General features: G+C 72.2%; 53 protein-coding genes and 1 pseudogene (1 of these 54 running past the window's edge). 28 read left to right on the top strand and 26 right to left on the bottom strand.

What is annotated here, in order from left to right; all coding sequences use genetic code 11:
- Positions 1–3,829 carry the 3' portion of an FxSxx-COOH system tetratricopeptide repeat protein gene (fxsT, locus tag ACWGJM_RS26075; RefSeq protein ID WP_453414125.1) on the top strand. Its footprint begins 527 nt before the window's first position, so only the last 3,829 of its 4,356 coding nucleotides appear in the window; the start codon falls outside the window, past its left edge; the stop codon is at positions 3,827–3,829.
- Between the two features lie 55 nt (positions 3,830–3,884).
- Here fxsT and ACWGJM_RS26070 read toward each other — a convergent pair whose 3' ends face one another.
- From ACWGJM_RS26070 to fxsA, 3 genes are read right to left on the bottom strand one after another with little or no spacing between them, the layout of a single operon-like run.
- Entirely contained in the window at positions 3,885–5,090 is a 1,206-nt protein-coding gene (locus ACWGJM_RS26070) for an aKG-HExxH-type peptide beta-hydroxylase (RefSeq protein WP_453414124.1), read from the bottom strand.
- On the bottom strand, positions 5,087–6,316 hold the full coding sequence (locus tag ACWGJM_RS26065) for an FxsB family cyclophane-forming radical SAM/SPASM peptide maturase (RefSeq protein ID WP_453414123.1): 1,230 nt from the start codon (positions 6,314–6,316) through the stop codon (positions 5,087–5,089). Before ACWGJM_RS26065 ends, ACWGJM_RS26070 begins: the two co-directional genes overlap by 4 nt.
- Complete coding sequence (gene fxsA, locus ACWGJM_RS26060; RefSeq protein WP_453414122.1) at positions 6,313–6,531, bottom strand: FxSxx-COOH cyclophane-containing RiPP peptide; 219 nt, start codon at positions 6,529–6,531, stop codon at positions 6,313–6,315. Before fxsA ends, ACWGJM_RS26065 begins: the two co-directional genes overlap by 4 nt.
- A gap of 353 nt (positions 6,532–6,884) precedes the next feature.
- Here fxsA and ACWGJM_RS26055 point away from each other — a divergent pair, with 353 nt between their 5' ends.
- The 4 genes from ACWGJM_RS26055 to ACWGJM_RS26040 all read left to right on the top strand — a co-directional run bounded on the left by ACWGJM_RS26055 (position 6,885) and on the right by ACWGJM_RS26040 (position 10,899).
- Entirely contained in the window at positions 6,885–8,339 is a 1,455-nt protein-coding gene (locus tag ACWGJM_RS26055; protein WP_453414121.1) for a chloride channel protein, read from the top strand.
- A gap of 46 nt (positions 8,340–8,385) precedes the next feature.
- Positions 8,386–8,604 (top strand): hypothetical protein, encoded by a 219-nt coding sequence (locus tag ACWGJM_RS26050; protein ID WP_453414120.1) that lies wholly within the window; start codon positions 8,386–8,388, stop codon positions 8,602–8,604.
- 133 nt (positions 8,605–8,737) lie between these two features.
- Complete coding sequence (locus tag ACWGJM_RS26045) at positions 8,738–10,228, top strand: SPFH domain-containing protein (RefSeq protein ID WP_453414119.1); 1,491 nt, start codon at positions 8,738–8,740, stop codon at positions 10,226–10,228.
- 215 nt (positions 10,229–10,443) lie between these two features.
- Positions 10,444–10,899 carry a type II toxin-antitoxin system PemK/MazF family toxin gene (locus ACWGJM_RS26040; protein ID WP_453414118.1) on the top strand — a complete coding sequence of 152 codons (456 nt, stop codon included), beginning with the start codon at positions 10,444–10,446 and terminating at the stop codon, positions 10,897–10,899.
- On the opposite strand, the gene ACWGJM_RS26035 is transcribed toward ACWGJM_RS26040, so the two are convergent.
- Entirely contained in the window at positions 10,884–11,708 is an 825-nt protein-coding gene (locus ACWGJM_RS26035) for a TIGR02452 family protein (protein ID WP_453414117.1), read from the bottom strand. The genes ACWGJM_RS26040 and ACWGJM_RS26035 overlap by 16 nt on opposite strands.
- 254 nt (positions 11,709–11,962) lie before the next feature.
- Between ACWGJM_RS26035 and egtA the strand changes: the two genes are divergently transcribed.
- Genes egtA through egtD form a run of 4 tightly spaced genes read left to right on the top strand, consistent with a single transcriptional unit; the run spans position 11,963 to position 16,366 of the window.
- Positions 11,963–13,270, top strand: coding sequence for an ergothioneine biosynthesis glutamate--cysteine ligase EgtA (gene egtA / locus ACWGJM_RS26030; protein ID WP_453414116.1), 1,308 nt, complete (start codon positions 11,963–11,965; stop codon positions 13,268–13,270).
- Positions 13,267–14,595, top strand: coding sequence for an ergothioneine biosynthesis protein EgtB (gene egtB / locus ACWGJM_RS26025; RefSeq protein ID WP_453414115.1), 1,329 nt, complete (start codon positions 13,267–13,269; stop codon positions 14,593–14,595). The genes egtA and egtB overlap by 4 nt, the downstream gene beginning before the upstream one ends.
- Entirely contained in the window at positions 14,595–15,407 is an 813-nt protein-coding gene (gene egtC / locus ACWGJM_RS26020; RefSeq protein WP_453414114.1) for an ergothioneine biosynthesis protein EgtC, read from the top strand. Before egtB ends, egtC begins: the two co-directional genes overlap by 1 nt.
- Complete coding sequence (gene egtD, locus ACWGJM_RS26015) at positions 15,404–16,366, top strand: L-histidine N(alpha)-methyltransferase (RefSeq protein ID WP_453414113.1); 963 nt, start codon at positions 15,404–15,406, stop codon at positions 16,364–16,366. Before egtC ends, egtD begins: the two co-directional genes overlap by 4 nt.
- A gap of 28 nt (positions 16,367–16,394) precedes the next feature.
- Here the strand turns inward: egtD and ACWGJM_RS26010 are convergent, their stop codons facing one another.
- Entirely contained in the window at positions 16,395–17,651 is a 1,257-nt protein-coding gene (locus ACWGJM_RS26010; protein ID WP_453414112.1) for an extracellular solute-binding protein, read from the bottom strand.
- A 215-nt stretch (positions 17,652–17,866) separates the two neighbouring features.
- Between ACWGJM_RS26010 and ACWGJM_RS26005 the strand changes: the two genes are divergently transcribed.
- Positions 17,867–18,082 carry a dodecin gene (locus ACWGJM_RS26005; protein WP_453414111.1) on the top strand — a complete coding sequence of 72 codons (216 nt, stop codon included), beginning with the start codon at positions 17,867–17,869 and terminating at the stop codon, positions 18,080–18,082.
- A 15-nt stretch (positions 18,083–18,097) separates the two neighbouring features.
- Here ACWGJM_RS26005 and ACWGJM_RS26000 read toward each other — a convergent pair whose 3' ends face one another.
- Positions 18,098–18,589, bottom strand: a complete 492-nt coding sequence (locus ACWGJM_RS26000) for a phosphatase domain-containing protein (protein WP_453414110.1) — start codon at positions 18,587–18,589, stop codon at positions 18,098–18,100.
- Positions 18,590–18,950: 361 nt separating this feature from the next.
- Here ACWGJM_RS26000 and ACWGJM_RS25995 point away from each other — a divergent pair, with 361 nt between their 5' ends.
- The 8 genes from ACWGJM_RS25995 (at position 18,951) to ACWGJM_RS25960 (ending at position 25,497) form a co-directional block, all read left to right on the top strand.
- The gene (locus ACWGJM_RS25995; protein ID WP_453414109.1) at positions 18,951–20,465 is read left to right on the top strand and encodes a hypothetical protein; all 1,515 of its coding nucleotides are present in this window, start codon (positions 18,951–18,953) and stop codon (positions 20,463–20,465) included.
- A complete protein-coding gene (locus tag ACWGJM_RS25990) occupies positions 20,452–20,997 on the top strand; it encodes a hemerythrin domain-containing protein (RefSeq protein ID WP_453414108.1) in 546 nt (181 codons plus the stop codon). The genes ACWGJM_RS25995 and ACWGJM_RS25990 overlap by 14 nt, the downstream gene beginning before the upstream one ends.
- Positions 20,994–22,082, top strand: a complete 1,089-nt coding sequence (locus tag ACWGJM_RS25985; protein ID WP_453414107.1) for an NADH-quinone oxidoreductase subunit B family protein — start codon at positions 20,994–20,996, stop codon at positions 22,080–22,082. The genes ACWGJM_RS25990 and ACWGJM_RS25985 overlap by 4 nt, the downstream gene beginning before the upstream one ends.
- Positions 22,083–22,150: 68 nt before the next feature.
- Positions 22,151–23,947 (top strand): nickel-dependent hydrogenase large subunit, encoded by a 1,797-nt coding sequence (locus tag ACWGJM_RS25980; RefSeq protein ID WP_453414106.1) that lies wholly within the window; start codon positions 22,151–22,153, stop codon positions 23,945–23,947.
- Complete coding sequence (locus ACWGJM_RS25975; RefSeq protein WP_453414105.1) at positions 23,940–24,485, top strand: NifU family protein; 546 nt, start codon at positions 23,940–23,942, stop codon at positions 24,483–24,485. The genes ACWGJM_RS25980 and ACWGJM_RS25975 overlap by 8 nt, the downstream gene beginning before the upstream one ends.
- Complete coding sequence (locus tag ACWGJM_RS25970; RefSeq protein ID WP_453414104.1) at positions 24,482–25,096, top strand: DUF5947 family protein; 615 nt, start codon at positions 24,482–24,484, stop codon at positions 25,094–25,096. Before ACWGJM_RS25975 ends, ACWGJM_RS25970 begins: the two co-directional genes overlap by 4 nt.
- An 11-nt stretch (positions 25,097–25,107) precedes the next feature.
- Positions 25,108–25,314, top strand: coding sequence for a hypothetical protein (locus tag ACWGJM_RS25965; RefSeq protein WP_361808083.1), 207 nt, complete (start codon positions 25,108–25,110; stop codon positions 25,312–25,314).
- An 18-nt stretch (positions 25,315–25,332) separates the two neighbouring features.
- A complete protein-coding gene (locus ACWGJM_RS25960) occupies positions 25,333–25,497 on the top strand; it encodes a hypothetical protein (protein WP_453414103.1) in 165 nt (54 codons plus the stop codon).
- Between the two features lie 9 nt (positions 25,498–25,506).
- Here the strand turns inward: ACWGJM_RS25960 and ACWGJM_RS25955 are convergent, their stop codons facing one another.
- The 6 genes from ACWGJM_RS25955 to ACWGJM_RS25930 form a co-directional block, all read right to left on the bottom strand.
- Positions 25,507–26,031, bottom strand: a complete 525-nt coding sequence (locus tag ACWGJM_RS25955) for a hydrogenase maturation protease (protein ID WP_453414102.1) — start codon at positions 26,029–26,031, stop codon at positions 25,507–25,509.
- Positions 26,028–27,740, bottom strand: coding sequence for a hydrogenase maturation protein (locus ACWGJM_RS25950; protein WP_453414101.1), 1,713 nt, complete (start codon positions 27,738–27,740; stop codon positions 26,028–26,030). Before ACWGJM_RS25950 ends, ACWGJM_RS25955 begins: the two co-directional genes overlap by 4 nt.
- Before the next feature lie 160 nt (positions 27,741–27,900).
- Entirely contained in the window at positions 27,901–29,148 is a 1,248-nt protein-coding gene (gene fmdA / locus ACWGJM_RS25945; RefSeq protein ID WP_453414100.1) for a formamidase, read from the bottom strand.
- 84 nt (positions 29,149–29,232) lie between these two features.
- Positions 29,233–29,886, bottom strand: a complete 654-nt coding sequence (locus ACWGJM_RS25940) for an AmiS/UreI family transporter (RefSeq protein WP_453414099.1) — start codon at positions 29,884–29,886, stop codon at positions 29,233–29,235.
- 44 nt (positions 29,887–29,930) lie between these two features.
- Positions 29,931–30,209: an FmdB family zinc ribbon protein gene (locus ACWGJM_RS25935; RefSeq protein ID WP_453414098.1), complete on the bottom strand. Its 279-nt coding sequence runs from the start codon at positions 30,207–30,209 to the stop codon at positions 29,931–29,933.
- A gap of 210 nt (positions 30,210–30,419) precedes the next feature.
- A complete protein-coding gene (locus ACWGJM_RS25930; protein WP_453414097.1) occupies positions 30,420–30,848 on the bottom strand; it encodes a hypothetical protein in 429 nt (142 codons plus the stop codon).
- Positions 30,849–30,972: 124 nt separating this feature from the next.
- Between ACWGJM_RS25930 and ACWGJM_RS25925 the strand changes: the two are divergent.
- Positions 30,973–31,701, top strand: a pseudogene (locus ACWGJM_RS25925) (ABC transporter); the annotation flags it as partial.
- 207 nt (positions 31,702–31,908) lie between these two features.
- Here ACWGJM_RS25925 and ACWGJM_RS25920 read toward each other — a convergent pair.
- The 5 genes from ACWGJM_RS25920 to ACWGJM_RS25900 all read right to left on the bottom strand — a co-directional run bounded on the left by ACWGJM_RS25920 (position 31,909) and on the right by ACWGJM_RS25900 (position 37,048).
- The gene (locus tag ACWGJM_RS25920) at positions 31,909–32,739 is read right to left on the bottom strand and encodes a lysophospholipid acyltransferase family protein (RefSeq protein WP_453414096.1); all 831 of its coding nucleotides are present in this window, start codon (positions 32,737–32,739) and stop codon (positions 31,909–31,911) included.
- Positions 32,739–33,509 carry a GNAT family N-acetyltransferase gene (locus ACWGJM_RS25915; RefSeq protein ID WP_453414095.1) on the bottom strand — a complete coding sequence of 257 codons (771 nt, stop codon included), beginning with the start codon at positions 33,507–33,509 and terminating at the stop codon, positions 32,739–32,741. The genes ACWGJM_RS25920 and ACWGJM_RS25915 overlap by 1 nt, the downstream gene beginning before the upstream one ends.
- 157 nt (positions 33,510–33,666) lie before the next feature.
- The gene (locus tag ACWGJM_RS25910) at positions 33,667–34,416 is read right to left on the bottom strand and encodes a succinate dehydrogenase/fumarate reductase iron-sulfur subunit (RefSeq protein ID WP_453414094.1); all 750 of its coding nucleotides are present in this window, start codon (positions 34,414–34,416) and stop codon (positions 33,667–33,669) included.
- Positions 34,413–36,374: a fumarate reductase/succinate dehydrogenase flavoprotein subunit gene (locus tag ACWGJM_RS25905; RefSeq protein ID WP_453414093.1), complete on the bottom strand. Its 1,962-nt coding sequence runs from the start codon at positions 36,372–36,374 to the stop codon at positions 34,413–34,415. Before ACWGJM_RS25905 ends, ACWGJM_RS25910 begins: the two co-directional genes overlap by 4 nt.
- A gap of 2 nt (positions 36,375–36,376) precedes the next feature.
- Positions 36,377–37,048, bottom strand: a complete 672-nt coding sequence (locus ACWGJM_RS25900) for a succinate dehydrogenase (RefSeq protein ID WP_453414138.1) — start codon at positions 37,046–37,048, stop codon at positions 36,377–36,379.
- A 120-nt stretch (positions 37,049–37,168) separates the two neighbouring features.
- On the opposite strand from ACWGJM_RS25900, the gene ACWGJM_RS25895 reads away from it, so the two are divergent.
- Positions 37,169–38,053, top strand: a complete 885-nt coding sequence (locus ACWGJM_RS25895) for a LysR family transcriptional regulator (RefSeq protein ID WP_453414092.1) — start codon at positions 37,169–37,171, stop codon at positions 38,051–38,053.
- Positions 38,054–38,108: 55 nt separating this feature from the next.
- On the opposite strand, the gene ACWGJM_RS25890 is transcribed toward ACWGJM_RS25895, so the two are convergent.
- The 4 genes from ACWGJM_RS25890 to ACWGJM_RS25875 all read right to left on the bottom strand — a co-directional run bounded on the left by ACWGJM_RS25890 (position 38,109) and on the right by ACWGJM_RS25875 (position 42,684).
- Entirely contained in the window at positions 38,109–38,492 is a 384-nt protein-coding gene (locus ACWGJM_RS25890; RefSeq protein WP_453414091.1) for a nuclear transport factor 2 family protein, read from the bottom strand.
- A gap of 6 nt (positions 38,493–38,498) precedes the next feature.
- Positions 38,499–40,643 carry a putative bifunctional diguanylate cyclase/phosphodiesterase gene (locus ACWGJM_RS25885; RefSeq protein WP_453414090.1) on the bottom strand — a complete coding sequence of 715 codons (2,145 nt, stop codon included), beginning with the start codon at positions 40,641–40,643 and terminating at the stop codon, positions 38,499–38,501.
- Complete coding sequence (locus tag ACWGJM_RS25880) at positions 40,640–41,452, bottom strand: SAM-dependent methyltransferase (RefSeq protein ID WP_453414089.1); 813 nt, start codon at positions 41,450–41,452, stop codon at positions 40,640–40,642. Before ACWGJM_RS25880 ends, ACWGJM_RS25885 begins: the two co-directional genes overlap by 4 nt.
- Before the next feature lie 242 nt (positions 41,453–41,694).
- The gene (locus ACWGJM_RS25875) at positions 41,695–42,684 is read right to left on the bottom strand and encodes an SCO0930 family lipoprotein (RefSeq protein ID WP_453414088.1); all 990 of its coding nucleotides are present in this window, start codon (positions 42,682–42,684) and stop codon (positions 41,695–41,697) included.
- Between the two features lie 241 nt (positions 42,685–42,925).
- On the opposite strand from ACWGJM_RS25875, the gene ACWGJM_RS25870 reads away from it, so the two are divergent.
- Entirely contained in the window at positions 42,926–43,522 is a 597-nt protein-coding gene (locus tag ACWGJM_RS25870) for a hypothetical protein (RefSeq protein ID WP_453414087.1), read from the top strand.
- Positions 43,523–43,547: 25 nt separating this feature from the next.
- Positions 43,548–44,312 (top strand): bestrophin-like domain, encoded by a 765-nt coding sequence (locus ACWGJM_RS25865; RefSeq protein ID WP_453414086.1) that lies wholly within the window; start codon positions 43,548–43,550, stop codon positions 44,310–44,312.
- 86 nt (positions 44,313–44,398) lie between these two features.
- On the opposite strand, the gene ACWGJM_RS25860 is transcribed toward ACWGJM_RS25865, so the two are convergent.
- Positions 44,399–45,199, bottom strand: coding sequence for a hypothetical protein (locus tag ACWGJM_RS25860; protein ID WP_453414085.1), 801 nt, complete (start codon positions 45,197–45,199; stop codon positions 44,399–44,401).
- A 334-nt stretch (positions 45,200–45,533) separates the two neighbouring features.
- Between ACWGJM_RS25860 and ACWGJM_RS25855 the strand changes: the two genes are divergently transcribed.
- Positions 45,534–46,205 (top strand): class F sortase, encoded by a 672-nt coding sequence (locus ACWGJM_RS25855; protein ID WP_453414084.1) that lies wholly within the window; start codon positions 45,534–45,536, stop codon positions 46,203–46,205.
- Between the two features lie 19 nt (positions 46,206–46,224).
- On the opposite strand, the gene ACWGJM_RS25850 is transcribed toward ACWGJM_RS25855, so the two are convergent.
- Positions 46,225–47,067 carry a polysaccharide deacetylase family protein gene (locus ACWGJM_RS25850; protein WP_453414083.1) on the bottom strand — a complete coding sequence of 281 codons (843 nt, stop codon included), beginning with the start codon at positions 47,065–47,067 and terminating at the stop codon, positions 46,225–46,227.
- Positions 47,068–47,239: 172 nt separating this feature from the next.
- Here ACWGJM_RS25850 and ACWGJM_RS25845 point away from each other — a divergent pair, with 172 nt between their 5' ends.
- Entirely contained in the window at positions 47,240–47,701 is a 462-nt protein-coding gene (locus ACWGJM_RS25845) for a universal stress protein (RefSeq protein ID WP_453414082.1), read from the top strand.
- Here the strand turns inward: ACWGJM_RS25845 and ACWGJM_RS25840 are convergent.
- The gene (locus ACWGJM_RS25840; protein ID WP_453414081.1) at positions 47,637–48,890 is read right to left on the bottom strand and encodes an MFS transporter; all 1,254 of its coding nucleotides are present in this window, start codon (positions 48,888–48,890) and stop codon (positions 47,637–47,639) included. The genes ACWGJM_RS25845 and ACWGJM_RS25840 overlap by 65 nt on opposite strands.
- 424 nt (positions 48,891–49,314) lie before the next feature.
- Between ACWGJM_RS25840 and ACWGJM_RS25835 the strand changes: the two genes are divergently transcribed.
- Positions 49,315–50,754 carry an amino acid permease gene (locus ACWGJM_RS25835; RefSeq protein WP_453414080.1) on the top strand — a complete coding sequence of 480 codons (1,440 nt, stop codon included), beginning with the start codon at positions 49,315–49,317 and terminating at the stop codon, positions 50,752–50,754.
- 14 nt (positions 50,755–50,768) lie between these two features.
- Here ACWGJM_RS25835 and ACWGJM_RS25830 read toward each other — a convergent pair whose 3' ends face one another.
- Entirely contained in the window at positions 50,769–51,941 is a 1,173-nt protein-coding gene (locus ACWGJM_RS25830; RefSeq protein WP_453414079.1) for a CapA family protein, read from the bottom strand.
- A 212-nt stretch (positions 51,942–52,153) separates the two neighbouring features.
- On the opposite strand from ACWGJM_RS25830, the gene ACWGJM_RS25825 reads away from it, so the two are divergent.
- The 3 genes from ACWGJM_RS25825 to ACWGJM_RS25815 all read left to right on the top strand — a co-directional run bounded on the left by ACWGJM_RS25825 (position 52,154) and on the right by ACWGJM_RS25815 (position 54,176).
- Complete coding sequence (locus ACWGJM_RS25825; protein ID WP_453414078.1) at positions 52,154–52,702, top strand: sigma-70 family RNA polymerase sigma factor; 549 nt, start codon at positions 52,154–52,156, stop codon at positions 52,700–52,702.
- 140 nt (positions 52,703–52,842) lie between these two features.
- Positions 52,843–53,358, top strand: coding sequence for a hypothetical protein (locus tag ACWGJM_RS25820; protein ID WP_453414077.1), 516 nt, complete (start codon positions 52,843–52,845; stop codon positions 53,356–53,358).
- 152 nt (positions 53,359–53,510) lie between these two features.
- Positions 53,511–54,176, top strand: a complete 666-nt coding sequence (locus ACWGJM_RS25815) for a zf-HC2 domain-containing protein (protein WP_453414076.1) — start codon at positions 53,511–53,513, stop codon at positions 54,174–54,176.
- Positions 54,177–54,191: 15 nt separating this feature from the next.
- On the opposite strand, the gene ACWGJM_RS25810 is transcribed toward ACWGJM_RS25815, so the two are convergent.
- Positions 54,192–55,055, bottom strand: a complete 864-nt coding sequence (locus ACWGJM_RS25810) for an Fpg/Nei family DNA glycosylase (RefSeq protein WP_453414075.1) — start codon at positions 55,053–55,055, stop codon at positions 54,192–54,194.
- Between the last annotated feature and the right edge of the window lie 365 nt (positions 55,056–55,420).

The raw sequence follows: 55,420 nt of genomic DNA, 5'->3' as shown, positions 1-55,420 counted from the left end.
GTGGTTCGAGGTGGCGCTGGTCGTCGAGCAGAGCGTGTCGATGGCCCCGTGGTGGGGCGTCGCCGACGAGCTCGCCGAACTCATGCGGCGGCAGGGCGCCTTCGCGGACGTACGGGTGTGGCGGCTGGACACCCGCGAAGGCAAGGCCGCCCGGTTGCGTCCGGAGCGGGGCGGCCCCGCCCGGGCCCCGGACGAGCTGTTCGATCCGCGGAGCAGGCGGCTGGTGCTGCTGATGACCGACTGCGTCGGGGACGCCTGGGCGGCCGGCACCGTTCCCCGGCTGCTGCGTCGCTGGGCACGCCACGCACCCGTCGCCGTGCTCCAGCCGCTGCCCAGCCGCCTGTGGGACCTGTGTGAGGCGGTGCCCCGCGACGTACGGGTGCGCGCCGACGCGGCCGGGATGCCGAACGCGCAGTTCCTGCTGCGGCACGGCCGGCGCTGGGCGCGGCCGGGCACGGTGGCCGTGCCGGTGCTGGAGCTGGAGGCCTCCTGGTTCGCGGGGTGGGCCCGCATGGTCACGGGCGAGGCCGGCGGGCACAGCGATGTGGCGGCGCTGCTGCTGGACGAGGACGGCCTGGCACCCGCGTCCCTGCCCCCGCTGGCCTCCGGCCGCCGGACCCGTCCGGCCACCCCCGAGCAGGCGGTGCACCGCTTCCTGCGCCATGCCTCCCCCCAGGCCCAGCGGCTCGCGACCCGCCTGGCGATGGTGCCGCTGCGGCCCGAGGCGGTCGGCGCGGTGCAGCGTCTGCTGGGGCGCGCGACCGGACCGCTGCCGCTCGCGGAGATCCTGCTCGGCGGTCTGCTGTCGGCGCGCACCGACACCGACGCCGGCGGCCCGCGCTACGAGTTCCTGGACGGCGTACGCGACCGGCTGCTGCGGGGCCTCGGCCGTACCGAGACCCTGCGCACCCTCCAGGAGGTCTCGGACGCCGCCGGACGGGCGATGGGAGCGGCCTCCGGGCTGCTCGGCACCCTGGTGTCGGCACCCGCGGAGCTGGACGGTGTCCGGCTCGGCGCCGCGGAGCGGGAACTGCTGTCCGCGGCCGTCCCCGCGCTGGCCGCACTCGGACCGGTCTACGGAGGTGCGCTGGCCCGCGCACGGGAGCACATGTCTTTGGACGCACCGGCCGGTGGGGAGGAGAACGGCCGTCAGCCTGGCATGCCTCGGGGGGACGCAGCGCCCGCCACCATTCCTCGTCCCGGGGACCCGGCTCAGCACACGGAGGTCGCGTCGATGGATCCCGCCCCTTCTCCCACCACACCGCCGGACCCCACCACCGGACGCCTCAAGTCCGGTGTCGCGGCGGCCGCCGCTCCCGCACGGCCGCAGCGGCCCGCCCGGCTGCCGCGCGCCATGCCCCTGCCCCAGGCCTCCTACTTCACGGGCCGGGAGGCGGAACTGGACCGGCTGCGGTCCCTGCTGAACTCGGGCGACCGGGTCGCCGTCCTGCCGTACGCCCTGTACGGCATGGGCGGGGTCGGCAAGACCAGGCTCGCTGTCGAGTACGTGCACCGCCACCACACCGAGTACGAGCGGATCTGGTGGATCGACGCCGAACAGCCCGCCGTGATCCGGCAGCAGCTCGCCTCCCTCGTACCGGACTTCGGCGCGGCCGCCGAAGGAGCGGGTGACCCGGTGGACCGGGTGCTCGAGGCGATGGCGACCGGGGCCCCGTTCCGGCGCTGGCTGCTGGTGATGGACAACGCGGCGGCGCCCGAGGACGTCGTCCCCTACATCCCGTCCATGCTCGGCGTGCCCGACGGGGCCGGGCACGTGCTGGTGACCTCGCGGCATTCCGGGTGGGCCGAGCGGGTCAACGCGCTGCGCGTGGACGTGTTCACCCGGGAGGAGAGCATCGGGTTCCTGCGCCACCGCACGCCGTGGGCGACCCCGGAGGAGGCGGACCGGCTCGCCGAGTCGCTCGGCGACCTGCCGCTGGCGCTGGAGCACTCGGTCGCCGCGCAGGCGCAGTCCGGCATCCGCACCGGGGTCTACCTGGACCTGCTGGAGCACCGCCGCCAGGAGGTGCTCGCCGAGCCGTCGGCGTCCGGCATCCAGCCCGTCGCGGCCACCTGGCGCACCTCGGTGGACCTGCTGCGCGCACAGAACCCGCAGGCCCTCGAACTGCTGCGGCTGCTGGCCTTCTTCGGGCCGGAACCGATCGCCCAGTCGTTCCTGCGCGACGCCCGCCTGCTCCCCCTGCCCGACGCCCTCGCACCGGTGGCCCGGGACGAGCTGGCCCGGGGGCGGGCCATCCGGGCCATCAACCAGTTCTCGCTGCTGACCGTCAACCCCGCGACCGGCACCCTCCAGGTGCACCGCCTGCTCGCCGGCGTACTCCAGGACGAACTGTCCGAGGACGAGGGCACGGTACTGCGCCACCTGGTGCACCGGGTCATCGCCGCGCACGACCCCGGCGACTCCCAGCGGCCGGAGAACTGGCGCAACTACGCCGACATCCTCCCCCATCTGGAGCCGACCGGCCTGCTGCACTGCGGGGACGAGACCGCCCGCGAGACGGCGCTGAGCATCCTCGGTTACGTGATCGCCTCCGGCGACTTCCGGGGCGCCACGCACCTGGGCCGCAGGATCACCGACGTGTGGACCGCCACGCTGGGCGCCGACCACCCCCAGACCCTGTGGGCGCAGCGTCAGCAGGCCAGCGCACACTGGCAGTTGGCCGAGTTCGAGGCGTCCCGGCGGATCAACGAGGACGTACTCCAACGGCTGCGGGCCACTGTGGGCGACGACCACGAGTACACCCTCACGGTGGCCGGCGCGACCGCCGCCGACCTGCGCGCGGCGGGCCGGTTCACCGAGGCGCTGGCGCTGGACCGGGACGCCTACGAGCGCAGTGCCCGACTGCACGGCGCCCGCGCCCCGAAGGCCCTGACCGTCGGGCACAACTACGGGGTGAGCCTGCGCGTCAACGGCATGTACGAGGAGGCCCTCGCCCTCGACGAGAAGATCCACGAGGCCCGCCTCGAGATCCTGGGCCCCACAGCCCGCTCCACGCTGTTCTCCATCAACAACGTCGCCCGCGACCTGCGCGAATGCGGCCGGTACGTGGATGCGCTGGTGTTGCAGACGAGCACCCTGGCGCGGTACCGCGAGCAGTACGGCGACCAGCACCCGCACACCCTGCGCGCCATCAAGAACACGTCGGTGACCTGCCGCAAGGCGGGCGAGTTCGAGCAGGGACTCGCCCTGGCACGGGAGGTGCTGGAGCTGTACCGGGGGCATTTCGGCTCCGAGCACATCGACACGCTGGCGGCGCTGACCAACCTCTCCAACGACCTGCGGCTGACCGGCGATCCGGAGGCGGCGCGCGCCCACAGCGCCGAGGCGCTGCGCGGCTACCACGCGGTACTGGGCGCGGGGCACCCGCTCGCGGGCGCCGCCGGCGTGAACCACGGCGCCGCCCTGCGCGCCGCGCGGCAGCACGCCGAGGCCCGCCGGGTCGACCAGGAGACGGTGGCGGCACTCGGGACGGCGCTCCCGGACGACCATCCGTGGCTGCTGCTCGCCCGGGTCAACCTCGCCACCGACCTGTCCCTGGGCGGCGACCCGGAGTCGGCCCGGGCACTCGGCGAGGAGTGCGCCCGCATGCTGGAGGCCCGCTACGGCGACCGGCATCCCGCGACGCTGGCCGCCCTCACCAACGTGGCACTCGACATGGCCGCGACGGGCGACACGGCGGCGGGCGAGGAACTGCTCGCCTCGGTGCAGCGCCGCTATCTCGCGACGCTCGGCGCGGACCATCCGGAGAGCCGGAACGCGGCCGCCGGGACACGCGCGGAGTGCGACATCGAGCCGCCGCCGATCTAGGGCCCGTTGCGAAAGTCCCGGTGTCCGTCCGAAGGCCGGAGGGGTTCGGTTCGGATCAGGCCGGTCCCTGGGCGTCCCACTCGGTGAGGACGTCCAGCAAAGCGTCCACGAGCCGGTGTCCGTCGGCGGTGAGCCAGCCTCCGTGGCCCAGTTCCTCCGCGGCCCTGCGGGCGGTGCCGCGCCAGCGCTCGTACGGCGCGTGCGCGGCGGGGTTGCCGTGGGCCGCCTCCGTGCGCCAGAACCCGGCCGTGGCCAGGAACGCGACGGCACCCTGCAGAAGGGCCGAGGGCGGCCGGGGCCTGTCGCTCCAGGGGGCGGGACCGTGCGAGCCGGATGGGGCGTCGAGGAGCCGGGTGAGGTCCTGCAGGGCGTAGAGCAGTGAGTGCTGGGCCTCGTGGACGAGGGCGGCGGCGAGTTCGGCCGGGTCGTCGAGGGGCGCGAGGGCGACGAGTCCGACGGCGTCGCCGAAGGAGGCGCTGAGCCAGCGCGCGGGCGGGCCCGGGCTGAGGGGCATGACCGCACGGAGCGTGCCGCGCACGGTCCCGGCCCGGTCGGGGTGACGCTCGGCCAGCCATGCCCAGGCCGCCCCTAGCCGCCACCGCCAGCGGGCGAGCGCCGCCGGTTCCAGGGCCGCGCCGAGCGGCGGCGGCCCGTGGCTGTCGAGCCGCGCGGCCCACTGGGCACCGTGCACACCGAACCGCAGCCGGGGCACCGGTGTCCAGACGACCGTGGTGTCCCCGGGTCGGTCCGGGACCGTCACCGGGGTGTGCGCGTCGGCGGTGATGACGGTCGTGCCGTGCGGCCCGCGGGTCACGCGGGCCGTGGCCGTGTGCGGGGCCAGGGTGGTGTGGCCGAGGCCGGGCAGGACGAGCGTGCCGTGGCGTACCGGGACGTCCAGGCGGAAGGGGATGCCGACGCGGTGCCCGGCGGCCGCCGCGAGGACGGCCACGGCGTCGTGACGGCCGCGGCGTACGGCATCGGCGAGCAGGAGACCGGTGGCCGGATCCTGGACCAGCGTGTCGAACACGGCGGGCGCGTGCCGGCGCGCCGTCGCGAGGACCTCGATGCCCGGGAGCGGGCCGGCCGGTGTCCGGGGGTCCTGGTGGAGTGCGCGCAGCAGCAGGAGGTTGCGGCCCGCGCGAGCGGCGGCGAGCAGCCTCAGCGTGCCGGGGTCCGGCGTGCCGCGGGCAATCTGTCGCCACAGGTCCGGCGGCAGGCTCAGCGCGGGCACGCGCGCGACGGCCGGCGGGTGGTGCGTCAAGGGCGTGCCCCGCCGGCTCGGTCGAGGTCCGCGCGGAGGACCCCGGCCACGTGCCGAATCAGCGCCAGCAGGTCGGAGCAGTACACGGAGGGGTTGAGGTAGCCGTCTCCGGCGCGGTAGCGATGCGGGTAGTGGCCGCCGCCGCACACTCCGACCACCGGGCAGGCCCGGCACCGCTCGGCGAGCCCGTGCGCGGCCAACTGCCGAGCCACCACCCCGGGATGGTCGAGGAGCGCGTCGAACGCGTGGCGGTGGACGTCGAGCCCGCTGCGATCGGCCCCCTCGTACGCGGACTTGAGCTGGTCGGACAGGGTGAGTGAGCCGTCGGTGTCGACGACGGCGAGCTGGGAGGGCGCCCCGCCGATGGTTTCGGTGCGGGTGACGCCGCCGAGCAGCAGGTCGAGGACGGACTCGAAGAACGCGAGGCGTACAGGTGGTCCGGGCGAGCGGTACCAGAGGTCGAACACGGTGGCCAGCCACCGGCCGTAGGGCGTGTGGGAGGGATCGGCGGTGCGGTGCGGCGGCCGGTCGGTCCAGTTGCCCAGGGGCAGCAGCAGACGGAGCGCGGGCGGGTCGTAGGACAGCAGGTGTTCGTAGGTGGCGACGGGGTCGGCCGTGACGTCGACGGTGGACAGGATGCCGGCCCACACGGCGCGGTGCTCGGGTGCGCCGAGGCGGCGCAGCGCGGCGGCGACCCGGGCGTGGCTGCCGCGCCCGGCGCGGTCCCGGCGCGCCCTGTCGTGGACCTGGGCGGTGCCGTCCAGGCTGACCGCGATACTGATGTCCTCCTCGTGGCACAGGCGCAGCACCTCGTCGTCGAGGAGGGTGCCGTTGGTCTGGACGAGTACCTCGGCGGTGGTGCCGGCGGGGAGCAGTCCGCGCAGGGTACGGGTCAGGTGCCGCAGCAGGGGGAGGCCTGCGAGCAGGGGCTCGCCGCCGTGCAGGATGACGCGCAGGGTGGGCGGCCGGTGCCGTTCCGCGTGTTCGGCGATCCGGCGGCACACTTGCTCGGCCGTCCGCCACGCCATGGTCCGCGGCTGGGTCCGCCAGAGCTGGTCGGCCGCCTCGTACACATAACAGTAGGTGCAGGCGAGATTGCAGCGGCTGTGTACCTTGACCACGAACTCCCGGAAAGGGTACGGGCGTTGACCTTCCGCGCGCAGTGCGGCGACGTCGAGGAGGTCGTCGGGCCACCTGCCGTGCGGTGTACCGGCCGGGGGTGTCACGGCGCGGGAGCGGGGCGTGCGTGGGGTCCTTCGGAGCTGTCGCCCCCGGAGTCGTAGGCGGCCACGGGCGCCTCCTCGCCGGTCAGGTGGCGCAGGACGCGGTGCAGCGCCGCGGACAGAGCGGGGTCCGCGCCCTCCAGGATGAACTCCAGGGGCAGACCTGTCAGATCGAGCATGTCCGCCGCGCGCTCACCTGTCCCGCTGTGCATCGGCATCGGCCCCCCTGTCGCTGTCACCCGATGGCTGTCCGTTGAACCGGCTTTGAGGATAACCAGAGGAACGTGAGCAGGTCAGCCCATGATTCGGGCGCCCCGGAACGCTGCTGCCGGGGCGCGGGGGACAGTTGTGCGATATGCGTTCGCATCGTGTGATGGTCCGTCAATCTCCTTGACTCGCCGCGCAGTTGACCTTGGCCCCTTGGCCCGTCAGGCTCTAGGGGACGAAGGTGCCGGCTGTCGGGAGCGTGCGGGTGGACACGGGGGCGCGTGGTACGGGTGGGCGTGCGGGACGCCGTTCCTTACGGGCGCTCGCCGCCCGGTTCCGGCCGGTGCCGGGCACGGACGACTCCTTGGCACGCTGGGCGCCGACGGCCGCCCTGATCGGCGTGGTGGCGGGACTGGGGGCGGCCGCGCTGTTCGGGCTGCTGCACCTGTGCACCGGCTGGCTCCTGGATTCCGTGGCCGGCTACCGGCCCTACCGCTCGTCCGCGGAGGGCGGCTTCCGTGAGCTGGCCGGATCCGGCCGCCCCTGGCTGGTACCCCTGGTGGCGGCCGGCGGCGCGCTGCTCGCCACGGCGTTCGCGGTGTGGCTGGCGCCCGAGGCGCGCGGTCACGGCACGGACGCCGCGATCGCGGCGGCACACCAGGATCCGACGGGCATGCGGGGCCGGGTGACGGTGGTGAAGCTCGTGGCGTCGGCCGTGACCATCGGCTCGGGCGGCTCCGGCGGTACGGAGGGGCCGGCCGCGCAGATCTCGGCGGCGTTCGGCTCCGTCATCGCCCGGCGCACCGGCATGTCACGGCAGGAGGCCCGTACCGCGCTGGTGATCGGTCTCGCGGCCGGGGTGGGCGCCATCTTCAAGGCGCCGCTCGGCGGAGCGCTGCTCGGGGCGGAGCTGCTGTACCGCAGGGACATGGACGCCCGGGTCCTGCCGAAGGCGCTGATCGCCTCGGTCGCGGGCTGGCTGGTGTTCGGCGCCTGTTACGGGTTCGCGCCCGCGCTCGGCGGGCATGGCGGTCAGGGGGTCGGCGGTGCGGCCGGGCTGGCCCTCGTGGCGGTGGTCGGTCTGGTCGCGGGCGGCGCCGGGCGGGTGTACACGTGGTGCTTCTACGCCGTGCACACGCGCGTGGAAGTGCGGGCCCGCTCCACGCTCGCCCGGATCGCGGTACCGGCCGTGGCGGCGCTTCTGGTCGGCGGTCTGGGTCTGCTGGTGCCGGGGGTGCTGGGTACCGGGTACGGCCTGATGGAGGCGATGACCTCGCGTCGGCTGCTGCTGGACCTGCCGCTGGCGGTGGTCCTGGCGATCCCGGCGGCCAAGATCGCGGGTACGGCGCTGACGGTCGGCTCGGGCGGTTCGGGGGGCATCTTCGGACCCTGCATGGTCGTGGGCGCCGGGGTCGGCGCGGCGGTGTGGCGGCTGGCGGAGCCGCTCGGACTCGCCCCTGGCAGTCCGCTGGTCGCGGTGGCGGCGGGCATGGCCGCCTGCCTGGGCGCGGTGGCGAACGCTCCGCTGGGCGTGCTGGTGATGACCGCGGAGATGCTGGGTGACGCCTCGCTGCTCGGCCCGGGCGTCCTGGCGGTGCTCTGCGCGCGGGCGGTCACCGGCGGCGTGACGCTGTACCGGAGTCAGCTGTACCGTATCGAGGACGAGCCGGAGGACGGCAGGCGGCCACCGCCGCCCGGCCGCACGGACCGGACGCGGCGCCGCACGCAGCGCCGCACGGTGGTCGCGCCGGTACGGCGGCGACCCGTACCCGGCGCCGACCCGGTGGCGGTCAACTCGCCGGACTCCGCGCCGGACTGAGCCCGCGGCCCGGCCCCGTGCCGTCGCGAGGACCTACCCTGTGACCATGGACGATGCGTCGATGGTCGGGCTCATGGGGCGGGTCACCGGGAGGATCGGGCCCGGTCTGGTCGGCGAGGTGATCGTCCGGGTGCGGGGCGGCGCCGAGCACTTCCTGGCGTACGCGGCCGACGGCGGCGGCCGGATCGAGCCGGGCACGGTGGTGATGGTGGTCGAGTACCTGCCGCCGAGAACGGTGTACGTGGCTCCGGCGTACGACAGTTGAGCATGCCGCGCCGCAGGTGAGGGGCGTGTGCGTCAAGATTGCAACAAGGATTCGTCAGCGCCTTCTCCCCGGCTTCGCCGAGGAGCACACTCCCTTCGTTCGGTGCCGAAAGGGCACCATGCAAAGGGGGCGTATGCCGATGGTCGTCGGCGTCGTTGCGGGAACGGCGGTCGTCGCCGTTGCCGTGTTGATCGGTCTGTTCAAGATGATGTGGCGGGTCGCAGAACCGAACGAGGCGCTCATCATCTCCGGTTCCAAGCACCGTACCGAGGGCCTCGAGGAGGGCATGGGGTTCCGCATCGTCACGGGACGCGGCACGCTGGTGCTGCCCGGTGTGCAGGCGGTGCGCAAGCTCTCGCTCGACCTGAACGAGACCGAACTACAGGTGGACTGCGTGACCCAGCAGGGCATCCCGCTGAAGGTGCGGGGCGTGGTCATCTTCAAGGTGGGCGACGACTTCGTGTCGGTCGCCAACGCCGCACGCCGCTTCCTGGACCAGCAGAAGCTGATGTCGGAGCGGGTGCACAACGTCTTCGCCGGTCATCTCCGCTCGATCGTGGGCGGGTTGACGGTGGAGGACATGATCCGGGACCGGGAGAAGCTGACCGGGCAGACCCGGGCGGCCTGCGGTACGGAGATGGAGAAGCTCGGCCTGATCGTCGACTCGCTCCAGATCCACGAGATCGAGGACCCGACCGGGTACATCCAGAACCTGGCGATGCCGCACGCGGCGGCCGTCCAGCGGGACGCGCGCATCGCGCAGGCGGAGGCGAATCGTCTCGCCACCGAGGCGGAGCAGCAGTCGTTCGCCCGGATGGCGGAGGCCACCCGGGACAGCGAGATCCTCCAGGCCGGTTACCAGGCCGAGCGGGACAAGGCGGCGGCGAAGGCGCAGCAGGCCGGCCCGCTCGCCGCGGCCGCGGCCCGGCAGGAGGTCGTCGTCCAGGAGACCCGGGTCGCCGAGCTGGAGGCGCACCGGCGCGAACAGCAGCTCCAGGCCGACGTCCGCAAGCCCGCCGACGCCAAGGCCTACGAGAAGCGCACGCTGGCCGAGGCGGAGCGCGACGTCCGTATCTCGGCGGCGCAGGCCAAGGCGAAGGAGACGGAGCTGGCGGCGGCGGCCGAGGCGACCCGGGTGAAGACGGCCGCGGGCGCCGAGGCCGAGGCCACGAAGACCCGGGGTGCGGCCACCGCGGCGGCGACCCGGGCCACCGGTGAGGCCGAGGCGGCCGCCGCGCAGGCCAGGGGTCTGGCGGAGGCCGAGGCGACCAAGGCCCAGGGCCTCGCCGAGGCGGAGGCGATCAAGGCCCGCGCCGCCGCCCTCGCCGAGAACCAGGAGGCGGTCGTCGCCCAGCAACTCGCCGAGCACTGGCCGGAGATCGTCCAGGCGGGCGCGTCCGCCTTCGGCAACGTCGACAACATGGTGCTGCTCAACGGCGCCGACGGCATGGCCGAGTTGTTCGCGAAGGCGCTCACCATGGGCGGCACGGGCCTGGGGCTGGCCCGCCAGCTGCTCTCCTCGATGAACCACAACGGGCAGAGCCCGGCGGGCACTTCGCCGCTGAACGGAGCCGTGACGCCGCCTCCGGCGCAGAAGGTGCCGGTGGAGGACGACGTGAGGTAGACCCCGGTTCGGACGCAGGGGCGGCGCACGCGGTCAGCGTGCGCCGCCCGCTTCGTTCAGGGGCGGCCGCCTTCGGCCGGGGCGGTTCGAACTCGTCCCCGAAGCCGGTCATCTCCCGCCGCTGGAACGGCCGGACGCCACCTTCGCACTGGTGGACGACCATCTGCCCAGGACCGGTGGACACTCCGTCACCCACGCCCCGTAGGGTGCCACCCGTGACCGCCTTCATCGATGAGACCGACGAGAACGTCCCCGGCCGCCACGGCCCCCGCGCCACCACCGAGGCCGACCCCCGCGAGGTGGGCCGGGTGCGCACCGAGTACTCCCCCGCGCACGACGGCGACCCGGACCCCGGGGAGATCGTGTGGACCTGGGTGCCCTTCGAGGAGAACGACGGGCGGGGCAAGGACCGCCCGGTGCTCGTGGTGGCCCGGGAGGCCGCGGGGACGTTCCTCGCCGTGCAGCTGTCAAGCAAGCGACACGACGGCGACCGGGAGTGGGTGGGGATCGGCAGCGGGCCGTGGGACCGATCGGGGCGTGACTCCTGGGTCGACGTGGACCGCGTCCTGCGGCTCCACGAGGAGGGCATGCGCCGGGAGGCGTGCGCGCTGGACCGCGGCCGGTTCAACCTGGTGAGGCACCGGCTGCACGAGCGCTACGGCTGGAGCTGACGCTCCGGAAAGGCCCGTACGAATGCCTCGCGCACCACGGCTCCCGGTGTGCGGTCCAGGATCCCGAACACGATGTGCTCGAAGGCCCCCGCGAACCGCCCGCCGGGGCCCAGCAGCCCGCGGAAGGCGCCCGCGACCTGCGCGGGGTCGTTCTGGAAGACTCCGCAGCCCCAGGCGCCCAGCACCAGCCGCCGGTACCGGTGCGCCGCCGCGGTCTCCAGCACCCGCTCGGCGCGCACCGACAGGGCGGACGGCAGCTCGGTCGCGCGCTCCGGGACCGTACGCCGGACGACTCCGGCGTTCGGGGCCGGCGAGGTCAGGAATCCCGCCGTGTACGGCTCGTCCAGCAGGCGGCCGCGGTCGTCGCGGAAGACGGGCACGGCCGGTGAGTGGATGACACGGTCCGTGTAGAACGGGTCGCGGTGGGCGCGATGATGGTCGTAGTACTCCGGGGCCCGGAGCAGGCACGTGTACAGGGCGGAGGCGCGGCACAGGGCCTCCTCCTGGGCCTGGGCGCCGCCCAGGTAGCCGCCGCCGGGATTGCGGGCGGAGGCGAAGTTCAGGACGGCGACCGGTTCCGCGAGGCGGCGGGCGGCCTCCAGGCTGCTCTCGCCGGTGACCTCGAAGACCGTGTCGGCCGCGGGGGCCGGTGGCACCGGCACCGGGTCGGGGCCGTGCAGCCGCGTACCGGCCCGGGCGGCCTCGATCGCCGCCGCGAGCGCGACCTCACGGCCACCGGGCGTGCGGTACGTGCCCGCCGCCACGATCTCCTCGGTCTCGCGTGCGATGCCGCGCAGGCGCGCGCTCATGGCGCCACCCCCGTCGGCGCCATGACCGCGGCCCGCGCGGTCTCCCCCGTCGTGCTCATGAACGCATCGTGAGCGATGCTGGTCCTGCGGTGCAACAGAGTTTCCCGGCCGTGGAAAGAGAGATCGCAGCACCCGGTTACCCCGATTTGCACCCTTGTGCGAATCGGCGAGAAGGTCTTGGGTGGGACGGATGATGCCGTCCCGGCCCACCCAGGCCGGGCGGTGGCATGGTGGAATCTCAGGAGGATCCCGACATGTCCGATTCGGTAAGTGACGCTGGCGACTGTACGGAGCACCGCACCGTCGTCACCGAACCCGAGGTGGAGGCCCTGGTCAGGGGCATCTGTTTCAAGACCGGACCCCCCCGCACGCTCGGGGTCGAAGTGGAATGGCTCGTTCACGAGCTGCGGCGGCCGCAGCTGCCGGTGACACCAGAACGACTCGAAGCGGCCTATGCCGCACTGCGCACCGTTTCCCTGGCCTCGGCGCTCACCGTCGAACCCGGCGGCCAGCTGGAACTGAGCTCGCCGCCCGCCGCCTCCCTCATGGAGTGCATAGACACCGTCGCCGCCGACCTGGACGCCGTCCGCGCGGTCCTGGCCGAGGACGGTCTCGGCCTCGTCGGCGTCGGCCACGACCCCTGGCACGAGCCCCGCAGGTTCCTCCACGAGCCGCGCTACGACGCCCTGGAGACCTGCCTGGACCGCACCGGCACCGCCGGCCGCCACATGATGTGCACCTCCGCCTCCGTCCAGGTGTGCCTGGACGCCGGGTACGAGGAGCCGGGCCCGCTGGGCCACGGGCGGCGCTGGTGGCTGGCGCACCAACTGGGCGCGGTCCTGGTGGCCGCGTTCGCCAACTCCCCGCTGGTCGCAGGGGAGCCGACGGGCTGGCTGTCCACCCGGCAGCTGCTGTGGATGGAGATCGGCGCGGGCCGCGCGGGCGCGCCCCCGGCCGGCGAACCGCGCACCGCCTGGGCCCGGCACGTGCTCGACGCGCCGGTGATGTGCGTACGGCTCGACGGCGCCCCCTGGGAGGTGCCCGAGGGGCTCACTTTCCGGGACTGGATCCGCGAGGCGGAGCCCCGGCCGCCGACCCACGCGGACCTCGACTACCACCTGACGACGCTCTTCCCGCCGGTCAGACCGCGCGGTCACCTGGAGCTGCGCATGATTGACGCGCAGCCCGGCGACGACGGGTGGATCGTGCCGCTCGCGGTGACGGCCGCGCTCTTCGACGACCCGGAGGCCGCCGAGACCGCGTACCGCACCGTGAAGCCCCTGGCCGAACGGACGCTCGGGCTGCCCGCGCCGCACAACCCGCTGTGGACGGACGCGGCCCGGCACGCGCTGGCCGACACCGAGCTGCGGGAGGCCGCCGTCGCCTGTTTCGCGGCGGCGCTGGAGGCGCTCCCCCGGCTCGGCGCCACGACCGAGGTCACGGACGCCGTCGCGGCGTACTCCGACCGCTACGTCGCCCGGGGCCGCTGCCCCGCCGACGACATGCTGGACCGCCTGCGCGGCACGGCTCCCCGCACCCACGGGAAGGACATCCGCCCATGACCGCCCCCGAGACCGAGCACGAGACCGATCACCAGGCTGTCCGAGAGCGCGCGCTGGCCTCCCTGACCACCGCGCGGGCCCGGACCACCCTGCTGACCAGCTGTGTCGACGAGCCGGACCTCACCGCCCAGCACTCGCCGCTGATGTCCCCGCTGGTGTGGGACCTCGCGCACATCGGCAACCAGGAAGAGCTGTGGCTGCTGCGGGCGGTCGGCGGCCGGGAGCCGATGCGGCCCGAGATCGACGGCCTGTACGACGCCTTCGAGCACTCGCGTGCCGAACGTCCCTCGCTGCCGCTGCTGCCGCCCGCCGAGGCCCGCGGCTACGCGGCCGAGGTACGCGGCCGTGCCCTGGACCTGCTGGAGAGCGCGGCGCTGCACGGCACCCGGCTGACCGAGGCGGGCTTCGCCTTCGGCATGATCGCCCAGCACGAACAGCAGCACGACGAGACGATGCTGATCACCCATCAGCTCCGCAAGGGCCCGCAGGTCCTGACCGCACCCGACCCGGACCCGGCGCCGCTGTTCACCGGACCGGCCGAAGTCCTCGTCCCCGGCGGCCCGTTCACCATGGGCACGTCCACCGAGCCGTGGGCGCTGGACAACGAACGCCCCGCGCACCGCGTGGAGGTGGCCCCCTTCCGCATCGACACCACACCGGTGACGAACGCCGCGTACCTGGCGTTCATCGAGGACGGCGGCTACGACACCGAGCGCTGGTGGACACCCGAGGGCTGGGCGCACATACGCCGGCACGGCATCACCGCACCGCAGTTCTGGCGCCGCGACGGCGGCCAGTGGCTGCGGCGCCGCTTCGGCGTCACCGAGGTCGTCCCGCCCGACGAGCCCGTGCTGCACGTGTGCTGGTACGAGGCCGACGCCTACGCCCGCTGGGCCGGGCGCCGGCTGCCCACCGAGGCCGAGTGGGAGAAGGCCGCCCGGCACGACCCCGCCACCGGGCGCTCCAGGCGCTACCCGTGGGGCGACGCCGACCCGGCGCCGGTCCACGCCAACCTGGGTCAGCGGCACCTGCGCCCCGCCCCGGCGGGCAGCTACCCGGCGGGCGAGTCCCCGCTCGGCGTACGCCAGTTGATCGGCGACGTGTGGGAGTGGACGGCGAGCGACTTGCTGCCGTACCCGGGGTTCACCGCGTTTCCGTACAAGGAGTACTCGGAGGTGTTCTTCGGGCCTGAGTACAAGGTGCTGCGCGGCGGCTCGTTCGCCGTGGACCCGGTGGCCTGCCGGGGCACGTTCCGCAACTGGGACTACCCGATCCGGCGGCAGATCTTCTCCGGCTTCCGCACCGCCCGCTCGGAGGACGTCTGATGTGCCGTCATCTGGCGTACGTGGGGCCGCCGGAGCCGCTGGGCGAGGTGATCGTGGAGCCCCCGCACGGCCTGTACCGCCAGTCGTGGGCGCCACGGCGGCAGCGCTACGGCACGGTCAACGCCGACGGTTTCGGCGTCGGCTGGTACGCCCCGGACGATCCGGTGCCGGCCCGCTACCGGCGGGCCGGGCCGATCTGGGCCGACCAGTCCTTCGCCGACCTGGCCCGGGTGGTCCGGACGAGCGCGCTGCTCGCCGCGGTGCGCGACGCCACCCTGGCGGGCGCCGACGCGGAGGCCGCGGCGGCGCCGTTCGCCGCGGGCCGGTGGCTGTTCAGCCACAACGGCGCGATCAGGGGCTGGCCGCGGTCCGTGGCCCCGCTGGCCCCCACGCTGCCCCCGGTCGACCTGCTGTCGCTCGAGGCGCGCACCGACTCGGCCTTCGTCTGGGCGCTGGTGCTGCACCGGCTGCACTCCGGCGAGGAGGCCGGCCGCGCCCTCGCCGAGACGGTTCTCCAGGTCGCCGAGGCGGCCCCCGCCTCCCGGCTCAACCTGCTGCTCACCGACGGCGAGACCGTCACCGCCACCGCCTGCGGCGACACGCTCTGGTACCTCACGGAGCCCGGCCGCGCCGTCGTGGCCTCCGAGCCGTACGACGACGATCCGCGCTGGCAGGAAGTGCCCGACCGCACGCTGCTCGCGGCCGACCGGGCCGGCGCCCGGCTGACCCCACTGAAGGACCTGGCCCCCTCCCCCACGCCTCGCTCCGCTCGAGCGGGGGCGCCCCCATCGACGAAGGAGTCCTGCACGTGAGTCCCCTGCACGTCACCCGCACCCTTCCCGAGGACGCGACGGACGCCGCGCTGCGCGCCGACGTCCGGCACGGCCTCACCGCAACCCCCAAGGCCCTGCCGCCGAAGTGGTTCTACGACGCCCGGGGCAGCGAGCTGTTCGAGCAGATCACCGAACTGCCCGAGTACTACCCGACCCGCGCCGAACGGGAGATCCTCACCACCCGCTCCGGCGAGATCGCGTCCGCGACCGGGGCCCGCACGCTGGTCGAACTGGGCTCCGGCTCCTCCGAGAAGACGCGGTACCTGATCGACGCGCTCACCAGCCTGCGCGTCTACGTCCCCGTCGACGTCAGCGAGAGCGCCCTGACCCAGGCCGGGCAGGCCCTCGTCGGGGAGCGGCCGGAGCTCGAAGTGCACGCCCTGATCGCCGACTTCACGGCCGCGCTGGCCCTTCCGGACACGCCCGGCCCACGGGTGCTGGCCTTCCTGGGCGGCACCCTCGGCAATCTCCTGCCCGCCGAACGCGCCCGGTTCCTCGCCTCCGTCCGCGCGCTGCTGTCGCCGGGTGACGCCCTGCTGCTCGGCACGGACCTGGTCAAGGAGGAGGACGTCCTCGTCCGGGCGTACGACGACGCGGCCGGGGTGACGGCCGAGTTCAACAAGAACGTCCTGGCCGTCGTCAACCGCGAACTGGGCGCCGACTTCGATCCCGGTGCCTTCGAGCACGTGGCCCTGTGGGACGCGGCGAACGAGTGGATCGAGATGCGGCTGCGCTCCCGTGCGGCCCAGACCGTGAAGATCCCCGCTCTGGACCTCGCGGTCGACTTCGCGGCGGGCGAGGAGCTGCGCACCGAGGTGTCGGCGAAGTTCCGACGGGACGGGATCACCACCGAACTGGCCCTCGCCGGGCTGGATCTGACCCATTGGTGGACCGACTCGCAGGGGCGGTTCGCGCTGTCGCTGAGCATGGCCCGGTGACCACAGGGGCCCGGCGGCGTCATCCGCCTCAGTCCAGGCCGGGCGCGAGCTCGTCGGTGATGCGGCGGGAGGCGCGGCGGGCCTCGGTCGCCGGGTCCGCGCCGCCGAGCACCTTGCTCATGTACTCCTTGATCGGGTTGTCGGTCTCGACGGCGGTCCACTGAGGGGTGCTGGGGGTCGCCCGCCCGTGTGCGGCGCCCGCCGCCATGGCGGCGACCCCCTCCTCGCCCGCGACCCCGCTCGCCAGGGTCGTCCTGTTGGGCACGTAGTTCATGGTGCGGGCCAGATCGGTGTCCCACGTGGCGCCGGTGAGGGCCGCGACGACCTCGACGGCGCGGTCCGGCTGGTCGGTGTTGCGGGGTACGACGAGGTCGGAGCCGCCCGTGAACACGGCGCCGGGCCGGCTCGCGGTCTTCCCGGGCACCGGGAAGTAGCCCAACTCGTCCTTGAGTTCAGGGTTCTGCTGCACGATCGACTGCGCGAGCCCCGGCACGGCCACGATCTGCGCCACCTTGCCGTCCGCGAACACGCCCGCCTGGGGCGGATGTTCCTCGTCGGAGCCGACCGGCCCCCTGCCGAGCGCCTGGAGCCTCCGGTAGAAGTCCATGCCGCGCAGCGCCGCCGGGCTGTCCAGGGTGCCCTTCCAGCGGAAGCCCTTCTCCTCGGCCAGGTCGCCGCCCTCGTCCCAGATGAAGCCGGCGAGCGTGTACCAGTCCTGTCCCGCCAGGTAGATGCCCTGGTTGCCCCCGGAGTCGAGCTTCTCCGTGTCGGCGAGCCACTCCTCACGGGTCTTCGGCGGACCGGTGATGCCGGCCCGTTCGAAGAGGTCCTTGCGGTAGATGACGACGCGGTTGGCGGCGTACCAGGGGATGCCGTACTGCTGGGTCCCCTGGTGCCCGGGTTCGGTCAGGCCGGGCAGCCAGTGCTCCTTGTCCCAGTCGCGCACCGACTCCAGTGTGAGGTCGGTGAGGCGGTTGCCCTCGACGTAGCGCGGGACCTGGGTGTTGCCGACCTCGATGACGTCGGGGCCGTCCTTGGCGTCGCTCCTGAGCGCGTTCTGCACCTTGTCGACGATGCCGGTCCACTCCTGGATGCGGATGTCGAGGCGGATGTCGCCGTGGCTGTGCTCGAAGTCCTCGGTGAAGCGGCGCAGGAAGTCCTTCGACGCGCTGTCCTTCATCAGCCACACGGTGACGGTGTGCCGCTCGTCGCCGCCCGGCAGGACACCGCAGCCGGCGGCGAGGGAGGCGGACACACAGATGAGGGCGAGGAGTCGACGTCGCACGAGGGGTCCTGTTCTGTCTGGCGGACAGGGAAGGGGGCCCGACGTGGGGGACGAGCACGGACGCTCGTACGGGCGTGCTGGATTTTGGTATGGACCAATGCGGAGGTCAAGGCCTACCCCGGGTTACGGCCCGATCGCCTCGCAATCCGCCTCCGCATGCGGCACGGTGGTGTGACGCGTGGCACCCCTGTCACGGAGGAAGAGGAGCACCCGCCATGTCGAACCACACCTACCGGGTCACCGAGATCGTCGGCACCTCCCCCGAAGGCGTCGACCAGGCCATCCGCAACGGCATCGCGCGCGCCCACCAGACCCTGCGCAACCTCGACTGGTTCGAGGTGACACAGGTCAGGGGCCAGATCGAGAACGGCGAGATCGGGCACTGGCAGGTCGGGCTGAAGGTGGGCTTCCGCCTGGAGGACGAGGGCTGACCGGCCCGGCCCTCCTCACGTCCGCCCCTCCTGCTCCTGGGCATCGGCCAGCGCGGCCGACGGCTGGGCCCAGCGGGCCCGTACGACGGTGAACCCGGCCCGTTCGGCGTCGCCGCACACCAGTTCGTCGTCGTCCACCAGGACCCGGACCTCCCGGTCACGGGCCAGCCGGCGCAGGATCTCCAGCTTGGTGTGGCGGGCGGGCCTGCGGTCGGCGTCGCGCCGCATGAACACGCGTCCCTCGGGCAGACCGTGCGCGGCCAGCCAGTCGAGCGTGTCGCGCCGGCAGCGCTCGGGCCGCCCGGTGAGGTAGACGACCTCGCACTCCTCGGCACTGCCACGCGCCAGCGCCACGCCCTCGGCGAGCGGCGGGTCCGCGGGGGCGGCGGCGAAGAAGGCGTCCCAGTCCCGCGGCCTGCGCTCCAGAAACCGCTGCCGGTGCGCCGTGTCGGCAAGGGTGTTGTCGAGGTCGAACACGGCGAGCGGCCGCCGGCTGCTGTCTGTCACACGCCCACCCTAGACACCGCCGACGAGCCGGCGGCCTCGGAGCCCGGGAACCGCCCTCGACCAGAGGCAGGAACCGCGAACAGGTCGTTCGGCCGTTGGCCGTGCCCCCGCGCGGTGCCCGAAGAACTGCGACTCCAGCGCGAGCGGCGGCTCGGCCACCCGGGCCGCCGGTCCGGCTCCACGGCTGGCGCTCGCAGGTCCGGCGCTGAGTCCCCGCCACGGCTGAAGGCCGGACCCGGTGAATGCGCGGTCCGCGCGAGGGTGCTCCTCCGAGTGGACCAATCCCGGTGGCCACAGGAGGCCGACCGGTGTGAGCGGTGTGACGCTGGTGGAAGGGATGGCCGGCGTGACAGGAGACAGGATGGTGGACGGTACCGCTCGGAGCGGATGTGCTGCGCTCGCATCACGTGACGAGGCGCTCCAGCGGCTGCGCACGGTCGCCGACGCCGTGCTCTACGAGGGCTACCTTCTTTATCCGTACCGCCGGTCATCCCCCAAGAACCGGATGCGCTGGCAGTTCGGCGTCCTCACCCCGCGCGAGTGGGCCGAGGCGGACGGGCCGGTGCCACCGGGCGTGTCCGGCTCGGTGGACTCCTGGTACCAGCAGACCGAGTGCCTGCTGCGGGCGTCCGGCGACGCCCGGCTGCGGGTGACGGTGCGTTACCTTCAGCTCCAGCGCAAGCAGGTGGAGCAGTCCACCGGCGACGGCCTCCACCGGCCGGTGGAGGCGCTGGAGACCGGGGCGGAGGTCCATCTGACCTTCGACGAGGCGGTACCCCGCGAGGCGGAGATCGACGTCCCGCTGGCCCGGCTCCTCCAGGGCCTCCACCGTACGACGGTGGGCTCGCCCGGCGGCGCGGGGACGGAGCAAGTGGGCGGCGGGGCGGGCCGGGTGGTGCGCCGCCGGGACCCGGTCCACGCCGTGACGACGGTCCGGGCCGAGCGGATCCGGGACGACGGCGACGGCACCGCGCTGTACCGGCTGCGGGTGCGCACCGAGAACACCGGGTCCTTGCCCGGCGGCGCCGGCGTGCCCCGCGCCGAGGCGCTGCGGCACGCGCTCATGGCCACCCACACCCTGATCTGCGGCACCGGCGTCGAGTTCGGGTCGCTGATCGAGCCGCCCGAGGGGAACGAGGAGCACGCCCGCGGCTGCCGGAACCTGTTCACCTTCCCCGTCCTGGGCGGCGGACCGGGCCGCGGCGACGCGGTCCTGTCCTCGCCGATCATCCTGCCGGACCATCCGCAGGTGGCCCCCGAGAGTCCGGGCGACCTGCACGACGCCGCCGAGATCGACGAGATCCTGAGCCTGCGCACGCTGCTGCTGACGGACGAGGAGAAGCGCGAGGCCCGGGCCACCGACCGGCGGGCCGCGGACATCCTCGACCGGGTCGAGAACATGCCGCCGGAGATGTTCGCCCGCCTGCACGGTGCGATCCGCTCCCTCCAGCCGGCGACCCGCGGCACACCGGCCGCCCCGCCTTCGCCCGCCGCGGACCCGTTCGGCGCACCGCCGGTGGCCGCCGGGCCGCGCGGAATGGTCCCCTGGTGGCAGGAGGGCGGCGACGAGGGACTGTCGCCCACGACCGACAGCGTGACCGTGGACGGTGTGCCCGTCGCGGCCGGCAGCACCGTGCGGCTGCGGCCGGCCGGGCGGGGAGCGGACGCGCAGGACATGTTCCTGGCCGGCCGCACGGCCCGCGTGGCGGCCGTGTTCCACGACGTGGACGGCAGTGAGCACCTGGCCGTCACGCTCGACGACGACCCGGCCGCGGACCTCAACGCCTGGTACGGCCGCTACTTCTACTTCCGCCCGCACGAACTGGAGCCACTTTCCGCCACCGTGGACGAGGGAGCGCCCGATGGAAGCCCTTGAGCTGCTGACCCACGACCACCGCAGGGTGGAGCAGCTGTTCCGCGACTACCACTCGGCCGCCTCGGACCGGCAGCGGCGGGGTGTCGTCGAACTGCTCGTGCGGGAACTGTCCCGGCACGCCGCCCTGGAGGAGATGTACGTCTACCCCCTGGCGAGGAAGGTCTTCGTCGACGGCGGACGCGAGATCGACGAGCACCTCGGCGAGCACATGGCGGTCAAGGAGTCGCTGCTCGCTCTGGACCGGCTCGACGAAGGGGACGAGCGGACGGACGAACTCGTCGCCCGGCTGCGCCGCGAGGTCGAGGAGCACGTGCGCGAGGAGGAGGAAGTGTTCATGCCCCGGCTGCGCGCCTCCGTCTCCCGGCAGGAGCTCGACGACCTCGGGCGGCTGCTGGCGAAGGCCAGACAGGACGTACCGACCCGCCCCCACCCCCACGCGCCGGACCATCCACCCGCGCTCACCCTCGCCGGGCCGGTGGCCGCGGCGTTCGACCGACTCAGGGACCGATTGCAGCGGAGGCCGAGGACATGACCACCCATAGCGGCACCACCGAAGTCAGCCAGGACCCCAGCCGGTCCGAACGGCGCGAGGGCTTCGACGAGATCACCATCCTGTGGATCTCCGAGGGCATGAGCTGCGACGGCGACACCGTCTCGCTCACGGCCGCCGGCCAGCCCTCCATCGAGGACGTGGTACTCGGCCTGATCCCCGGCCTGCCGAAGGTGAACCTGGTCAACAAGGTGCTCTCACCGAGCCTGGGCGGCGAGGACTTCCTCGCTCCGTACCGGGCGGCGGCCCGCGGCGAACTGGCCCCGTTCATGCTCGTCATCGAGGGCTCGATCCCGAACCAGAACATCATCAAGGGCGACGGCTACTGGACGTCGTTCGGCAACGACCCGGACACCGGCCAGCCGCTGACCCTGAACTGGTGGATCGACCAACTGGCCCCGAAGGCCTGGGCGGTGGTGGCCGCCGGCACCTGCGCCACCTACGGCGGCATCCACGCGATGGCGGGCAACCCCACCGGCTCGATGGGCCTCGCGGACTACCTCGGCTGGGACTTCGTGTCGCAGGGGGGTCTGCCCATCGTCAACGTGCCCGGCTGCCCCATCCAGCCCGAGAACTTCATGGAGACCCTGGTCTGGGTGCTCCAGCACGCGGCCGGGGCCGCTCCCCCGCCACCGCTGGACCACATGCTGCGACCGCAGTGGCTGTTCGGCAAGACCGTGCACGAGGGCTGCGACCGGGGCTCGTACTACGAGCAGGCCAGCTTCGCCAAGGACTACAACTCCCCCAAGTGCCTGGTGAAGACCGGCTGCTGGGGCCCGGTCGTCAACTGCAACGTGCCCAAGCGCGGCTGGATGGCCGGCATCGGCGGCTGCCCGAACGTCGGCGGCATCTGCATCGGCTGCACGATGCCCGGCTTCCCCGACGCGTTCATGCCGTTCATGGACGAGCCTCCCGGTGCAACGCTGTCGTCGCTGGTCGTCAAGCCGTACGGGGCGGTCGTACGCCGGCTGCGCGGACTGACGAACGACATCGTGAACCACGAGCCCAAGTGGCGGCACAACAAGCGCAAGCTGACCAGCGGTTACGACCCGCACTGGCGCGCCTGACACGGCAACACCGGGGGGGGACCCACCACTCACCGATGGAACCCGAACAGCAAGGGGCAGCAAGCCAGATGACGACTACCGAGGCCCGGTCCACGCGGCGCAAACCCGCCCAGCTCGTGGACATGTCCTGGGATCCGATCACCCGGATCATCGGCAACCTGGGCATCTACACGAAGATCGACTTCGCCAACCGGGAAGTCGTCGAATGCCACAGCACCTCGTCGCTGTTCCGCGGCTACTCGGTGTTCATGAAGGGCAAGGACCCGCGCGACGCCGGCTTCATCACCTCGCGCATCTGTGGGATCTGCGGCGACAACCACACCACCTGCTCGAACTACGCCCAGCAGATGGCCTACGGCGTCAAGCCGCCGCGGCTGGCCGACTACATCACCAACCTCGGCGAAGCCGCCGAGTACATGTTCGACCACACGATCTTCCAGGACAACCTGGTGTTCGTGGACTTCTGCGAGGCGATGGTCAAGGCCACCAACCCCGGCCTGCTGGCCCGTGCCGAGCGCACCGACGCACCCCGCGGCGACATCCACGGCTACCGCACCATCGCCGACATCATGAAGGCGTTCAACCCGTTCGAGGGCGAGGTCTACAAGGAGGCGCTGAAGGTCAGCCGGGTCACCCGGGAGATGTTCTGCCTGATGGAGGGGCGGCACGTCCACCCGTCGACGCTGTACCCGGGCGGCGTGGGCACGATGCCGCAGCCGAACACCTTCACCGACTACCTCAGCCGGCTGATGCGGGTCATCGACTTCGTCAAGAAGGCCGTCGCGATGAACGACGACGTCTTCGACTTCTTCTACGAGGCGCTGCCCGGCTACGAGGAGGTCGGCAAGCGCCGCATCCTGCTCGGCTGCTGGGGCGCCTGGCAGAACCCGGACGTCGTCGACTACCGCTACGAGACGATGAACCAGTGGGGCAAGGCGATGTACGTCACCCCGGGCGTCATCGTCGACGGCAAGCTGGTCACCAACAACCTCATCGACATCAACCTCGGCATGCGGATCATGCTCGGCAGCTCGTACTACGAGGACTGGGTCAACGAGCAGCCGTTCGTCACCCACGACCCGCTCGGCAACCCGGTCGACATGCGCCACCCGTGGAACCAGACGACCGTCCCGGTACCGCAGAAACGTGACTTCGCCGAGAAGTACAGCTGGGTGATGAGTCCGCGCTGGTACGACCAGCGCAGCGGCGACCACCTCGCCCTGGACACGGGCGGCGGTCCGCTGGCCCGGCTGTGGTCGACCGCGCTGAACGGCATCGTCGACACCCCGTACGTCAAGGCCACCGGCAACAGCGTGCGCATCTCGCTGCCCAAGGGCGAGAGCCTGCCGGAGACGACGCTGGAGTGGCACATCCCCAAATGGAGCAACACCATCGAACGGGACCGCGCCCGGCCGTACTTCATCGCCTACGCCGCCGCCATGGCCCTTCAGTTCCTGGAGGAGGCGATGGGCCTGATCCGGGCGGGCGACACCAAGATCTTCGAGAACTTCGAGGTGCCGGACGAGGCGATCGGCTGCGGCTTCCACGAGGCGGTGCGCGGGGTGCTCTCCCACCACCTGGTGATCAGGGACAAGAAGATCGCCAACTACCACCCGTACCCGCCCACCCCGTGGAACGCCAGCCCCCGGGACATCTACGGCACCCCCGGCCCGTACGAGGACGCCGTACAGGGACAGCCGATCTTCGAGGAGAACGGCCCCGACGACTTCAAGGGCGTCGACATCATGCGCACCGTACGCAGCTTCGACCCCTGTCTGCCGTGCGGTGTGCACATGTACGTGGGCAAGGGGAAGACACTGACCACGCTGCACTCGCCGACATACGGAGCCGGCGGCCATGGCTGACGGACCCCGGCTCGACGAGGCGTCCCTCGCCGCGCGGCTGGCCCGCCTCGACGACCTGCTGGAGCACCTGGAGGAGACCCCGGGCCCGACCGCCCGGGAGGCCCTCGAGGCGGTACGGGCGCTGACCGAGGTCTACGGCGAGGCGCTGGCCAGGATCCTGGACCGCGCGGACGCCGACCTGGCCGGGGCACTGGCCGAGGACGAACTCCTCGCCCACCTGATGGTCCTGCACGGCATCCACCCCGAGCCGGTTCAGGCCCGGGTGGCCCGGGTGGTGGAGCGGCTGGGCGGGGAGCTGCGCGAGCGGGGCGGCGACCTCGAACTGGTCGGCATCGACCAGGCGGTGGCCCGGGTCCGCCTGGCGGTCAAGGGCTGCGGCTCGTCGTCCGCCGGGATCCTGGACGCGGTCCGGGAGGCGATCCTCGGGGTGGCACCCGAGCTTCAGGCGGTGGAGCAGGTGCGGGACGCCCCCGCCCCCGCGTTCGTACCGCTGGACACCCTCACCCACCGTGCCCGGCGGCCGCGGGTGGCACAGTGACCGGCGGCGCGCTGGGGCGGGTCATCCGCTCCGCCGCCGCCCGGCGGACGGCGGCCGAGGAACTGTGCGACCTGTGCGCGGCCCCGGTGCCGGACGGCCACCGCCACCTCCACGACGGCGTACGCGAAGAGGTGCTGTGCGCCTGCCGGCCCTGTGCGCTGCTGTTCACCGAGGGTGAGGAGGGCGACGGACGCTACCGGCTGATCCCGCTGCGCCGGCTCCGGCTGCCCCCGGTGGACACCGAACCGCTGGGCGTGCCCGTCGGACTGGCCTTCTTCGTGCCCCGCCCGGACGGCACGGTCCTCGCGCACTACCCGAGCCCGGCGGGCGCCACCCGCTGGGAGGTGGACGAGGACGCCTGGCGGAAGGTCGCGGCCGGCTGTCCGCCGCTGGCCGGCCTGGTACCCGAGGTGGAGGCGCTGCTGGTGAACACCGCCCGGGGGCTCGCGCACCACTGGATCGTGCCGGTCGACGACTGCTTCCGGATCGTCGGGCTGGTGCGCCAGGAGTGGCAGGGAATGTCCGGTGGAGAGACGATTTGGCCGGTACTGGAACGGTTTTTCACCGAGTTGGCGGCCACACAGCCGGTGGCACCGGCCGCACGACCGTAAGGAGGAACACCATGGGCAGCATCCGGGTCGGCAGACCGCAGGCGAAGCCCGACACGCCCAGTCACGTCTTCGGCCTCCACCAGGGCAACAAGGGCCCGTACGAGCACCAGACGGGGCATCACGAGGACGGCACCGCCGACGCGCGCCGGTCCACGGGCATCCACTGGAAGAAGCACGAAGCGATCCTGAAGATCATGCCGAGCATTCCGCCGGGCTGAGCGGCTTAGGGAGCAGACATGGCAATGGCAACGGTGACGGCCAAACGCGTACTGACGGCACAGGCGGTGCTCGTCGGGAGCGCGGTGCTGGGCCTGCTGGTCTGGGAGCTCCCCGGGCTGGTGCGCGAGATCAGGATCTGGCGCATGGCCGGTTCCGCCTCCGGTGTCCGGCACCGCCACTGACCTGCGGGGTCATGTGGCCGCGAGCGCGGCGCCGGCGTCGGCCAGCAGCCGCTCCACCACGGTGTGGAGCAGCGGCACGGCCCGTTCGACGGCGTCGCGCACGGACGCGCTCAGACCGACGGTGACGTCCGGGTCGTCGGCGCTCGGCACCGCCTCGGGCTCACAGGCGAGGACGACGACGCGGGGCAGCGCGCCCTCCCCGAGGTGCGCGGCGAGCGCCAGGACCTTCACGGGGTCCATGCCGTGCGCCTCGGGGGCGTGCCGGGCGGTGTCCGTGGCGTCGGGGAGATCGGGCTCGATCAGCGACAGCGTGCCCGGTGCCAGGCCGCGCGGGGCGGCGTCGACGAAGACGGCGGCGTCGTAGCCGTCGAGGAGCTGGTACGCGAGGTCCATGCCGCGGATGCCGAAGTCCCGCACGTGGACCTGCGCGGGCAGGGGCCGCCCGGCCAGGGCCTTGATCACCTCGGGTCCGAAGGCGTCGTCGGCGAGGAAGATGTTCCCGATGCCGGCGACCAGCAGGCGCGGCGGCGTCATCGGGGCTCACCCGGCGTGGCCGGGACGGGCGCGAGCGGCCGGGGCGAGCCGCTCGGCTGCTTGCGGACGAACGCGGAGCGCAGCGCGTGGTACGGCGCCCCTGGGTCGTGGAAGACGCGGTGCATGCGGGTGAGCTCGTCCTCCCGGTACGCGGCGAGCGGCCGCCGTTCCTCGTCCCGGGCGCGTGCCGCCGCCTTGCCCGCGATCCGCTCCCGTACGTCCGGTGTCCCGGCGAGGGCGGCGGCGAGACGGCGCACCTCCTCGGGAAACGCACCGGGGGCGGCGGTCACCACCCGGTCGGTGAGGCCCAGCCGGACGGCCGTGGCGGCACTCACCGGCTGCGCCTCGCGGGTCAGCCGCTCGGCCGCGGCGTCGCCGACGCGGCGGGGCAGGCTGTACGTCCAGTACTCCGAGCCGTACAGGCCCATCCGCCGGTAGTGCGGGTTCAGGACGACGCCGGAGCGGCACCAGACCTCGTCCGCCGCGAGCGCCAGCATCACTCCGCCCGCCGCCGCGTTGCCGCCGAGCGCGGCGATCACCAGGCGGTCCGTGGTCCGCAGCACCGCTTCGACCAGGTCGTTCATGGCGTTGAGGTTGGTCCACGACTCTTCGGCCGGGTCGGCTGCGGACTCGATGACGCCCAGGTGGATGCCGTTGGAGAAGAAGTCGCGCACTCCGCCGAGGACGAGGACGGACGTGGGCCGGGTCAGGGCGTGCCGGTAGGCGGCGAGGAGGCGGCGGCACTGCGAGGTGCTCATCGCCCCGCCCGGGAAGGAGAAGGCCAGATGGCCGATGTCGCCGTGCCGGCGGTAGCTGATGTCGCCCCAGGTGCGCCGGCCCGGGAGCGGCTCCAGGGGGGCGGGCACCTCCGGTACGTCGGGCAGCCGGTCGCCGAGCACGTCGGCCGCCGGGCGCCGGAAGGGTGCGGGGTCGCCGGAGCCGCGGCGGGGGCGGAGTTCCGGGATCCACACCGCGCCGTCCCGGGTGGCCCGGCACACGGCGCCGTTCCGGGTGGCGATCAGCTCGCCGGGGCGGCCCCGCAGCTCGTCCTCGGGGTGGCCGCCGTGCAGGAAGACCTCGTGTCCGAGGAGGTCGTCGAGGACACCCGGCTGGGAGTCGGCGCCGCGCAGCTTGCGCAGCACGGTGGCGGTGTCGTCGTACCGCCAGTCGACGCGCCGCCGGTCCTGCCGGAAGAAGTCGCGCCAGGTCACGGAGATCCCGGGGTCGCTCTGCGGGCGCGGTTTGTACGAGCCGCCGGCGTAGCGTTCCACCGCCAGCAGGACGGCGGTCACCGCGGCGTCGGAGACCTCGCCCCGGTACAGGTCGCTCTTGGCGACGGGCGGCACGGTGAACGGCACCGACGCCCAGACGGCACCGGCGTCCATGCCCGCTTCGGCCTGGAGCACGGTCACCGCCCACCGTCCGGCGCCCTCGGCGACGGCCCAGTCCAGGGACGACGGGCCCCGGTCGCCGGGCGGGCCGGGGTGCACGATCAGGCAGGTGCGCTCCCGCCACACGTCCTCGGGGAGGGCGGTCTTCAGCATCGGCGCGACGATCAGCTCCGGAGCAATCTCCCGGACGGCCTCGCGCACCGCGTCGTCCCCGTGCGAGGCCAGCACCACCTCCACGCGGTGGCCCCGGTCGGCGAGCTCGACGTGGACGCGCTGGCACAGGCTGTTGAAGGCGCTGGCGACGAGGAGGATGTCCATACGGCCTCAGCATCGTCGCCGGGCCATGGCCCGGAAAGGACCGCAACGGCGCCGCGGGGCAAGTTCCTCCGGACGGATGCGCACCCGCACGGCGAGGCCGGTGGCGTGCCGTGCGGGTGCCGGGAGGCGGGATCGTCTCCGGTCCGGGCATCCCCGGGCGTCAGGAGGTCACCGCGCACTGCCCGCGGTCCACGCTCTTCGGTCCCGCCGCGGTGGGACGGACGTCGAAGTCGAAGATCCCGGTGGGCAGATAGAGGGAGCAGCAGGCGTTGGGGATGTCGACGATTCCGCTGATGCGTCCCTCGATGGGGGCCGCGCCGAGCAGCAGGTAGGCCTGCTGTCCGGTGTAGCCGAACCTCTTCAGGTACTCGACGGCGTTCAGGCAGGCGCGGCGGTAGGCGACCGTCGCGTCCAGGTAGTAGTTGGTGTTGGTGTCGTGGTCCACGGAGATCCCGATGAAGGACATGAACTCCGCGTACCGCGGCTCGACGTTGCCCGGCATGAAGACGGGGTTGGTGGTGATGCCGTACTTCTCCATGCCGCCCTTGATCAGATCGACGTGGAAGTCGATGTAGCCGCCCATCTCGATGGCGCCGCAGAAGGTGATCTCACCGTCGCCCTGGCTGAAGTGCAGATCACCGCCCGACAGCTTGGCGTCCTTGACGTGGACGGGGTAGAAGACTCGTGCTCCGCGGGTGAAGTTCTTGATGTCGTGGTTGCCACCGTTCTCCCGCGCGGGAACAGTACGGGCCCCTTCCCCGGCGATGCGTTCGGCATCGGATCCGCTTGCCTGACCGGAGAGGGCTTGATCGGGGTCGGGCGTGAGTCCCAGAGGCGGGATCCGGTCCGGGTCGGTGTCGACCAGTGCCTGTTCCCGCGTGTTCCACAGTTCCAGCAACTCCGCGGACGGCGCGGTGCCGAAGAGGCCGGGGTGGGTGATGCCGGTGAAGCGGACACCGGGAAGGTGCCTGGAGGTCGCCACCTGGCCGTGGAAGTCCCATATCACCTTGTAGGCGTCCGGGAAGTAGTCGGTCAGGAAGCCGCCGCCGTTGGCCTTGGCGAAGACGCCGGTGTATCCCCAGGACTGACCCGGGGCGTCCCCCACCTGCTGCGGTACCGGCCCCAGGTCGAGGATGTCCGCGACGAGCAGGTCGCCCGGCTCCGCGCCTTCGACGCCTATCGGGCCGCTGAGCATGTGGCAGCGCTTCAAGTCGACATCACGGACGTCGTTGGCGGAGTCGTTGTTGCCGATCTGCGCGTCGGTCCATTCGCGGCATTCGACGCGGAACTCGTCACCCGGGCGGACCATGGCGGCCACCGGGACGTCCGGATGCCACCTGTTGTGTCCCGGTACGTTCTGCTCAGCCATCGACCGGGACTGGTCGACGCTGAAGACTATTTCAGGCATGTCAGTTCCTTGTGTGGTGCTGCCGTCCCCCGCTTTGTGCCTCTGTTGTCCCGTCGACCACCTCCCGCACGGTGGCACCGGCCGTCAGCCCGGGCTGCCGGTCGGGGCGCCCGCGGCTCCGTACTCCCGCGAAGGCCTTCCGTGCTCCCTGCGCCGGAGAACGATCCACAGCGCCGAGAAGACCAGCACGCCGAACGCGCCCAGCGCGATCGCTGTCTCGTTGTAGTTCCGCGGGACCCAGTAACCGGTCAGGAGCAGGAATGCCGGTATGACACCGGTCACCCAGCCCTCGATCGCGGTCACCCAGCCGACAAAGGGCGTCAGCGACTCGATTTTCAGTCCCAGGAGCAGGAAGAAGAAGAACCACAGGAACGCCCAGTAGAGCCATATGACTCCGAATGGTTTGTCGTTGACCAGCCGGAAGCTGACGAACGAATAACCCAGAGCCACGATGGCCACGAACAGTGAGTAATATCCCACTCCTGTCGTGTCCAGCCCCATCAGCAATCCGATTCCTACATACAGATATGTGAAACCGAAGAGAAATATGCCGGAGGCCAGCATTATCGCTCTGGGATCCCCGTTCGCGGCGATGATGAGATAGGTGGGCGTCAGGACCTGAAGCCCGCCCACGAACAGGTTGAACACAGCCGCTGCCCGGCTGTCCACCTTCCCCAGCAGCATCAGCCCGTTCATGAACAGCACCGCACCCACGAAGAGAAGTCCGACGTTGCCCAAGGGGACTCACCTCCCGATATTCCGCGCGCCGGCGACTACCGCCCTCAGGGCCGGGGGAGCCGGGCGACCGCCGGATGGGCCGGCCTCTGCGCAGCTCTCCTGGGAGGAACTCGCGTCACCACCGCCGGGTTTTCCCGCGACCGCTCCTCTTGCTCACGCAAGGCCGTGACAGCGGGCGACGTGGACACGAGCGCAGGAGCGGAGTACACACGCCGCGCCTGCGCGGAGCACCGCGGGCACCTCTGCCGCGCCGGCGCGGCGCCGATCGGCAGCCGCACGTCGAACGCTCCACAGCGACTGCACGAATATTCGTACGTGGCCATAAAACCTCCAACTCGCCGCGTCTCCGCCCGCGCGGAAGCGCACGGATCCAATCAAGCCGAAGGGCGTCGCAATGCTCCGCACTTAATTACAGGCAACGCCTGTACGGGCCGGGTGTCAAGGCAGCTCAAGACGGCGCCCGCGGGGCGCCGTCTTGAGCTGTGAGTATGTGAGCCGCGGTAATTACGGGCGATTGCGCACGGGGCGTGGCGTCAGGGCGTACCCGCTATCGCGCACGCACGGCACGGGGGCCGGCCGCAGGTGCACTGGAGGATTCCGTCCAGCACCCCGCGATCGTGGTAAAGGCATTCGTCCCGGCACGTGTGGCGCGGAACGAACCCAGCCTGATGCTCGTCCGGCCAGGGCTCCTCGCCCTCCCGGCAGCGCACGAACCGCTCGGGGTCCGTGGTGTGCAGCCGGTGCATACGCTCCCGGGCCTCGCCCTCCAGATCGCGCGCCGCGGCGACCACGCTCTTGAGCTGGTCCGCGAGGCCGGAGAATCTGTCGTCGCCGGTCCGCACATGGGCGGCACTCAGTGCCATGACAGCGTTACCCAGGAACCGACGAGCGTCCTGGAGATCGGTGACGTGGTGCAGTTGGATTCCGGTCACACCCCGGACCCACACGGCATCTTCGCTCACTTGTCCACCTTCCAGGGGTCGAGTCTCTCCGGATAACACCCATGAGAGTCACATGTATGACGAAGACACTAGAGCCTGGCTTTAGGAGCAATCCAGTTGAATCCCAGTGAATTGACTCACAAGTATTCTCATTCGGATCTTCGTCCCGACGGACCGCATCGAATTCGTGTCGGGCTCGGGGAAGTCGTCGCTGGCGTTCGGCACGATCTACGCGGAGGCTCGCCCCGTACGCCCGCAGGCTGATCCACCAGGTGGGGGCGCCGAAGGCCGGGGAGATCACCGGGCTGCCGCCCGAGGTCTCGCCCAGCAGCGCCGCGCGGCGCCGACCTCGCGCTCCTCCGTCGGCACGGTGACGAACCTCTCCAACTCGCTGCGCATGCTGTTCTCCCGCGCCGGCACCTACCCGGCGGGCGCCGAGCGGCTGGATTCCGACGCCTTCTCCCCCGACACTGCGGCCGGCGCCTGCCCGGAGTGCCACGGGCTGGGCCGGGTGCACCGGACCAGCGAGGAACTGCTGGTCCCCGATCCGGGGCTGTCCGTCCGGGAGGGTGCGATCGCCGCCTGGCCGGGTGCCTGGCAGGGCAAGAACCTGCGGGACATCCTCGACGCGCTCGGGTACGACGTGGACCGGCCCTGGCGCGAGCTGCCCGCCGCTCAGCGGGAGTGGATCCTGTTCACGGACGAGCAGCCGGTGGTCACCGTCCACCCGGTGCGGGACGCCGACCGCATCCAGCGGCCGTACCAGGGCACGTACACGAGCGCCCGCCGGTACGTGATGAAGACCTTCTCGGACTCCAGGAGCCCGGCCCTGCGTGCCAAGGCGGAACGCTTCCTGACCAGCGCGCCCTGCCCGGCACTCCCGCTCGGTCCACAGGAACGGTTCGTGAGCGTCGAGCTGCTCCTGCCGAGCACGGCGGGGACGCGGGTGGGCGGATCATGGCGGCGGGCCCCTGGGCGGACGTGCCACGGACGGTGGGGCCCCCGGCGGCCGTGGCGCGCGCGGCGGGCAGCGCGACGGCGCCCTACCTGGCCCGGGAGCCGGCGCCGTCCCGGTGACTGCTCAAGCCGCACCTTGAGTACGGCCACTGAGCACCAGGGCCGTGTGGGTCCAGGCGGGCTCGGCCGTGAGGGGCTGGGCGGCGCGGGCCAGCGAGCGGCGGTCGGGGTGGCTGCCCGCTTCGATCACCGGCCGCACCTGCACCTCGGCGACCAGGCCGCGTGCCGAGACCACCCGCCACACCGAGGCCAGCAGTGTGTCCTCGCCGACGAACGCGGGGACCGTGCTGGCCGCGCCCCCGGCGGCCCGGTAGTGCAGTCGCACCGGCTGCACGGGCACGCCCGCGTCCAGCGCGGCCTGGAAGACGGCCCGGTGGAAGCGGCCCTGTGACCGCCCGCACCAGGTGCTGCCCTCGGGGAAGGCCACGACGGCCGCCCCGCCCCGCAGTGCCCCGGCGATGCGGGCGACCGTGTCCGGCAGGGCGCGCAGCCGGTCCCGCTCGATGAACAGGGCACCGCCCCGGGCCACCAGCGCGCCCGCCACCGGCCAGCCGCGGATCTCCTTCTTGGCGAGCATCCGCGCGGGGCGCACGGCGGCCAGGAGCGGTATGTCGAGCCAGGAGATGTGGTTGGCGACGAGCAGCAGCCCGCCGGCGGGCGGGGCGCCGCCGGTGACGCGGACGCGGACTCCCGCGGCCCGGACGACCGCCCGGCACCAGCGCCTGACCCACTCGGCGGGGATCCTCCCGCCGAGTGGGGACAGCGCGATCCCGGCCAGCAGCAGGGCGGTGACCCCCGCCAGCCGCAGCACGGCACGCGGCACGGCCGCCGCGGACCCCGCCCGCTCCACGCACGCCCCCGGGGTGCAGGGCGCGCTGGGCAGCCAGACGCTCATCAGGCCGGTACGAGCGAGAGGAAGTGCCGCAGGTAGCGCGGATCGACCCGGCGCATCGACAGCAGCACGTACAGGTCGGCGACCCCGAAGTCCGGGTCGTGCGCGGGCTCGGCGCACACCCAGGCGCCGAGGCGCAGATAGCCCCGCAGCAGAGCCGGGAGTTCGCTCCGCGCCGGGCCGGCCGGCTCGTTCGGGATCCAGGGCAGCAGCGGGCGTACCCGGAACTCCTCCGGAGCCAGGTGCTTGGCCCGCACCCGGTTCCAGGTGGCGCTCGCCAGCACACCGCCGTCGGCCAGCGAGATGGAGCAGCAGCCCGCCAGCCACTCGTGGCCGCGGTCGAGCATGTAGCGGGCGATCCCGGCCCAGATCAGGCCGATGACCGCACCGTCGCGGTGGTCGGGGTGCACGCAGGACCGGCCGACCTCGACCAGGCCCGGCCGGATCGCGTCCAGCGGGGAGAGGTCGAACTCGCCGTCGGAATACAGGCGCCCGGCGACGGCGGCCCGCTCCGGCGGCAGCAGCCGGTAGGTGCCGACCACCTGTCCGCTCACGGTGTCGTGCACGAGCAGGTGGTCGCAGTACGCGTCGAAGGCATCGATGTCGTACCCAGGCTGCGGGGTGGACAGCAGGGCGCCCATCTCCCCGGCGAAGACCTCGTGCCGCAGCCGCTGCGCGGCACGCACGTCGGCCTCGTCGCGGGCGAGAGTCACGGTGTAACGGACGGGTGCGGCGGACTGCGGAGCGCGGTCGAGCGTGATGACGCCGGTCATGGCTTACTCCTGGACACGGGCCGGGTCGGCGGGGACGGCGGGACCGCTCGGACGCGGCCCGCTCCCCCAAGTTCTTCCGATGCCGGTTGGCGACCGCGTGACCGAAGCCAGGAGAGTGGATGTGCGGATGTTGAACGGCGCACATCCCGGCGCGGTGCTACCGCTTCGCCGCCTTCCGCGTGGCCCGCAGCCACTCCTTGTTCATGCTGGTGATGGACATGAGGGGGATGCCCTTGGGGCAGGCGGTCGCGCACTCACCGGTGAGCGTGCACCCGCCGAAGCCCTCCTCGTCCATCTGCGCCACCATGTCCAGCACCCGGGTCTCCCGCTCGGGCGCGCCCTGCGGCAGCACGTTCAGGTGGTTGACCTTGGCGGAGGTGAACAGCATCGCCGCCCCGTTGGGGCACGCGGCGACGCACGCCCCGCAGCCGATGCACTCCGCGTGCTCGAAGGCGAGGTCGGCGTCCGGCTTGGGCACCGGCGTGGCGTGCGCCTCCGGCGCGGATCCGGTCGGCGCGGTGACGTATCCGCCGGCCTGGATGATCCGGTCGAACGCCGACCGGTCCACCACCAGGTCCTTGATCACCGGGAACGCGGCCGCCCGCCACGGCTCGATGTCGATCGTGTCGCCGTCCCGGAAGGACCGCATGTGCAGCTGGCAGGTGGTGGTGCGCTCCGGGCCGTGCGCGTCCCCGTTGATGACGAGGGAGCACGCGCCGCAGATGCCCTCGCGGCAGTCGTGGTCGAAGGCGACGGGGTCCTCGCCCTTGAGGATGAGCTCCTCGTTGAGGGTGTCGAGCATCTCCAGGAAGGACATGTCGGAGGAGATGCCGTCCACCTCGTAGGTGGACATGGCGCCTTCGGCGCCGGCGTTCTGCTGCCGCCAGACGCGCAGGGTGAGCTTCATGCGTAGCTCCGCTGGGTGGGGTGGACGTACTCGAAGACCAGGTCTTCCTTGTGCAGGGTCGGGGCCTCACCCGTACCCGTGAACTCCCAGGCGGCCGCGTAGGAGAACTCGTCGTCCTTGCGGGCGGCCTCGCCGTCGGGGGTCTGGGACTCCTCGCGGAAGTGACCGCCGCAGGACTCGGTGCGGTGCAGCGCGTCGAGGCACATCAGCTCGGCGAGCTCGAGGTAGTCGACGATCCGGTTGGCCTTCTCCAGCGACTGGTTGAACTCCTCGCCGGTGCCGGGCACCTTGATCCGGCGCCAGAACTCCTCACGGATCTGCGGGATCCGCTCCAGGGCCTTGCGCAGCCCGGCGTCGGTGCGGGCCATGCCGCAGAACTCCCACATCAGTTCGCCGAGTTCACGGTGGAAGGAGTCGGGGGTGCGGTCGCCGTCGACGGCCAGGAGCAGATTGAGCCGGTCCTCGGTGTCGGCCAGGACCTGCTGCACGACCGGGTGCTCGGCGGTGACCTCGCCCTGGTGCGGGTGGCGGGCCAGGTAGTCGTTGATCGTCGCCGGGAGCACGAAGTAGCCGTCCGCCAGGCCCTGCATCAGCGCGGACGCGCCGAGCCGGTTGGCGCCGTGGTCGGAGAAGTTGGCCTCGCCGACCGCGAACAGGCCCGGGACGGTGGTCTGGAGGTCGTAGTCGACCCAGAGGCCGCCCATCGTGTAGTGCACGGCGGGGTAGATGCGCATCGGCACCTCGTACGGATCCTCGTCGGTGATCCGCTGGTACATGTCGAAGAGGTTTCCGTACTTGGCCTCGACGGCCCCCCGGCCCATGCGCTCGATGGCGTCGGCGAAGTCCAGGTACACGCCCTGTCCGCCGGGGCCGACGCCCCTGCCCTCGTCGCAGACGTTCTTCGCGGCGCGGGAGGCGATGTCGCGCGGGACCAGGTTGCCGAAGGACGGGTAGATGCGCTCCAGGTAGTAGTCGCGCTCGTCCTCGGGGATCTCGCGGGGCGGACGGTCGTCGCCCTTGGCCCTGGGCACCCAGATCCGGCCGTCGTTGCGCAGCGACTCACTCATCAGGGTGAGCTTGGACTGGTGGTCGCCGGTGCGTGGGATGCAGGTGGGGTGGATCTGGGTGAAGCACGGGTTGGCGAAGTACGCGCCTCGCCGGTGCGCCCGCCAGATCGCGGTGGCATTGGAGTTCATGGCGTTCGTCGACAGGTAGAAGACGTTGCCGTAGCCGCCGCTGGCCAGTACGACGGCGTCGGCGAAGTACGTGCTGGTCTTCCCGGTGATCAGGTCCCGGGCCACGATCCCGCGCGCCCGGCCGTCGACGACGATCAGGTCCAGCATCTCGGTGCGCGGATGCATCTCGACGTTGCCCGCGGCGATCTGCCTGCTGAGGGCCTGGTACGCGCCCAGCAGCAGCTGCTGGCCGGTCTGCCCACGGGCGTAGAAGGTGCGCGAGACCTGGACGCCGCCGAAGGAGCGGGTGTCGAGCAGGCCGCCGTACTCGCGGGCGAAGGGCACGCCCTGCGCCACGCACTGGTCGATGATCTCCACGGAGATCTGGGCGAGCCGGTGGACGTTGGACTCGCGGGCCCGGAAGTCGCCGCCCTTGACGGTGTCGTAGAAGAGGCGGTGGATGGAGTCGCCGTCGTTGCGGTAGTTCTTCGCCGCGTTGATGCCGCCCTGCGCGGCGATCGAGTGGGCCCGGCGCGGGGAGTCCTGGTAGCAGAACTGGACGACGTGGTAGCCCTGTTCGGCGAGCGTGGCGCCGGCCGAGCCGCCCGCGAGGCCGGTGCCGACCACGATGACGGTGTGCTTGCGCCGGTTGGCGGGGTTGACCAGCTTGGCCTCGAAGCGGCGCCTGTCCCAGCGCTCGCCCACGGGGCCGGACGGGGCCTTGGTGTCGACGACCGGCTCACCGGTCGCGTACTCGGCGTATTCAGCGTATTGAGCACTCATGTTCAGCTCACCACTCCGGTCATGACGCCCACGGGTACGGCGATGAAGCCGGCCGTGAGCAGCAGCGCGAGGACGTCGCCGATGGTCTTCAGGGCGCGGTCGCGGCTGCGGCTGCCGACGCCGAGGGTCTGGGCCGCGCTCCAGAAGCCGTGCCGGATGTGCAGGCCGAGCGCGAGCATCGCGACGATGTAGACGACGTTGCCGTACCAGGTGGAGAAGGTGTCCACGACGTTCTGGTACGGGTGCCCCTCCTGGAAGCCGCCCGGGTGCACGGTGCCGGTGGTCAGGTCCAGGACGTGCCAGACGATGAACAGTCCGAGGATGACCCCGCCCCAGCGCATGGTCCGCGTCGCGTAGCTCGCCCGCGGCTTCTTGTGCACGTACTTGCTGGGGCGTGCCCGGATGTCACGGCGGCTGAGCTGGTAGGCGGAGGTGGCGTGGGCGGCCACGGCGACGACAAGGACGACGCGGACGAGCCACAGCGTCCACTCGTAGTGCATGAACGGCTCGCCGACGGTGCGCAGCCAGTGCGCGTAGTGGTTGAACTCCCCTGCCCCGAAGAAGATCTTCAGGTTGCCGATCACGTGGGCGACCAGGTACAGCAGCATGATCAGGCCGCTGACGGCCATCACGGTCTTCTTGCCGACGGTCGAGTCCCACACGGTGCGTGCCATGGACGGCCGTCGGTCCGTCCGCGTTGCCAGTGCCATGGCACAAGACGCTAGAGCGGCGCATACCCATCGGTCCAAGACATGGTCCGGCTCGTTTCGATAGAGAACGGCTATGATGGGCGGGTGCAGTTCCAGCAGCTCCAGTACTTCGTCGCGGTCGCCGAGACCCGGCACTTCACCCGGGCCGCCGATCTGGTCCACGTGGCGCAGCCGTCGCTGTCGCAGCAGATCAAGGCGCTGGAGCGGGAGCTCGGGGCGGATCTTTTCCTGCGGGCGCGGGGCAACATCACACTGACCGACGCCGGCGAGGCGCTGCTGCCGCTGGCCCGGCGGATCCTGGCCGACGCGGACACCGCCCGGCACGAGGTGCAGGAGCTGGTGCAGCTGCGCAGCGGCCGGGTCCGGCTGGGCGCCACCCCGAGCCTGTGCACCGGTCTGCTGCCGGACGTGCTGCGCGCCTTCCACGACCGGTATCCCGGCATCCGGCTGCTGGTCGAGGAGGGCGGCTCCCACGACCTGGTACGGGAGCTCGCGCGCGGCGCCCTGGACCTCGCCCTGGTCGTGCTCCCGCTGCCGACGCCGTCGCCGGCGCTGAACACGGTGGAGCTGCTGCGCGAGGACCTGGTGGTCGTGTCGTCACCGGAGGCGCCGGCGCCGGGCCGGGGCGGCCGGTACGTCGGCGTCGCCGACCTGGAGGGTGAGCGGCTGGTGATGTTCCGGCACGGCTACGACCTGCGGGAGCTGACCGTGGCCGCCTGCCGCACCGCCGGGTTCGAGCCGGACTTCGCGGTGGAGGGCGGCGAGATGGACGCCGTGCTGGGGTTCGTACGGGCGGGGCTGGGGGTGGCCGTCGTACCGCGCATGGTCGCGACGAGGTCCGGACAGGGACTGCGGGTCACTCCGCTGGCCCGTCCGGGCCTGCACCGCACGATCGCGCTGGCCCACCGCAGCGACGTGGCTCCACCCCGGGCCGCGAGGGAGTTGCAGCGGATGCTGCTGGAGCGGTGAGGCTCCGCCGGACGCGCCTTCCCGGAAGCACCGCGCCCCTGCCGGGGCGCATCGGTCAGGCCGTGTCCGGAGGTACCGGGGTGCCCTGGTGGTAGTACAAGCGCCAGCCCGTCTCCTCGTCGCGCTTGCGCCAGAGGGAACTGCGGCGGGCACGCCGTCCGTCGAAGACGGTCTCGAAGGTGAGGTGCACCAGGCCGGGTGCCAGCAGGACGCCGCTGATCTCCGACGGCTCGTAACGCGGGCCCTCCGCCGAGCTGCCCGGCTTGTCGGGCAGGCCGGCGATCGTCTTCTCGTACGTGTAACACCGCCCGGAGGCGCCGACCTCGGTGAACTCCGGATCCAGCAGCTCCGAGGCGAGGGCACGCGAGGATCGCACCGTGGGGTTCATGAGCCGGAGCTCCCCCTCGATGGCCTCCTGCACATCGTTTCCGTCACTCATGAGCAGTCACCCCGTCGCGTCCACCAGTGCCAGGTCGTGCAGCCGCTCCGGCGGGCCCGGGCGGGCGTAGTACCAGCCCTGGGCGGTGTCGCAGCCGAGTACCCGCAGCTGCTCGGCCTGCGCACCGGTCTCCACGCCCTCCACCGTGACCGCGAGGTCGAGACTGTGGGCGAGGGAGACGATCCCCTCGACGATCTTCAGGTCGACGGGGTCGGCCGGGAACCGCTGCATGCTCTGGGTGAACGAGCGGTCCAGCTTGAGGATGCTCACCGGCAGGCGGCGCAGGTTGGCGAGGTTGGAGTACCCCGTGCCGAAGTCGTCGAGGGCGATGTCGACGCCCATCTCGTGCAGTCGGCGCAGGGGTTTGAGCAGGTCGTCGTCGGCGCCGATGAGCGCGGACTCGGTGACCTCCAGGCACAGCGAGTCCGGGGCGATGCCGATCCGCTCGAGGATGTCCACCGTGTCCTGCACCAGCCCGGGGTGGGTCAGCTGGCACGGCGAGAGGTTGACGTTGATGCGCAGCGGACCGGAGGCCGCCCGGTCGCCGTACCGTTCTCGCCAGTCGCGGGCCTGCCGCACGGACTCCTCCAGCACCCAGCGGCCGAGCGGCACGATCAGGCCGGTGTGCTCGGCGAGCGGGATGAACCGGTCCGGGCCGAGCACGCCGTGCTGCGGGTGCAGCCAGCGCACCAGCGCCTCCGCGCCGCGCACGCTGCCGTCGCCGAGGTGCACCAGCGGCTGGTACTCGATGAAGAACTCGCCCCGGTCCAGGGCCGTGGGCAGGGCCGTGGTCAGCCCGTGGCGGGTGATGGCGCGGGCGTCGGCCTCCGGGTCGGCGAGCTCGAAGCGGTTGCCGCCCGCCGACTTGGCCCGGTACATGGTGATGTCGGCGCTGCGCAGCACCTCCGCCGGGGTCCGCTCCCCCGCCGGGCCCTCGACGATGCCGATGCTGCCGCGCACCAGCAGGTCACGTCCGTCGATGCTGACCGGGGTGACCAGCGCGTGCATGATGCGCTCGGCGAGCTCGTCGACCTCCTGCTCGGTGCCGGGCCCGGTGGTCAGCGCCACGAACTCGTCGCCGCCGAGCCGGGCGACCATCTCGCCGGGCGCGGTCGCGCAGGACTGGAGCCGGTCGGCGACCTCCACCAGCAGCCGGTCCCCGGCCGCGTGACCGAGGCTGTCGTTGATGGTCTTGAAGCCGTCCAGGTCGAGGTAGCACAGCCCGAAGCGCTGGCCCTCGCCCGCGTTCAGCGCCTTCTCCAGGCGTTCGAAGAACAGCGTGCGGTTGGGCAGGCCGGTGAGCGCGTCATGGGTGGCCTCGTAGCGCAGCCGGAGGTTGAGCAGCCGCCGCTCGGTGGTGTCCTCCATGAGGGCGAGCTGGTACTGCGGGTCGCCGTCGGCGTCGCGCAGCAGGGAGACCGTCAGGTTGGTCCACAGGGCCGTCCCGTCCGGGCGGTAGAACGGCTTCTCCACGTGGTAGTGCTCGCGGTCGCCGCGCACGAGTTCGTCGTAGAGCTTCCAGACGTGCGACGCGTCCTCGGGGTGCGTCCACTCCATGACGTTGCGGCCGCGCACCGCCTGCTCGGAGCCTCCGAACATGCGCAGCAGCGCGGTGTTGACCTGGAGGATGTTGCCGTCCAGGTCGGCGATGCCGATCCCTATCGCGGCGCCCTCGAAGACCGCGCGGAAGCGGGCCTCGCTGGCGTGCAGCGCCTGCGCCACCACGCCCTGCGCCCTGAGCGCCGCCTGGGCGATGGCCTCCTGCTCGGCCAGGGTGCGCTCCCTGAGCGCGTGCGCGAACCCGGCGGCCATCGCGTGCTGGAGCCGCGAGGAACGCATCCTGAGCTCGTCCTGGGGGCCGTCCGCACCGCAGTAGAGCACCAGGTAGGCGTCGACGCAGTCCAGGGTGCGGCTGAGCGCCTCGGGATCGGTGCAGTGGGCCTGGATCAGCGCCGCGCCGACCGCCCTGCCCTCGTCCGCGTCGAAGCTGCGCGCCCGCACCACCTCGCTCAGCCGGCGCGCGAGCGGCAGCAGTTGCTCCTCGAACTCGGGCCGGGTCAGCGACGTCGAGGTCACCGGGAACACCGCCCGGCTCCAGATGGTCGCGAACCGGCGAAGTCTGTCCTCCGGCCCGTCCGGCTCCGCGCTCACGCCGTGCGCCCCACGCCGGCGAATCCGGAGAAGGCGTAGGGATCCTCCTCCTCCGGCGGCGTCTGAGGCCGCCAGTGCGGCATCGGCACCAGTCCGGGTTCCACCATGTCGTACCCCTCGAAGAACCGCGCGATCTCGTCGCGCGAGCGCATGATCAGCGGATTGCGAATGCCCTTGTACACGTCCACCGCGCCCTCGGCCCGCTCGGCGGCGACGGGGATTCCCTCGTACGAGGCATGGGTGAGGATCAGCAGGCTGCCGGGCGCGAGCGCCTCGCTCAGCCGGGCCACCGCACCGCAGGGGTCGTCCGCGTCTTCCACGAAGTGCAGTATGGCAACGAGGAGCAGGGCCACTGGCCGATTCAGGTCGATCAGTGCCTCGACCTGGGGGCTGGCCAGGATCTCGTCGGGCTTGCGGAGGTCGGCGGCGACCACACCCGTGCCGGTGTTGCCCGCCAGGACCGCCTCGGTGTGCGACACGGCCACCGGATCGTGGTCCACGTACACCACGCGTGCGCCCTCGGTGGCCGCCTGAGCCACCTCGTGGACGCTGCCGAACGTGGGTATGCCGGAGCCGATGTCGAGGAACTGGGTGATGCCCTCGGCGCAGGCGTAGCGCACGGCGCGGCGCAGGAACGCCCGGTTCGCCTGCATGATCTTGGGGAGTCCCGGCATGAACTCCAGGGCCTTGCGGGCCGCTTCCCGGTCGACCTCGAAGTTGTACGAACCGCCCAGGTAGTAGTCGTAGATGCGCGCGACGCTCGGCACCGAGATGTCGATGCTCCGTGGAGCCCAGGCGGGACGTTCCATGTATCTCTCCAAGGCGTAGGCGATCCGGTGTTCGAGCTGAGGCTACTGATCGCCCGCCAAAGGAGCGACCCGAAACGGAAATTGACCATCCGTTCCCGGTCACGGCCTGCGGTGTGTGCCGGTGCGGTGCCACCACGTGGGCGCCCGGCACAGCGGTCCGCCCCCTCCGTGCGGTGCGGAGGGGGCGGACCACTGGCCGGGCGCCTGTTGTCGTCGTGCGATCAACCCTGGGGAGGTGATGACTACTTCGACGGGGCGCCGACCAGCTTGCCGGTCGGCGAGACGGCGTACCACGTGCCGCCCACGCCCTGACCGTTGGTGTCCCCGGCTGCCTTGTCGCCGGAGAAGGTGTAGATCGGCCAGCAGTCGACCGTCATCTGCTTCTGGCCGTTGTCGGTACGGGCGAAGCCCATCAGGCCCTTCTTCTCGACACCCTTGGTGTCATTGGCGTTGACCTCCGCGACGGCCGGCCACTTCTCCAGGCAGGCGCCGGTGCAGTTCGAGACGGGCTTCGGCCACGCCTTGTCCTTGATGAAGCGGTAGACCGTCATGCCGTTCTTGTCGACGATGATGTCGCCGAGCTTGGCGTCCTTGCGCACGGACAGGCCGGGCAGGTCCGAGAGGGTCGCCTTCTTGCCGTTGGGGGCCAGCGCGAACCACTTGCCGCCCACACCCTGGCCGTTGACGTCACCGGCGTTGACGTCCTTGGCGTAACGGTAGGCCGGCCAGCCGCCGATGGTCAGCTGCTTGGTGCCGTCCGGGCGGGTGACCTCGCCCAGCAGCGCCTTGTCGATGCCGGCGCCGGCCTCGGCGTCGTCCGCGGGGACGGGCGGCCAGGTGGTGGCGCAGTCGCCTTCGCAGTTCGACTTGGGCGGGTTGGCGGTGTCCTTGTCGAAACGGTAGAGGGTGAGGCCGGCGCCGTCGGTCAGGACCTTGCCGAGATCCGGGTTGCCGGCGACCGTCAGCTTGCCCGCGGGCTCCACCGCGGCGGGGGAAGCACTGCTCTGCTGCCCGTCGGCGCCGTAGCCGTTGCCCGCACCGGTGCCCGTACCGGTCCCGGTGCCGGTACCCGTCCCGGTGCCGACGCCGCCAGACGTCGCCGGGGCCGTGGCGCCGACGTTCTGGGCCGCCGACGACGGGGTCGTGGAATTGTCCTGACCGCACGCCGTCGTCAGCGCCAGCACCGACGCGGCTGTCGCCATCAGTGAGGCGCTCCGCCAGGAGGTCTTCATCGCTAACTCCCCATAATCGCCTGGATATTGCAGCGCCTGCTGCGCCGCCGCACGACACTGGGTACGGACGGGACCGGCGGAAGTGTTCAACGGGCGCACAAATTTCTTTCGGAACTCTGTGCCTGCCGGGGTCCGCGACTGCTTCCGGTGGACAAACCACCCCGGGCCGTTTGTCCCCCCTTCGGGCCAATCCGCCCGCTCTGCGGCTTACGGGGCCCCGCGACGCCTCATGATCTCCGTCGTGCATGGACCCGAACCGACCCGACTCTCGGCCGCCGCAAGGGCGTTGGCTCTGGCCGCGCTGACCTGGGGGCTCGTGGGCTGTCCGGTCGGCACGGCGGCGGCCGACGCCTGCGCGTCCGCCTCGACGGGCCCGGACGGCACGTGGGCGGTGGCCGTCGCCGGAGACTCCTGGCCGACGCCCCCGGCCTGCCCGACGCCCACTCCCCCGCCCTGCCCGACGCCGACCCCGACACCCACCCCGACCCCGACGCCCGTGCCACCCAAGCCCACCCCCACGCCCGAACCACCCCCGCCCCCGGCCCCGCCGAAGGCGAAGCCCACTCCGGCCCCGGCCCCCAGGCCGAAGCCGAAGCCGCCTCCTCCCACCCCGGCGCCACCCCCGCCGAAGCCCACACCCACACCGCCACCGCCACCGCCGAAGCCGACCCCGCCGCCCAGGCCCGCCCCGCACCCCTCGCCGGCCCCGGTGAGCTATCCGCGGTACCAGCCGCAGCCGCCCCACCACCCGTCGCACGGCGGCACCTCTCCCGTCACCTACGTCCTGCTCATCACCGTGCCCGCGGTGGTCGCCGTCGCCGCGCTGCGCCCGCGTTGACGCGCCGAACCCTTGGAGGAGTCCATTGTCGGAATGGCTTGTTCTCGCCCTCGCGATGCTGGCCGCGTGCGCCGTGGTGGTCGTCATCACCCTGGTACGGCACCGCAGGGCACCGGAGGACGAGGACCCCAACGACACCCCCGACGTCATCGAGTACATGACGATGTGGATCGGCGTCGTGTACGCCATCGTGCTGGGCCTGGCCATCGCCGGGGTGTGGGAGGCCCGCAGCACCGCCCAGGACCACGTGCAGACGGAGGCCCAGGCGCTGCACGAGATCTCCGAACGGGTCCGGGTCTATCCGCCCGACGTCCGTGACCACATTCGAGCCGATGTCAACGCCTATGTCGGACACGTCGTCACCACCGAGTGGAAGACCATGTCCGACCACGGCCGCGTCACCGCGCGCGGTACCGAGCTGCTGGAGCGCGTCCGCGAGGACGTCACCGACTACCAGCCCAAGACGGACTTCCAGGCGCAGGCCTACCAGCCGCTCGTCGACCAGGTGGCCGCCGCCGACCAGGCGCGCAACGCCCGGGCGGGCTCGACCGGCTCGACCATGCCGGGCGTGGTCTGGTTCGGGCTCCTGACCGGTGCCGTGGTCACCATCTGCATGGTCTTCGCCTTGCAGATCAGGCGCACGGCACGCGAACTGGTGCTCGCGGGGCTGTTCTCCGCGCTGATCGCCTTCCTGCTCTTCCTGATCTGGGACTTCGACGCGCCCTACAGCCGGGGCATCGCGGCCTCGGCGGAACCGTTCCTGAGTCTCTTCCCGAACATCAGGGGATGACCTGACGGGCTCTCGCCCCGGCTCCGTCGGGAGTCCGGGGCGAAAGCCCGTCAGGCCGGGTCCCGGTCCGCGCCCGGGGTGCCGGGTCAGATCCGCTTCTCGTTGCGTCGGCGCAGCACGTACACGCCTCCGCCGACCACGGCCGAGGCGACCAGCGCGCCACCGATGGCCATGTCGGCCGCCGTAGCCCCGGAGGAGCTGCTGCCGCCGACCCCGCCCAGTACGCCGCCGATCACGGTGAACGCCGTCGGGTTGGTCAGGGTACGGCCGTTGCAGTTGACCCTGATCTCGTCCGCGCCGGGGCGGACGCCGCTGTTGACCGTCGCGATGCCCCTCGAGACGTTGTTGCCGATCCCCGTCAGCGTGGCGCTGCCGAAGGCGGGCGAGGTCATGCTTCCGCCGTTGCACCCCTCGACCGTGACGGTGAGCCGTCCGCCCGGGGCGATAGCGCTGGGCGAGGCGACGATGTTGCGCGTGCCGAAATTGTTCCCGGTGCCCGGGAGGGTGCCATTGCCCGGGAGGATGCCGTTGCTCGAAAGGCTGCCGTTGCCGGTGATGTTGCCCGGGAAGTTCCCGTTCCCCTGGAGATTGCCGGTGCCCGGAAGACTGCCGTTGCCCGGGAAATTCCCGTTGCCCTGGATATTGTTGTGGCCGTGACCGCCGAAGTTGTCGCGGCCCTGGTTTCCGAAGCCGTCACGCCCCTGACCGCCGATGTTGTTACGCCCCTGACCGGCGAACGGGTCGATGACCACGCCGCTCACACCGCCCAGGTCGTTGTTGCTCGTCACGCCCCCGTTGCCCATGCCGTCCGCGACGGCCACGGGGGCTGTGAGCCCGATGACGGCGACCGCTGTGCACGCGGTCGCCAGGGCACGAGAGTTGCGCATGTGATCCTCCGCGGGAGGCGTTCCGGGGTCCGTCCCCGGACGATCGGCGAGAAAGCACCTCCCGCATAGACCCTGAGGCGCGCGGAACACGCCCGCATGTCGAGAATGGTCCGTCCGGGTGAGACAGCACCCCCCGAGAAAAGCGCATCGTCGGATAATTGTGCAGGTCACGGGCCATCAGAAAATTTCTCGGAACGGCAACTCGGATGGCGCACGGACAATCCGTTCGGGCCACCCGTTCGCCCGCCGCCCCGTCGCCGGGCGCGCCCGGGGGACTTAGCGTTTTCCCATGCGCGAGGGACGTGGTGACGGCCGTGTCGAGAGAGGATGGCGAATGTCTGCGTCCGACCCGGCCGCACTGGCCGAAGAGGAGGCGCGGCGGAAGAAGCGCGCCCCCTGGGGCGTGATAGCGCTGGTTCTGCTGACCGGACTGGCGCTGATCCGCAACGGCTCGGGAGAGTTCGACACGGGCCCGCCGCAGCCCGCCTCGGCGGCGGCCGCGGACAGCGGTGCGGGCGCCGGCGCCTTCGCGGACTCCCCCGCCCCGCTGGCGTTCTCCATGGTCGACCGGGTGAGGATCCCCGCGATCCAGGTCGACGCCCCGGTCGTCCCGGTCGGTCTGGACTCGGACGGCTGGGTCGGCGCGCCGCCCCCGGACAACCCCAACCTGGCCGGCTGGTTCACCGGTGCGGTGTCCCCCGGCGAGAAGGGCACGGCCGTCATCGTCGGCCACGTCGACAACCAGCAGGGCCCCGCCGTGTTCTACGGGCTGGGGGCCCTGAAGAAGGGCAACCGGATCGAGGTGGCCCGCCAGGACGGAAAGATCGCGGTGTTCGAGATCTACGGCGTCGAGGTCTTCGCGAAGAGGGACTTCCCGGGCGACCGCGTCTACGCGTCGAAGGGCACACCGGAACTCAGGGTCATCACGTGCGGCGGAGGTTTCTCCAAGCAGAACGGCTACGACGGCAATGTCGTCGTGTTCGCCCGCCTGACCGAGGTCCGCTGAGCGCCTTCGGCGCATCCGGTCAACCGCGGCGCCGGCGGGGGACGGTGATGTGGTAGCCGGAGTCCAGGAGGTACGGCAGATACGTGCGCAGCGCCTGGACGCTCTGCGAGCGGTCGCCCCCGGCGTCGTGGGAGAGCACCACGACCCCGGGGCCGGCGCCGCTCTCGACCCGGTCGACGACGGTGCGGGTGCCGGGGGTCGTCCAGTCGAGGCTGTCGACCGTCCAGGCGAGCGGCTCCATGCCCATCTCGGCCCCCAGCTGGAAGGCCGCGCGGTTCCAGGCGCCGTAGGGGGCGCGGAACCACTGGGGACGCTCGCCGTAGGCGTCCTCGATGACGTCGCTGGTGCGCTCCATCTCGTCACGGATCTCCGCCCTGTCCAGCAGGGTGAGCTGCGGGTGGGTCCAGGTGTGGTTGCCCACGATGTGCCCGGCGTCGGCCATCCGCGCCAGCAGTTCCTTGTTGTCGACGGCCATCTCGCCGCATACGAAGAACATCGCGTGGACGTCGTACTTCGCCAGGGTGTCCAGGATGTGCGGGGTGTAGTGGGGGTCCGGTCCGTCGTCGAAGGTCAGCACCATGGTCCGGCCGCGTACGGGGAACTCCATGATGGGTTCACGGCGCACCGCGAGCCGTCCGGGCCGGGCGCGCGGCGGCGCGTCTCCGGTCAGCGGCTGGAGGCGGTAGGCGGACGGCTTGAGCGCGGCGCGCGCCTGCGGGCCGGCGGCGGGCCCCGCACCGGCCCATACGGGTTCCTCCCCGCCCGTCCCCGCGATGAACAGTCCGGCCGTCCCCGCGGCCCCCACGACGGCGGCGCCGGCGAGGAGAGCCTGGCGGCGCGTGAGCAACTGGTCCTTCGTCATGACTCATCAGTCGCCCGGACGCCGTCGGCGCACCACGACGACACTGGTGCGGCGGCACGAAAGCACTCGCCCGGCCCAGCCGTGTCCGGCCGAACGCGGGACCCGGTGACCGCGGGCCCGGCACCGGACTCCGGCACCGGCGTGCCGCACAGGTTCCGATAACCTCGCAGCCGTGACGGAACAGCACTCCCACCAGTTCGAACGGGGCACGGACGGGCCCAAGGTCATCGTCGCCGGCGTGGACGGCTCCGAGTCCTCGCTCAGGGCCGCCGCCTACGCGGGTGGTCTCGCGCGGCGGCAGCACGCCCTGCTCGCGGTCGTGTACGTACAGCCGGTGATGGCTGCGGGCGCGGCCCTCGGGGTGCCGGTGTCGGAGACGACCGACGAGATCGCCGAGGACCTGGCCGCCCAGATCCGGGAGGCGGCGGAGCGCGTCAAGGGCATCTACGACGTCCGCTGGGAGTTCCACACCTTCCGCGGCGACCCCTTCAACGGCCTGGTGAAGGCGGCGGACGACCTGAAGGCCGACGCCGTGGTCGTCGGTGCCTCGGAACAGGCCGGCCACCGCATCATCGGCTCGGTGGCGATCCGGCTGGTGAAGGCGGGGCGGTGGCCGGTGACGGTCGTTCCGTAGCCTCGCCGGGGCCTCGCCACAGCAGTGGCGGGGTCGCGAGGAGCAGGACGCCGGCGAGGGCGATGGCGGTGCGCGGGCCGGTGAGGCCGGCCAGCAGGCCCCACAGCGCCGTCAGGGCGGCGGTGGTGGCCTTGCCGGTGACCGACCAGGCGGACAGGGTGCGGACGACCCGGTCGTCCGGCGTGCGCTCCAGGCGGCGGGTGGCATACACCGGGCTGTAGACGCCCGAGCAGGTGATCACCCCGAGCTCCACGGTCATCACCAGCAGCAGTCCGGGCAGCCCGGGCCGGACGAAGGCCAGCCCGAGGGGCCAGACGGCGCGCAGGGTGCCCGCGGCGCGCAGCACACGCAACTGCCCGTGGCGGGCGACGAGCGGTCGGGCCAGCCGGGCGCCGAGGAGGCCGCCCAGGCAGGGCACGGCGAAGGCGAGGCCGTACTGCCAGGGGGCGAAGCCGAGCGGGCCGAGCATGAGGACGGCCAGCGGCGGCACGGCGACCATGATCAGAGCGTTGGCCGCGAGGTTGTTGAAGAACAGCGGCCGCAGGTCCGCGCTGGTGAGGATGTGCCGCCAGCCGTCGAGCAGGTCGGCGGCCCGCAGGCGTTCCGCCTCCCCGCGCTCGGGGTGCCGCTCGCCGCCGCCGACGGCCCGGATGCCGAGCGCCGACAGCAGAAAGCTGACCGCGTTCGCCACGACCGTCGTGACCGGGCCGAACAGGCCGATCGCGGCGCCGCCGAGGGGCGGTCCGAGAACCAGCGCGGTCCAGTTCGTCGACTCCAACCGGGCGTTCGCGGTGAGCAGTTGGTCGGCCGGTACGAGGCTCTTCAGAAAAGCGCCGGAGGCCGCGTTGAAGGTGATGTCGGCTGCCGCGACGATCATGGAGACGAGCAGCAGCTGACCGAGGCCGAGCCCGCCGAGCGCGTAGGCGGCGGGGATCGTCAGCAACGCGGCGAACCTGATCAGGTCCATGCCCATCATCACCGGCCGCTTGCGCCGGAACTCCACCCACGGTCCGAGGGGCACCGCCGCCACGGCGCCCACGGCGGGCCCGGTCGCGGCGAGCAGCGCCACCTCGGCGGCCCCGGCGTGCAGCACGAGGACCGCGATCACCGAGAACGCGTCGAAGGCGAGCCAGGTACCGACCGCACTCACCGAGTACGCGGCCCACAGCCACCCGAACCGCCGTCCCATGCACGACCTCCCCGTTGCCCCGGGACATGAAATCGGGCGGGTGGCCGCCTGATCAAACAACTTCCGGGCCCCCAGTCACAACCCGGGGTTGTACGGTGACGCGTGGGCCGCCTCCTACGCCTCCCTCGCCGCCGAGTTCGCCTCACCATCGACTCCGCGGGCCCCGATTTCACTCTGGTCCAGGCGCCGAGCACGACCGCGGACGCATCCCCCCGCGCGACCCGACCCCCGTCCACCCGCACCCCCTGCTGTGGGCCGCCGCCGACCCGCGCCCCGGCCCGGCCGTCCGCGGGGCCGGGTCTGGACGCCGGCGTGGGCGGACCCCGACGCCTCCGTGCGCGGGGGGCGGTGGGGTCACTCCGGCGCGCCACTGAGCCGTCATGATCCGCCGTCAGCCGTTACGGTGGGCGAAGAGGTGAGGCGCATGGCCAGGCTCCGCGCGGGTGAAGGCATTCTCCGCCGCAAACCCATCGAACACATCGAGGAGACCGAGCTCGGCGAGGGCCCCCGCCTCGACAGATCGCTCGGTCTGGGGCAGCTCACCGCGATCGGCGTGGGCGGCATCATCGGGGCCGGCATCTTCACCCTGGCCGGCACGGTGGCCAACGGCACGGCGGGGCCGGCGGTGCTGGTCTCCTTCCTCATCGCCGGTCTCGCCAGCGCCTGCGCCGCCCTGTCGTACGCCGAGTTCGCGGGGCTGATCCCGAAGGCGGGCTCCGCCTACACCTACGGTTACGCGGTGCTCGGCGAGTTCGCGGGCTGGTTCATCGGCTGGGACCTGCTGCTGGAGTACACCGCGATCGTGGCGGTGGTGGCGATCGGCATCTCCGGGTACTTCGGGTTCCTGGTCGAGGAGTTGGGCGCGCACCTGCCCGCCTGGATGCTGGGAGCGCCTGGCACCGGGGCCGGGCACCGGGTCGACCTGTTCGCCGCGATCCTGTGCGTCCTCATCGCCTGGCTGCTGAACCAGGGCATCCGCAGCGCGGCCCGCTTCGAGACGTTCGTGGTGGTGGTGAAGGTGCTGGTGGTGCTGGTGGTGATCGGCGTGGGCGTGTTCCACATCGACTCCGCGAACTACCACCCGTTCTTCCCGTTCGGGGTCAGCGGGGCGTTCACCGGTGCGGCGACCGTGTTCTTCGCGGTCTTCGGCTACGACGCGATGTCGACGGCGGCCGAGGAGTCGCGGGATGCCCAGCGGCACATGCCGAAGGCGATCATCTACTCGCTGGCGATCTCGATGGTCCTGTACGTGGCGGCCTGCCTGGTGCTGACCGGTATGCAGAACTACAAGGACATCGACCCGGAGAGCGGCTTCTCGTCGGCGTTCAAGTCGGTGGGGCTGAGGGGGCTCGCGGACGTGATCGCGGTGGGCGCGATCATCGGCATCCTCACGGTGATGTTCACCTTCATGCTGGGTGTCACCCGGGTCTGGTTCTCCATGTCCCGCGACGGGCTGCTGCCCCAGTGGTTCGCCAAGACGCACCCGACGCGGCACGTGCCGACCCGGGTCACGTGGATCGTCGGGGCGGCGTCGGCCCTGATCGCCGGGTTCGTCCCGATCGGGCAGGCGGCCGAGCTGACCAACATCGGCATCCTGCTGGCGTTCGTGGTGGTGTGCACCGCGGTCATCGTGCTGCGCTACCGGCAGCCGGACCTGCCGCGCGGCTTCCGCACACCGTGGATGCCGTTCGTGCCGGCGCTGGGGGTCGTCTTCTCGATCTGGCTGATCACGTTCCTCCAGTGGCAGACGTGGGTGCGGTTCGCCGTGTGGTTCGTGGTGGGCTGCGTGATCTACTTCGGCTATTCGTACCGGCGGTCGGCGCTGGCACGGAGTACGCCGGCGGAGGGTCAGGACAGGCCCTGAGGGCGCTCGCGGTGTCACCGGCCCATCACCAGGCCGTCCTTCGCCGCGCCGCGGGCGAGCACCGTGTCGCGGATCTCGTCGCGCACACCGGTCAGGTCGGCGCCGCCGGCGATCGCCTGGCCGAGGTCGACCACCCGGCCGGCGTCGAGGTCGTACATCTGCGGGACGAACTCGGCGCGGGTGACCTCCCAGCGGCCGCCGGGACGGGCCGGCGGGGTGAAGGTGAAGCGGCCGAGGGTGGACTCGTTGCCGCTCCGGTTGCGGGTGCTCCTGTCGTCCGGCGGGGCGCCGGTGACCTGGTCGCCCAGGCCATAGGCCACCCAGGTGCCGTTGACCTTCTCATAGGCCTGCGGGACGTGGGCGCCGGTGCCGAGGACGAGGTCGATGTCGGGGCGGCCGCCCGTGCGCGCGGCGGTGAGCCGTTTGGCGAGGGTGAGCTGCCGCTGGTCGGGGGTGTCCTGCCCCTCGGTTCCCCAGTGCAGGGAGACGACGACCACGTCGGCGCCGGCCTGCCGGGCGGCGCGGGCGTCGGCGAGGACGCGGTCCTCGTCGATCAGGTCGACGGCCCAGGGCTGCCCCGGGGGCAGCCGGATGGCGTCGGTGGCGTACGTGTACGCGAGGTGCGCGACCTTCGCCGGGCCCGCGCGCAGGATCACGGGGATGCGCGCCTCGGCCTCGGTGCGCGCGGTCCCGGCATGCCGCAGGCCTGCCCTGTCCATGGCGTCCAGGGTGCGCCGGATGGCGGCGGGGCCACTGTCGGTGGCCTGGTCGGAGGCGGTGGAGCAGCTGTCGTAACCGGTGGCGACGAGCGCCTCGGCCAGCTCCGGCGGGGACTCGAAGCCGGGACGTCCGCCGGTGCCGGGCTTCGCGCCCTGGACGGTCTCCAGGTGACACAGTGCCAGGTCGGCCGTGTAGACGGCGCCTTGGGCGCCGGCCAGCATCGGGCGGAAGTCGTGGCCGGTGCCGCGGGCGTCGAAGCCGGCCCGGTCGACGGCGGCACCGTCCGGCTGGACGGCGCCGGAGGCGACCAGGGTGAAACCGGGCGCGACAGCGGGCGGCGCGGGCCGTCCCGGCCGTGCCGACGGGCCCGGCGGGCCCGGCTCGTGCCGCATCTGGGCCTGGCAGGCGGCGCCCCCTGCGAGGAGTGCGGTCAGCGCCAGGGCCACCTGCCGTCTGAGTGCGATCATCAGCTCACCCCATGGTTATCGCATTTACAGATAAATAGGTATGAAGCTGGACGGTGTCGCAAACGGCTCCGGCGTCCTCGTTGAGCCGTCCGGTGTCACGGCGGCAGCGGAGCGGACCGTTCGTCGGACCGTTCGTCGACGCGATCGACCGTCCGTCGCAGATCCCCGTGCGCCCCCTGTCCCCGGGCCCGGCCCTGCGGTGCCATACGGCCATGACGGCCGGAACCACCCTGCCCACCGGGACGACGACCGCCGAGCACGAGCTCGCCGCGCTCCAGCGCGAGCACGGCCGACCGCTCTTCGCGCTGCTGCTGAGGCTGTGCGACGGGGACCGGCAGCGCGCCGAGGACCTCGTGCAGGAGACCCTGGTACGCGCCTGGCAGCATCCCGAGGCGCTGCGCGCCGACGACTTCGACTCCGTACGGCCCTGGCTGCTGACCGTGGGCCGGCGGCTCGCCATCGACGCCCGCCGGGCCCGGCAGGCACGGCCGCCGGAGGTCGGCGACGCGGTGCTGGAGAACGCCCGGGTGATCGGCGACCACGCCGAGCGGGCGGCCGCGATGCTCGATGTGCGCGAGGCTGTGAAGACACTCACTCCGCAGCACCGTGAAGTCCTGGTGCTCGTGTATTTCCAAGGGGCGAGTGTTGCGGAGGCCGCGGAAACCCTCGGGATTCCGCCCGGTACCGTGAAGTCCCGCGCGTATTACGCGCTGCGCGCCCTGCGTCGGGTGCTTCCGGGGTACGCGGCCGACCTGCGATGAAACCTCCTCGGAGCAAAGGCTTCGCAAAGCGCCTTGCTGAGGACCCCGGTTGAGCAATCAGCTGTCTTCATCCGTGTTCCGGACTGGGGGTTCGGGCGACGCGCGCACGTACCGCACGTACCGGAGGAAGGCAGGAAGGGATGCTGCACAGAGGCCAAGAGGGCACGCCCGGCGCCGGCGGCGGTGAACTGACCGTCCCCATGGCTTGGCTGTACGCCGAGTACATCGCCGACGAGCTGCTGCGGACCGGTGACCTGATGCCGCCGACGTCCTTCGAGTTCCGGGCCGGCCGGGACGCGCTGGCGCTGACCGTCTTCCTGTCCGACACCGACGGCGAGCTCTCCGGCATCCGGGTCGTCTCCCAGCTGGAGACCTGGCTGTCGCTGACGGCGTACGACCAGCCGTGGCAGGACTGGGTGCGCGAGCGCATGGCGCAGCTCGCCGCCGAGACGGCCGGGGCGGACACCCCGTCGCCGGACCTGGCGCTGGCCGCGGAGGCCTGGCGATGGCTGGAGGAGACCGAGCTGCTCGCGCCCGATCTGGACGCCGTGCCGGGCGGCGGGCCGGTGGTCGGCGAGGACGACGGACCGAAGGTCTGGACACCCGCGTGGCGGCTCGGACTGCCGCTCGGACACCTCGCCATCCATCTGTTCTGAACTTTTTTCGAAGACGGACCAATCCGCGTGCCCGGCCGTTACGAATCCGTTGGTTACGATTCTGTACGCGCCTTGAGTGATTCCTCTGTCCGGTGCGTACGGGTGGGAGCAAGGAGTAACCCCACCCGCACCCATCGGCATGAGGATTCGGCATGAGGTCCCTGGAACGGCATCGCGACGTCGGCGCTTATGCGCTCGGCGTGCTCGACGAGGCGGAGGCTTTCCGTTTCGAGGACCACCTCATGGAGTGCCCCCAGTGCGCGGCACACGTGACCGAATTCGGGCCCGCGGCCCGGCAGTTGCTGCTGTACCGGCGGGCGACCCCGCGCTTCGTGCACCCCATGGCACAGCCCGGCCCCCGGATGCTGGACGGCCTGCTGGCCGCGGTGTCCACCCGGCGGCGGGCCGGCCGCCGGCGCTTCCTGTACGGCCTGGCCGCCTCGGTGGTGTTCGCCGTGGCCGGTCCCGGAATCGCCATGTACGCGAGCCACGGGAGCGGCACCGGCGGCGCCACGGCGCAGGTCATGGCGGCGACCGACGCGCACTCGGGTGTGTGGGCCCAGGTCACGGTCAAGGACGACGAACACGGCAGCGACGTGCAGCTGAAGATCAAGGACGGCGTCGGCTCCCGCTCCTGCCGCCTCATCGCCGTAGGCCGTGACGGCTCGGAGCAGGTCATCACCAGCTGGGCCCAGTCCGGCCACGGCGCCGGCATGGCCACCGTCGAGGGCGGCTCCTCGATGCACATGGGCGATGTCGCCACCTACGAGGTGCGCACCGCGGAGGGCCAGAAGCTGCTGACGCTGGACGCCGGGTAGAGCCTGTACGGGCGGCTACTTCAGCAGCCGTGACATCCTGCGGTCCGCGAGCGGCTTGCCGCCCGTCTGGCAGGTGGGGCAGTACTGGAGCGAGGAGTCGCTGAAGGAGACCTCGCGGATGGTGTCGCCGCAGACCGGGCAGGGCTCGCCGGTGCGGCCGTGCACCCTCAGGCCGCTCTTCTTCTCCGCCTTCAGCCGGCCGGCGGCCAGACCGCGGGAGCGTCCGACCGCCTCGATGAGGGTGGTGCGCAGGGCCGTGTGCAGGGTGCGCACCTCGTCCGGGGTGAGGGAGGCGGCCAGCTTGAAGGGGGACATGCGTGCCGCGTGCAGGATCTCGTCGCTGTAGGCGTTGCCCACGCCCGCGATGAGGCTCTGGTCGCGCAGGGCGCCCTTGAGCTGTCTGCGTTCGTCCTTCAGCAGGGCGGCGAGCCGGTCGGCGTCGAAGTCGTCGGCGAGCGGGTCCGGGCCGAGGCGGGCGATGCCCGGGACCTCCCGTGGATCGTGCACGACGTACACCGCGAGGCGCTTCTGCGTGCCGGCCTCGGTGAGGTCGAAGCCCTCGCCGGTCTCCAGGGCCACGCGCAGGGCGAGAGGGCCCTTGCCGGGGCGGGGCGGGCCGTCGGGGAGCCGCTCCTTCCACTGGAGCCAGCCGGCGCGGGCCAGGTGGGTGACCAGGCGGGGGCCGCCGTCCGTCGCGATGTCGAGGAACTTGCCGTGCCGCCGCACGGAGGTGACCTCGCGGCCCTCGAGAGCGGTGAGCGGCGGCTCGTACGTCTTCAGGACGCTGATCGCCACGGGCAGCACCCGCACCACCTCGTGGCCGACCAGGTGCTCGGCCAGGAAGTCCTTCAGCGCCTCGACCTCGGGCAGTTCCGGCATACGTCCAGAGTGCCATCCGGGACCCCTACGCTCAGCTCCGCCCCGGCACCGCGAACACGCACACACCACACGCACCTGCCGCCGCAAGCACCCGGAGGACATCCCGGACCCGCGGTCAGACCGGCCCCGGCACCGCGAACACGCCGGTCGACCAGCCGGACGGACGTACCTCCACCGAACACAGATCACCACGGGCAGCACCCGCAAGCGTCCAGAGCGCACCCCGGACCCGTACGCTCAGCCCCGCCCCGGCACCGCGAACACACACGCACCACACGCACCTGCCGCCGCAAGCACCCGGAGGACATCCCGGACCCGCGGTCAGACCGGCTCCGGCACCGTGAACTCGCCGGTCGACCAGCCGG

It is taken from the genome of Streptomyces sp. NPDC054834, assembly GCF_053611185.1.
Note: the sequence above shows the minus strand (reverse complement) of the source record. Positions and strands in the feature narration are given on the sequence as shown.

Excerpts from the sequence above, each read along its gene's own strand:
- fxsA (WP_453414122.1), bottom strand. The coding sequence starts at position 6,531 with ATGCCGATGCACAGCGGGACAGGTGAGCGCGCGGCGGACATGCTCGAT.
- ACWGJM_RS26050 (WP_453414120.1), top strand. The coding sequence starts at position 8,386 with ATGGACGATGCGTCGATGGTCGGGCTCATGGGGCGGGTCACCGGGAGG.
- ACWGJM_RS26045 (WP_453414119.1), top strand. The coding sequence starts at position 8,738 with ATGCCGATGGTCGTCGGCGTCGTTGCGGGAACGGCGGTCGTCGCCGTT.
- ACWGJM_RS26035 (WP_453414117.1), bottom strand. The coding sequence starts at position 11,708 with ATGAGCGCGCGCCTGCGCGGCATCGCACGCGAGACCGAGGAGATCGTG.
- egtA (WP_453414116.1), top strand. The coding sequence starts at position 11,963 with ATGTCCGATTCGGTAAGTGACGCTGGCGACTGTACGGAGCACCGCACC.
- egtB (WP_453414115.1), top strand. The coding sequence starts at position 13,267 with ATGACCGCCCCCGAGACCGAGCACGAGACCGATCACCAGGCTGTCCGA.
- egtC (WP_453414114.1), top strand. The coding sequence starts at position 14,595 with ATGTGCCGTCATCTGGCGTACGTGGGGCCGCCGGAGCCGCTGGGCGAG.
- ACWGJM_RS26005 (WP_453414111.1), top strand. The coding sequence starts at position 17,867 with ATGTCGAACCACACCTACCGGGTCACCGAGATCGTCGGCACCTCCCCC.
- ACWGJM_RS25995 (WP_453414109.1), top strand. The coding sequence starts at position 18,951 with ATGGTGGACGGTACCGCTCGGAGCGGATGTGCTGCGCTCGCATCACGT.
- ACWGJM_RS25990 (WP_453414108.1), top strand. The coding sequence starts at position 20,452 with ATGGAAGCCCTTGAGCTGCTGACCCACGACCACCGCAGGGTGGAGCAG.
- ACWGJM_RS25985 (WP_453414107.1), top strand. The coding sequence starts at position 20,994 with ATGACCACCCATAGCGGCACCACCGAAGTCAGCCAGGACCCCAGCCGG.
- ACWGJM_RS25980 (WP_453414106.1), top strand. The coding sequence starts at position 22,151 with ATGACGACTACCGAGGCCCGGTCCACGCGGCGCAAACCCGCCCAGCTC.
- ACWGJM_RS25975 (WP_453414105.1), top strand. The coding sequence starts at position 23,940 with ATGGCTGACGGACCCCGGCTCGACGAGGCGTCCCTCGCCGCGCGGCTG.
- ACWGJM_RS25965 (WP_361808083.1), top strand. The coding sequence starts at position 25,108 with ATGGGCAGCATCCGGGTCGGCAGACCGCAGGCGAAGCCCGACACGCCC.
- ACWGJM_RS25960 (WP_453414103.1), top strand. The coding sequence starts at position 25,333 with ATGGCAATGGCAACGGTGACGGCCAAACGCGTACTGACGGCACAGGCG.
- ACWGJM_RS25955 (WP_453414102.1), bottom strand. The coding sequence starts at position 26,031 with ATGACGCCGCCGCGCCTGCTGGTCGCCGGCATCGGGAACATCTTCCTC.
- ACWGJM_RS25950 (WP_453414101.1), bottom strand. The coding sequence starts at position 27,740 with ATGGACATCCTCCTCGTCGCCAGCGCCTTCAACAGCCTGTGCCAGCGC.
- fmdA (WP_453414100.1), bottom strand. The coding sequence starts at position 29,148 with ATGCCTGAAATAGTCTTCAGCGTCGACCAGTCCCGGTCGATGGCTGAG.
- ACWGJM_RS25935 (WP_453414098.1), bottom strand. The coding sequence starts at position 30,209 with ATGGCCACGTACGAATATTCGTGCAGTCGCTGTGGAGCGTTCGACGTG.
- ACWGJM_RS25920 (WP_453414096.1), bottom strand. The coding sequence starts at position 32,739 with ATGAGCGTCTGGCTGCCCAGCGCGCCCTGCACCCCGGGGGCGTGCGTG.
- ACWGJM_RS25915 (WP_453414095.1), bottom strand. The coding sequence starts at position 33,509 with ATGACCGGCGTCATCACGCTCGACCGCGCTCCGCAGTCCGCCGCACCC.
- ACWGJM_RS25910 (WP_453414094.1), bottom strand. The coding sequence starts at position 34,416 with ATGAAGCTCACCCTGCGCGTCTGGCGGCAGCAGAACGCCGGCGCCGAA.
- ACWGJM_RS25905 (WP_453414093.1), bottom strand. The coding sequence starts at position 36,374 with ATGAGTGCTCAATACGCTGAATACGCCGAGTACGCGACCGGTGAGCCG.
- ACWGJM_RS25900 (WP_453414138.1), bottom strand. The coding sequence starts at position 37,048 with ATGGCACGCACCGTGTGGGACTCGACCGTCGGCAAGAAGACCGTGATG.
- ACWGJM_RS25890 (WP_453414091.1), bottom strand. The coding sequence starts at position 38,492 with ATGAGTGACGGAAACGATGTGCAGGAGGCCATCGAGGGGGAGCTCCGG.
- ACWGJM_RS25880 (WP_453414089.1), bottom strand. The coding sequence starts at position 41,452 with ATGGAACGTCCCGCCTGGGCTCCACGGAGCATCGACATCTCGGTGCCG.
- ACWGJM_RS25875 (WP_453414088.1), bottom strand. The coding sequence starts at position 42,684 with ATGAAGACCTCCTGGCGGAGCGCCTCACTGATGGCGACAGCCGCGTCG.
- ACWGJM_RS25860 (WP_453414085.1), bottom strand. The coding sequence starts at position 45,199 with ATGCGCAACTCTCGTGCCCTGGCGACCGCGTGCACAGCGGTCGCCGTC.
- ACWGJM_RS25855 (WP_453414084.1), top strand. The coding sequence starts at position 45,534 with ATGTCTGCGTCCGACCCGGCCGCACTGGCCGAAGAGGAGGCGCGGCGG.
- ACWGJM_RS25850 (WP_453414083.1), bottom strand. The coding sequence starts at position 47,067 with ATGACGAAGGACCAGTTGCTCACGCGCCGCCAGGCTCTCCTCGCCGGC.
- ACWGJM_RS25840 (WP_453414081.1), bottom strand. The coding sequence starts at position 48,890 with ATGGGACGGCGGTTCGGGTGGCTGTGGGCCGCGTACTCGGTGAGTGCG.
- ACWGJM_RS25835 (WP_453414080.1), top strand. The coding sequence starts at position 49,315 with ATGGCCAGGCTCCGCGCGGGTGAAGGCATTCTCCGCCGCAAACCCATC.
- ACWGJM_RS25830 (WP_453414079.1), bottom strand. The coding sequence starts at position 51,941 with ATGATCGCACTCAGACGGCAGGTGGCCCTGGCGCTGACCGCACTCCTC.
- ACWGJM_RS25825 (WP_453414078.1), top strand. The coding sequence starts at position 52,154 with ATGACGGCCGGAACCACCCTGCCCACCGGGACGACGACCGCCGAGCAC.
- ACWGJM_RS25820 (WP_453414077.1), top strand. The coding sequence starts at position 52,843 with ATGCTGCACAGAGGCCAAGAGGGCACGCCCGGCGCCGGCGGCGGTGAA.
- ACWGJM_RS25815 (WP_453414076.1), top strand. The coding sequence starts at position 53,511 with ATGAGGTCCCTGGAACGGCATCGCGACGTCGGCGCTTATGCGCTCGGC.
- ACWGJM_RS25810 (WP_453414075.1), bottom strand. The coding sequence starts at position 55,055 with ATGCCGGAACTGCCCGAGGTCGAGGCGCTGAAGGACTTCCTGGCCGAG.